60 protein-coding genes and 1 tRNA gene (1 of these 61 only partly in view) are annotated in these 55,387 nt (G+C 60.1%); 40 read left to right on the plus strand and 21 right to left on the minus strand.

Annotated features, from left to right (window positions below):
- On the minus strand, positions 1-31 hold the start of the coding sequence (locus tag H8711_RS04760) for a D-alanyl-D-alanine carboxypeptidase family protein (protein WP_249282396.1). The gene continues 1,160 nt to the left of window position 1, outside the view; the window shows 31 of its 1,191 coding nt (coding positions 1-31); its start codon is at positions 29-31; its stop codon lies beyond the left edge, outside the window.
- Positions 32-191: 160 nt separating this feature from the next.
- On the minus strand, positions 192-422 hold the full coding sequence (locus H8711_RS04765; RefSeq protein WP_249282397.1) for an HPr family phosphocarrier protein: 231 nt from the start codon (positions 420-422) through the stop codon (positions 192-194).
- Between the two features lie 199 nt (positions 423-621).
- Between H8711_RS04765 and mtaB the strand changes: the two genes are divergently transcribed.
- From mtaB to H8711_RS04780, 3 genes are all read left to right on the plus strand, one after another.
- A complete protein-coding gene (gene mtaB, locus H8711_RS04770; protein WP_249282398.1) occupies positions 622-1,953 on the plus strand; it encodes a tRNA (N(6)-L-threonylcarbamoyladenosine(37)-C(2))-methylthiotransferase MtaB in 1,332 nt (443 codons plus the stop codon).
- 34 nt (positions 1,954-1,987) lie between these two features.
- Positions 1,988-5,704, plus strand: coding sequence for a phosphoribosylformylglycinamidine synthase (locus H8711_RS04775; protein ID WP_249282399.1), 3,717 nt, complete (start codon positions 1,988-1,990; stop codon positions 5,702-5,704).
- A 72-nt stretch (positions 5,705-5,776) separates the two neighbouring features.
- Positions 5,777-6,466, plus strand: coding sequence for a 4Fe-4S double cluster binding domain-containing protein (locus H8711_RS04780; protein ID WP_249282400.1), 690 nt, complete (start codon positions 5,777-5,779; stop codon positions 6,464-6,466).
- A 20-nt stretch (positions 6,467-6,486) separates the two neighbouring features.
- On the opposite strand, the gene H8711_RS04785 is transcribed toward H8711_RS04780, so the two are convergent.
- The 7 genes from H8711_RS04785 to rpmG form a co-directional block, all read right to left on the minus strand.
- On the minus strand, positions 6,487-6,783 hold the full coding sequence (locus H8711_RS04785) for a hypothetical protein (protein ID WP_249282401.1): 297 nt from the start codon (positions 6,781-6,783) through the stop codon (positions 6,487-6,489).
- Between the two features lie 140 nt (positions 6,784-6,923).
- Entirely contained in the window at positions 6,924-7,085 is a 162-nt protein-coding gene (locus H8711_RS04790) for a ribbon-helix-helix protein, CopG family (protein WP_249282402.1), read from the minus strand.
- A gap of 600 nt (positions 7,086-7,685) precedes the next feature.
- Positions 7,686-8,381 carry a 50S ribosomal protein L1 gene (rplA, locus tag H8711_RS04795; protein WP_249282403.1) on the minus strand — a complete coding sequence of 232 codons (696 nt, stop codon included), beginning with the start codon at positions 8,379-8,381 and terminating at the stop codon, positions 7,686-7,688.
- Between the two features lie 59 nt (positions 8,382-8,440).
- Positions 8,441-8,866, minus strand: coding sequence for a 50S ribosomal protein L11 (gene rplK, locus H8711_RS04800; protein ID WP_249282404.1), 426 nt, complete (start codon positions 8,864-8,866; stop codon positions 8,441-8,443).
- A 143-nt stretch (positions 8,867-9,009) separates the two neighbouring features.
- Positions 9,010-9,531, minus strand: coding sequence for a transcription termination/antitermination protein NusG (nusG, locus tag H8711_RS04805; RefSeq protein ID WP_249282405.1), 522 nt, complete (start codon positions 9,529-9,531; stop codon positions 9,010-9,012).
- Between the two features lie 44 nt (positions 9,532-9,575).
- Positions 9,576-9,806, minus strand: a complete 231-nt coding sequence (secE, locus tag H8711_RS04810; protein ID WP_249282406.1) for a preprotein translocase subunit SecE — start codon at positions 9,804-9,806, stop codon at positions 9,576-9,578.
- A gap of 21 nt (positions 9,807-9,827) precedes the next feature.
- Positions 9,828-9,977, minus strand: coding sequence for a 50S ribosomal protein L33 (rpmG, locus tag H8711_RS04815; RefSeq protein WP_249282407.1), 150 nt, complete (start codon positions 9,975-9,977; stop codon positions 9,828-9,830).
- Positions 9,978-10,036: 59 nt separating this feature from the next.
- Between rpmG and H8711_RS04820 the strand changes: the two genes are divergently transcribed.
- From H8711_RS04820 to H8711_RS04845, 6 genes are all read left to right on the plus strand, one after another.
- A complete protein-coding gene (locus H8711_RS04820) occupies positions 10,037-10,261 on the plus strand; it encodes a hypothetical protein (RefSeq protein ID WP_249282408.1) in 225 nt (74 codons plus the stop codon).
- Positions 10,262-10,335: 74 nt separating this feature from the next.
- Positions 10,336-11,427 carry a D-alanine--D-alanine ligase family protein gene (locus H8711_RS04825; RefSeq protein ID WP_249282409.1) on the plus strand — a complete coding sequence of 364 codons (1,092 nt, stop codon included), beginning with the start codon at positions 10,336-10,338 and terminating at the stop codon, positions 11,425-11,427.
- Positions 11,428-11,475: 48 nt separating this feature from the next.
- Complete coding sequence (gene murI, locus H8711_RS04830) at positions 11,476-12,279, plus strand: glutamate racemase (RefSeq protein ID WP_249282410.1); 804 nt, start codon at positions 11,476-11,478, stop codon at positions 12,277-12,279.
- 23 nt (positions 12,280-12,302) lie between these two features.
- Positions 12,303-12,743: a YwiB family protein gene (locus H8711_RS04835; RefSeq protein WP_249282411.1), complete on the plus strand. Its 441-nt coding sequence runs from the start codon at positions 12,303-12,305 to the stop codon at positions 12,741-12,743.
- Between the two features lie 38 nt (positions 12,744-12,781).
- Positions 12,782-14,542, plus strand: coding sequence for an arginine--tRNA ligase (gene argS, locus H8711_RS04840; protein ID WP_249282412.1), 1,761 nt, complete (start codon positions 12,782-12,784; stop codon positions 14,540-14,542).
- A gap of 39 nt (positions 14,543-14,581) precedes the next feature.
- A complete protein-coding gene (locus H8711_RS04845) occupies positions 14,582-15,808 on the plus strand; it encodes a homocysteine S-methyltransferase family protein (protein WP_249282413.1) in 1,227 nt (408 codons plus the stop codon).
- A 77-nt stretch (positions 15,809-15,885) separates the two neighbouring features.
- On the opposite strand, the gene H8711_RS04850 is transcribed toward H8711_RS04845, so the two are convergent.
- Positions 15,886-16,542: a TVP38/TMEM64 family protein gene (locus tag H8711_RS04850; RefSeq protein ID WP_249282414.1), complete on the minus strand. Its 657-nt coding sequence runs from the start codon at positions 16,540-16,542 to the stop codon at positions 15,886-15,888.
- A 207-nt stretch (positions 16,543-16,749) separates the two neighbouring features.
- Between H8711_RS04850 and H8711_RS04855 the strand changes: the two genes are divergently transcribed.
- On the plus strand, positions 16,750-18,114 hold the full coding sequence (locus H8711_RS04855) for a sodium-dependent transporter (protein ID WP_249282415.1): 1,365 nt from the start codon (positions 16,750-16,752) through the stop codon (positions 18,112-18,114).
- A 104-nt stretch (positions 18,115-18,218) separates the two neighbouring features.
- Here the strand turns inward: H8711_RS04855 and rbr are convergent, their stop codons facing one another.
- Positions 18,219-18,755 carry a rubrerythrin gene (gene rbr, locus H8711_RS04860; protein WP_249282416.1) on the minus strand — a complete coding sequence of 179 codons (537 nt, stop codon included), beginning with the start codon at positions 18,753-18,755 and terminating at the stop codon, positions 18,219-18,221.
- Positions 18,752-19,159: a Fur family transcriptional regulator gene (locus H8711_RS04865; RefSeq protein ID WP_249282417.1), complete on the minus strand. Its 408-nt coding sequence runs from the start codon at positions 19,157-19,159 to the stop codon at positions 18,752-18,754. Before H8711_RS04865 ends, rbr begins: the two co-directional genes overlap by 4 nt.
- 186 nt (positions 19,160-19,345) lie before the next feature.
- Between H8711_RS04865 and H8711_RS04870 the strand changes: the two genes are divergently transcribed.
- From H8711_RS04870 to H8711_RS04880, 3 genes are all read left to right on the plus strand, one after another.
- Positions 19,346-19,432: transfer RNA gene (locus tag H8711_RS04870), tRNA-Leu, on the plus strand.
- A 147-nt stretch (positions 19,433-19,579) separates the two neighbouring features.
- Positions 19,580-20,773 carry a M20 metallopeptidase family protein gene (locus H8711_RS04875; protein WP_249282418.1) on the plus strand — a complete coding sequence of 398 codons (1,194 nt, stop codon included), beginning with the start codon at positions 19,580-19,582 and terminating at the stop codon, positions 20,771-20,773.
- A 101-nt stretch (positions 20,774-20,874) separates the two neighbouring features.
- On the plus strand, positions 20,875-21,060 hold the full coding sequence (locus H8711_RS04880) for a CopG family transcriptional regulator (RefSeq protein ID WP_249282419.1): 186 nt from the start codon (positions 20,875-20,877) through the stop codon (positions 21,058-21,060).
- Between the two features lie 248 nt (positions 21,061-21,308).
- On the opposite strand, the gene H8711_RS04885 is transcribed toward H8711_RS04880, so the two are convergent.
- Together H8711_RS04885 and H8711_RS04890 are read right to left on the minus strand one after the other, a co-directional pair.
- Positions 21,309-21,500, minus strand: coding sequence for a hypothetical protein (locus H8711_RS04885; protein WP_249282420.1), 192 nt, complete (start codon positions 21,498-21,500; stop codon positions 21,309-21,311).
- Positions 21,501-21,590: 90 nt separating this feature from the next.
- Entirely contained in the window at positions 21,591-22,142 is a 552-nt protein-coding gene (locus tag H8711_RS04890; RefSeq protein ID WP_249282421.1) for a nitroreductase family protein, read from the minus strand.
- A gap of 321 nt (positions 22,143-22,463) precedes the next feature.
- Here H8711_RS04890 and H8711_RS04895 point away from each other — a divergent pair, with 321 nt between their 5' ends.
- The 7 genes from H8711_RS04895 (at position 22,464) to H8711_RS04925 (ending at position 29,399) form a co-directional block, all read left to right on the plus strand.
- Entirely contained in the window at positions 22,464-23,189 is a 726-nt protein-coding gene (locus H8711_RS04895) for an aspartate/glutamate racemase family protein (protein WP_249282422.1), read from the plus strand.
- Positions 23,190-23,231: 42 nt separating this feature from the next.
- Positions 23,232-24,458: a dipeptidase gene (locus tag H8711_RS04900; RefSeq protein ID WP_249282423.1), complete on the plus strand. Its 1,227-nt coding sequence runs from the start codon at positions 23,232-23,234 to the stop codon at positions 24,456-24,458.
- Between the two features lie 16 nt (positions 24,459-24,474).
- Entirely contained in the window at positions 24,475-24,669 is a 195-nt protein-coding gene (locus H8711_RS04905; protein ID WP_249282424.1) for a hypothetical protein, read from the plus strand.
- A gap of 36 nt (positions 24,670-24,705) precedes the next feature.
- Entirely contained in the window at positions 24,706-26,193 is a 1,488-nt protein-coding gene (locus H8711_RS04910; RefSeq protein ID WP_249282425.1) for a sodium:solute symporter family protein, read from the plus strand.
- Between the two features lie 106 nt (positions 26,194-26,299).
- Complete coding sequence (locus tag H8711_RS04915; protein WP_249282426.1) at positions 26,300-26,941, plus strand: hypothetical protein; 642 nt, start codon at positions 26,300-26,302, stop codon at positions 26,939-26,941.
- A gap of 43 nt (positions 26,942-26,984) precedes the next feature.
- The gene (locus H8711_RS04920) at positions 26,985-28,157 is read left to right on the plus strand and encodes an amidohydrolase family protein (protein ID WP_249282427.1); all 1,173 of its coding nucleotides are present in this window, start codon (positions 26,985-26,987) and stop codon (positions 28,155-28,157) included.
- Between the two features lie 12 nt (positions 28,158-28,169).
- Positions 28,170-29,399, plus strand: a complete 1,230-nt coding sequence (locus H8711_RS04925; protein ID WP_249282428.1) for a M20 family metallo-hydrolase — start codon at positions 28,170-28,172, stop codon at positions 29,397-29,399.
- A 66-nt stretch (positions 29,400-29,465) separates the two neighbouring features.
- Here the strand turns inward: H8711_RS04925 and spoIIR are convergent, their stop codons facing one another.
- From spoIIR to H8711_RS04955, 6 genes are all read right to left on the minus strand, one after another.
- On the minus strand, positions 29,466-30,134 hold the full coding sequence (gene spoIIR, locus H8711_RS04930) for a stage II sporulation protein R (RefSeq protein WP_249282429.1): 669 nt from the start codon (positions 30,132-30,134) through the stop codon (positions 29,466-29,468).
- Between the two features lie 128 nt (positions 30,135-30,262).
- Complete coding sequence (gene ispE, locus H8711_RS04935) at positions 30,263-31,147, minus strand: 4-(cytidine 5'-diphospho)-2-C-methyl-D-erythritol kinase (protein WP_249282430.1); 885 nt, start codon at positions 31,145-31,147, stop codon at positions 30,263-30,265.
- Between the two features lie 13 nt (positions 31,148-31,160).
- Positions 31,161-32,303: a DUF362 domain-containing protein gene (locus H8711_RS04940; protein ID WP_249282431.1), complete on the minus strand. Its 1,143-nt coding sequence runs from the start codon at positions 32,301-32,303 to the stop codon at positions 31,161-31,163.
- Positions 32,300-33,493, minus strand: coding sequence for an aminotransferase class I/II-fold pyridoxal phosphate-dependent enzyme (locus tag H8711_RS04945; protein WP_249282459.1), 1,194 nt, complete (start codon positions 33,491-33,493; stop codon positions 32,300-32,302). The genes H8711_RS04940 and H8711_RS04945 overlap by 4 nt, the downstream gene beginning before the upstream one ends.
- On the minus strand, positions 33,493-33,972 hold the full coding sequence (locus tag H8711_RS04950) for an Lrp/AsnC family transcriptional regulator (protein WP_249282432.1): 480 nt from the start codon (positions 33,970-33,972) through the stop codon (positions 33,493-33,495). The genes H8711_RS04945 and H8711_RS04950 overlap by 1 nt, the downstream gene beginning before the upstream one ends.
- A gap of 106 nt (positions 33,973-34,078) precedes the next feature.
- Positions 34,079-34,891, minus strand: coding sequence for a histidinol-phosphatase HisJ family protein (locus H8711_RS04955; RefSeq protein ID WP_249282433.1), 813 nt, complete (start codon positions 34,889-34,891; stop codon positions 34,079-34,081).
- A gap of 196 nt (positions 34,892-35,087) precedes the next feature.
- On the opposite strand from H8711_RS04955, the gene nadE reads away from it, so the two are divergent.
- The 4 genes from nadE to H8711_RS04975 all read left to right on the plus strand — a co-directional run bounded on the left by nadE (position 35,088) and on the right by H8711_RS04975 (position 39,473).
- Positions 35,088-36,980: an NAD(+) synthase gene (gene nadE / locus H8711_RS04960; RefSeq protein ID WP_249282434.1), complete on the plus strand. Its 1,893-nt coding sequence runs from the start codon at positions 35,088-35,090 to the stop codon at positions 36,978-36,980.
- A 37-nt stretch (positions 36,981-37,017) separates the two neighbouring features.
- Positions 37,018-37,287 (plus strand): ACT domain-containing protein, encoded by a 270-nt coding sequence (locus tag H8711_RS04965; RefSeq protein ID WP_249282435.1) that lies wholly within the window; start codon positions 37,018-37,020, stop codon positions 37,285-37,287.
- A gap of 20 nt (positions 37,288-37,307) precedes the next feature.
- On the plus strand, positions 37,308-38,663 hold the full coding sequence (locus tag H8711_RS04970; RefSeq protein WP_249282436.1) for a PFL family protein: 1,356 nt from the start codon (positions 37,308-37,310) through the stop codon (positions 38,661-38,663).
- 162 nt (positions 38,664-38,825) lie between these two features.
- Positions 38,826-39,473: a GNAT family N-acetyltransferase gene (locus tag H8711_RS04975; RefSeq protein ID WP_249282437.1), complete on the plus strand. Its 648-nt coding sequence runs from the start codon at positions 38,826-38,828 to the stop codon at positions 39,471-39,473.
- A 152-nt stretch (positions 39,474-39,625) separates the two neighbouring features.
- Here H8711_RS04975 and rpmB read toward each other — a convergent pair whose 3' ends face one another.
- Positions 39,626-39,814 carry a 50S ribosomal protein L28 gene (gene rpmB / locus H8711_RS04980; protein WP_249282438.1) on the minus strand — a complete coding sequence of 63 codons (189 nt, stop codon included), beginning with the start codon at positions 39,812-39,814 and terminating at the stop codon, positions 39,626-39,628.
- 370 nt (positions 39,815-40,184) lie between these two features.
- Between rpmB and H8711_RS04985 the strand changes: the two genes are divergently transcribed.
- The 16 genes from H8711_RS04985 (at position 40,185) to H8711_RS05060 (ending at position 55,257) form a co-directional block, all read left to right on the plus strand.
- The gene (locus H8711_RS04985) at positions 40,185-40,847 is read left to right on the plus strand and encodes a site-2 protease family protein (RefSeq protein WP_249282439.1); all 663 of its coding nucleotides are present in this window, start codon (positions 40,185-40,187) and stop codon (positions 40,845-40,847) included.
- Positions 40,848-40,861: 14 nt separating this feature from the next.
- On the plus strand, positions 40,862-41,560 hold the full coding sequence (locus tag H8711_RS04990; RefSeq protein ID WP_249282440.1) for a segregation and condensation protein A: 699 nt from the start codon (positions 40,862-40,864) through the stop codon (positions 41,558-41,560).
- Positions 41,561-41,606: 46 nt separating this feature from the next.
- On the plus strand, positions 41,607-42,203 hold the full coding sequence (gene scpB / locus H8711_RS04995; RefSeq protein WP_249282441.1) for an SMC-Scp complex subunit ScpB: 597 nt from the start codon (positions 41,607-41,609) through the stop codon (positions 42,201-42,203).
- A 33-nt stretch (positions 42,204-42,236) separates the two neighbouring features.
- The gene (locus tag H8711_RS05000; protein ID WP_249282442.1) at positions 42,237-42,863 is read left to right on the plus strand and encodes a hypothetical protein; all 627 of its coding nucleotides are present in this window, start codon (positions 42,237-42,239) and stop codon (positions 42,861-42,863) included.
- A gap of 9 nt (positions 42,864-42,872) precedes the next feature.
- Positions 42,873-43,265: a GerW family sporulation protein gene (gene ytfJ / locus H8711_RS05005; RefSeq protein ID WP_249282443.1), complete on the plus strand. Its 393-nt coding sequence runs from the start codon at positions 42,873-42,875 to the stop codon at positions 43,263-43,265.
- 71 nt (positions 43,266-43,336) lie between these two features.
- Complete coding sequence (locus tag H8711_RS05010) at positions 43,337-44,470, plus strand: D-alanyl-D-alanine carboxypeptidase family protein (protein WP_249282444.1); 1,134 nt, start codon at positions 43,337-43,339, stop codon at positions 44,468-44,470.
- Between the two features lie 50 nt (positions 44,471-44,520).
- Positions 44,521-45,351, plus strand: a complete 831-nt coding sequence (locus H8711_RS05015) for a pseudouridine synthase (RefSeq protein WP_249282445.1) — start codon at positions 44,521-44,523, stop codon at positions 45,349-45,351.
- A complete protein-coding gene (locus tag H8711_RS05020; RefSeq protein WP_249282446.1) occupies positions 45,323-45,703 on the plus strand; it encodes a hypothetical protein in 381 nt (126 codons plus the stop codon). Before H8711_RS05015 ends, H8711_RS05020 begins: the two co-directional genes overlap by 29 nt.
- Positions 45,704-45,934: 231 nt before the next feature.
- Positions 45,935-47,332, plus strand: coding sequence for a carboxyl transferase domain-containing protein (locus H8711_RS05025; RefSeq protein WP_249282447.1), 1,398 nt, complete (start codon positions 45,935-45,937; stop codon positions 47,330-47,332).
- Between the two features lie 67 nt (positions 47,333-47,399).
- Positions 47,400-47,807, plus strand: a complete 408-nt coding sequence (locus H8711_RS05030) for a biotin/lipoyl-containing protein (protein ID WP_249282448.1) — start codon at positions 47,400-47,402, stop codon at positions 47,805-47,807.
- Between the two features lie 33 nt (positions 47,808-47,840).
- A complete protein-coding gene (locus H8711_RS05035) occupies positions 47,841-49,253 on the plus strand; it encodes an oxaloacetate decarboxylase subunit alpha (RefSeq protein WP_249282449.1) in 1,413 nt (470 codons plus the stop codon).
- 166 nt (positions 49,254-49,419) lie between these two features.
- Positions 49,420-50,409 carry a DUF4349 domain-containing protein gene (locus H8711_RS05040; RefSeq protein ID WP_249282450.1) on the plus strand — a complete coding sequence of 330 codons (990 nt, stop codon included), beginning with the start codon at positions 49,420-49,422 and terminating at the stop codon, positions 50,407-50,409.
- Positions 50,410-51,559: 1,150 nt separating this feature from the next.
- On the plus strand, positions 51,560-52,729 hold the full coding sequence (locus H8711_RS05045; protein ID WP_249282451.1) for a fimbrial biogenesis chaperone: 1,170 nt from the start codon (positions 51,560-51,562) through the stop codon (positions 52,727-52,729).
- Between the two features lie 256 nt (positions 52,730-52,985).
- Positions 52,986-53,696 carry a hypothetical protein gene (locus H8711_RS05050; protein WP_249282452.1) on the plus strand — a complete coding sequence of 237 codons (711 nt, stop codon included), beginning with the start codon at positions 52,986-52,988 and terminating at the stop codon, positions 53,694-53,696.
- Positions 53,697-53,951: 255 nt separating this feature from the next.
- Complete coding sequence (locus H8711_RS05055; RefSeq protein WP_249282453.1) at positions 53,952-54,548, plus strand: TetR/AcrR family transcriptional regulator; 597 nt, start codon at positions 53,952-53,954, stop codon at positions 54,546-54,548.
- Between the two features lie 34 nt (positions 54,549-54,582).
- The gene (locus H8711_RS05060) at positions 54,583-55,257 is read left to right on the plus strand and encodes an HAD family hydrolase (RefSeq protein WP_249282454.1); all 675 of its coding nucleotides are present in this window, start codon (positions 54,583-54,585) and stop codon (positions 55,255-55,257) included.
- Positions 55,258-55,387 lie beyond the last annotated feature (130 nt).

Raw genomic sequence — 55,387 nt, forward strand, 5'->3', positions numbered from 1 at the left:
ATGCCGCCGTCTGTTTTTTCCAGTTCGTCATAAAAGCCAACTCCTATCCCTCCGGCGGCCCCGAAGGCGGGGCGCGGCCGCACGTTGTTGCTATCAGTGTATGCGCGCGGGACAGGAAAAAATGTGCTTTTATGCAGGATAGCTGGACAGCATGTGAGAATGCCGCCCAGCTATGTTGTATGGTGGTTCAATTATTTGACAAGGAAGGGCTTGATTTCCTCCAGGAACGCATCGCAGTTGTCGCTGTATACCTGCATCTTCAGCGGCTTGGAGAGATCCAGGCTGAAAATACCCATGATGGATTTCGCATCAATGGCATAACGGCCGGAAATCAAATCCACATCAAAATCATACTTGCTGACCGTGTTTACAAATACCTTGACGTCGTTGATCGTGTTCAGAAGAATGGTCAATTCTTTCATAACAGCAATCCTCCTTTTTTTCTATGTATGATTTATTAGGATAATTACCATAAATACACTATATCAGCCGGGGGTTTTTAAGTCAACTGCTAATTGCTATTATCGCCGTTTTTTATTATAATAAACCCTGTAAAGATCGCTTTTTTGTACAGCTTTTGCGCGAAAAACAGCGAACAAAAACAGGGCATGGAGGCGAGGCATGAGAGCCGCTTTTTATACGCTCGGCTGCAAGGTAAACCAGTACGAAACGCAGATTCTCGAGCAGCTTTTTTTCGACAACGGGTTCGATATTGTGTCGCCCGATTCCCCGGCCGACCTGCTGGTGGTCAACTCCTGCACAGTCACAGCCGAGGGCGACCGCAAGACGCGGCAGGCCCTGCGCCGGTTTAAGCGCGCGAACCCTTCGGGCGTGGCGGCGCTCACCGGCTGTTTTCCACAGGCGTTTCCAGACATCGCCGAACAAATCCCAGAGGCGGATGTGATCACAGGCTCCCGGAACCGTGGGAGCCTGCTTTGCGCTGTAGAGAAATATTTTGCGACCGGCCGGCGGGTCATTGAGATCACCCCGCACGAGCGCGGCGAGGAGTTCGAGCGCATGAAGGCCGGCCGCTTTTTGGGGCGCACCCGCGCGTTCGTCAAAATCCAGGACGGCTGCGACCGCTACTGCTCCTACTGCATCATCCCCACGGCGCGCGGGCCGGTGCGCAGCAAGCCGCTGGAGGAGCTGCGCGAGGAGCTGGAGGGCCTGGCCGCGGCGGGTTACCGCGAGGCGGTGCTGGTGGGCATCAACCTGCCGTTTTACGGCAAGGAGACCGGCTACACCCCCCGCCTGATCGACGCGATCGAGCTGGCCTGCGCGGTGCCGGGCATCGAACGGGTGCGGCTGGGCTCGCTGGAGCCCGAGCTGCTCACCGAGGAGGACATCGCGCGCATGGCGGCGCAACCCAAGTTTTGCCCGCAGTTCCACCTGTCGCTGCAAAGCGGGTGCGACAACACCCTGCGCCGCATGAACCGCCACTACACGGCGGCGGAGTACCGCGCGATTGTGGACAAGCTGCGCGCCGCGTTCGACAACCCCGCCATCACCACCGATATCATCGTGGGCTTTCCGGGCGAGACCCCGGAGGAGTTCGCCCAGAGCCTGGCGTTTGCCCGGGAAATCGGCTTTGCCAAGGTGCACGTTTTCCCCTATTCCAAGCGGGAGGGCACGCGCGCGGCCAAGCTGCCCGGTCAGATCCCCCGCGCGGTGAAAAGCGAGCGGGTAGCCGAGCTCGCCCAGGCGGTGGAGCCCGCGCGGCGGGCGTTTTTGCAGGCCCAGGTGGGCCGCACCGAGGCGGTGCTGTTTGAGTCGGCCGCAGCGCAGGGCGGGGTCGAGGGCTATACCAAAAACTACGCTCCGGTGCGGGTGCCCGGCGCGGGCGGGGAGCTCTCGGGCCGCGTGTTCGCGGTGGAGATTGTCGGCGTGGGGGAGGACTGCTGCCTCGGCCGGTTGGCGCCCAATCAGGGAAACCCCGAAATTTTTTCGGATTAAAATACAGTGAGAGAGAAACATACGGGAGGTTGCCATGTCTGTTTATCGAGTTTATGTGGAGAAAAAGAGCGAGTTTGCCGTGGAGGCAGGCGCGACGCTCGCGGACATCCGCACGGTGCTGGGGATCGATGGGGTCGCCGGGGTGCGCCTGTGGAACCGTTACGACGTCCAGGGCCTGGAGCACGAGCAGTTTGAGCGCGCCAAAAACACCATCTTCAGCGAGCCGCAGGTGGATCTTTGCAGCGAGGAGCTTCCCACTATCGGGGCGCCCAGCCGCATCTTTGCCGTGGAGTACCTGCCCGGCCAGTTCGACCAGCGCGCCGATTCCTGCTCCCAGTGTATCCAGATCATGACGCAGGGGGAGCGGCCGCTCGTGCGGACTGCCCGGGTGTTTGTTTTGCTGGGCTCGATCAGCGACGAGGAGTTCGCCCGCATCAAAGGGTTTGTCATCAACCCGGTGGAAAGCCGCGAGGCGTCGCTCGCCGCGGTGGACACCCTCGAGACCTCCTATGAAATCCCCACCACGGTCAAAATCCTCGACGGGTTCACCGCGCTGAACGAGGCGGGCCTGGCCGCGTTTTTAAGGGAGTATGGCCTGGCGATGGACCTGGACGACATCAAGTTTTTGCAGGGTTACTTCCGTAATGAAGAAGGGCGCGACCCGACTATCACCGAAATCCGCATGATCGACACCTACTGGTCGGATCACTGCCGCCACACAACCTTCTCGACCAACCTGCAAAACATCGAGATCGCGTCGGACGAGATCCGCGCGACCTTCGAGCGCTACCTCAAGTGCCGCGAAACCCTCTACGCGGGCAAGGAAAAGCCCGTCACCCTGATGGACCTCGCGGTGATCGGGGCCAAGGCCCTCAAGCGGGAGGGGTATCTGCGCGACCTCGACGAATCCGAGGAGATCAACGCCTGCTCGGTGCGCATCGACGTGGATGTGGACGGCAAAGAGGAACCCTGGCTGCTGATGTTTAAAAACGAGACCCACAACCACCCCACCGAGATCGAGCCGTTCGGCGGAGCGGCCACCTGCCTGGGCGGCGCCATCCGCGACCCGCTTTCGGGGCGCAGCTACGTTTACCAGGCGATGCGCGTCACCGGCGCGGCCGACCCGACCGTGCCGATCGAACAGACCATGCAGGGTAAGCTCCCCCAGCGCAAGCTCACCACCACGGCGGCGGCGGGCTACAGCAGCTACGGCAACCAGATCGGCCTGGCCACCGGCCATGTCGCGGAGATCTATCACCCCGGCTACGCCGCCAAGCGCATGGAGATCGGCGCGGTGATCGGCGCGGCCCCGGCCGCCAACGTGCGCCGCGAGGCCCCCATCCCGGGCGATGTGGTCATCCTGCTGGGCGGCAAGACCGGCCGGGACGGCTGCGGCGGCGCGACCGGCTCCTCCAAGACCCACACCCTCGATTCGCTCGAGACCTGCGGCGCGGAGGTGCAGAAGGGCAATCCGCCCGAGGAGCGCAAGCTCCAGCGCCTGTTCCGCGACCCCGCGATCACCCGCATGATTAAGCGCTGCAACGACTTCGGCGCGGGCGGCGTGTCGGTGGCGGTGGGCGAGCTGGCCGACGGCCTGCGCATCAATCTGGACGCGGTGCCCAAGAAGTACGACGGCCTGGATGGCACCGAGCTGGCGATCAGCGAATCGCAGGAGCGCATGGCTGTGGTGGTGGCCCCCCAGGATGTGGACGCCTTCATCGCGGGCGCGCGGCGCGAGAACCTCGACGCGGTCGCGGTGGCTGAGGTCACCGCGGAGCCCCGCCTGCGCATGAGCTGGAACGGCAACACGATCGTCGATATCTCCCGCGCGTTCCTCAACTCGAACGGCGCGGTCAAATACGCCGATGTGAAGATCGGCGACCTGAGCCCCAAGGGGGCGGCGCTGCCCGGCGACGGCAAGACCGGGGCCGAGCGCTTTGTCGCGCTGGTGAACGACCTCAACGTGGTCAGCCAGAAAGGGTTGGTGGAGCGGTTCGACTCGACCATCGGCGCGGGCACCGTGCTGATGCCGTTCGGCGGACGCTGCCAGCTCACCCCCACCCAGGCGATGGTGGCCAAGCTCCCGGTGCTCTCGGGCGAGACCACCTCCTGTTCGTTCATGGCCTGGGGCTACAACCCCTACCTCTCCGAAAAGAGCCCCTACCACGGCGCGGCCTGCGCGGTGGTGGAATCGGTCGCCAAGGTGATTGCGGCGGGCGGCAGCTGGCACAAGTGCTGGCTGACCTTCCAGGAATACTTCGGACGCACCGGCAGCGACCCCGAGCGCTGGGGCAAGCCGTTTTCCGCCCTGCTGGGCGCGCTGAAGGCGCAGCTCGAGCTGCGCTGCGCTGCCATCGGCGGCAAGGATTCGATGTCCGGCACCTTTGAGCACCTGGACGTGCCCCCCACGCTGGTCTCGTTCGCGGTGTCCGCAGGCCACCTGGACGACGTCGTGAGCAACGAGTTCAAAAAGGCGGGCAGCCGCCTGTACTATATCGCACCCGAGTACGACGAAAACGGCATGCCCGACTTCGGGAGCGTGCGCGCGGTGTTCGACCGGGTGGAGGGCCTCATCCGCGGCGGCAAGGTGCTGTCCGCCTGGGCGTGCGGCGCGGCCGGCGCGGCCGAGGGCATCTTCAAGATGGCGCTGGGCAACCGCATCGGCGCGGACCTGTCGGGCGCGATGGAGCAGGATTTGTACGACCCCTGCTACGGCGCGTTCGTGATCGAGACCGACGCGCACCTCTCCGACGCGCACCTGCTGGGCGTCACCACGGAGGATTATACCGTGTGGCTCGACGGCAAGGCCATCGACTTGGCCGAGCTGCAAAGGGCCTGGGAGCAGAAGCTGGAGCCGGTGTTCCCCTGCAACCTGCCTACCCCGAAGATCGCGGCGCCGGTCTACAACCATGCGGCCATCGACCACAGGGCGCCCGCCATCCGGGTGGCCAAGCCCCGCGTGCTCATCCCGGTGTTCCCGGGCACCAACTGCGAATACGACACCGCCCGCGCCTACGAGCGGGCCGGGGCGGAAGCGGAGGTGTTCGTCATCCGCAACCTCACCTCCCGAGAGATTGAGGAGAGCGTGACCGCCTTTGCCGAGGCCGCGAAGCGCGCCAACATCATCATGATCCCGGGCGGCTTCTCGGGCGGCGACGAGCCGGACGGCTCGGGCAAGTTCATCACCGCGTTTTTCCGCAACCCGCGCGTGGCAGAACAGGTGCGCGAGCTGCTGGGCAACCGAGACGGCCTGATGTGCGGCATCTGCAACGGGTTCCAGGCGCTGGTCAAGTTGGGCCTGGTGCCCTACGGCGACATCGTGGACGCCGAGTCGGACAGCCCGACGCTCACCTTCAACACGATCGGCCGTCACCAGAGCATGCTGGTGCGCACCCGCGTGGCGTCCAACAAGTCCCCTTGGCTGATGCACAGCGCGGTGGGCGACATCCACACCACCGCGATTTCCCACGGCGAAGGCCGGTTTGTGGCCAGCGCCGAGACGATCGCACAGATGGCGAAGAACGGCCAGATTGCAACCCAGTACGTCGATCTGGACGGAGCGCCTACCATGGATATCCGCTTCAATCCCAATGGATCGGTCGATGCGATCGAGGGCATCACCTCGCCCGATGGCCGTGTGTTCGGCAAGATGGCGCACTCCGAGCGCATCAGCGGCGGCGTGTACCAGAACGTGCCCGGCGAAAAGGACAACGGCATGTTCCGCGGCGCGGTGGATTATTTTAGAGGCTGACAATAGAAAGCGCGCGGCTGAGGCGTTACCCGGCCGCGCGTTTGTATTTTTGAGAGAAAGGGGAGCTTCGCCATGCGCATTCAGGACGAGCTGCGCGCCCACCTGCTGGAGCAGGGGGTGAGCGACGTGGGATTCTGCACGGTGCCGCCAGAGGAGCTGCGCGACCTGCCGCGCGAGCTGCACTATGCGGTCAGCCTGGTGGCGCGGCTGTCCGACGCGATTGTGGACGAGATCACCGATGCGCCCACTCACACCTACTTCAACCACTACCGCACGGTTAACGCGTTTCTCGACCAGATGCTGCTGCGGGCGGGAATCTTTTTAGAGCGGCGGGGGTACCGGTATCTCACGGTGGCCGCGTCCCAGTCGATCAACCGCGACGGCTGGAACTACGAGGGCCGCTTTTCCCACAAGAAGGCGGCCTGCCTCGCGGGGCTCGGCTGCGTGGGGCGCAGCTCGCTGTTTTTGCACCGCGAGTGGGGGCCGCGCGTGCGGCTGGCCACCCTGTTCACCGACTGCCCGTTTGAGCCCGAGCCACGCGAGCCGATGGCCTCGCCCTGCGCGGCCTGCGGGCGCTGCGTCAGGGCCTGCCTCGCGCACGCCATCACCGGCGCGGACTGGCGGCCGGGCGTCGATCGCGCCGAGCTGTTCGACCCGGCCGGATGCAGCGAGCACATGAAGCGGGCCTACCAACACATCGGGCGGGGCGCGGTGTGCGGCGTCTGTATGCGGGTATGCCCGGCCGGCGAGCGGCAAAAATAAAGGTGGGATGCGCGGCGGGACTACAGCCCGCGGCAGTCGCCCACCCCCTGGCTGATGAGAATTTCCAGAAAGGCGGAGAGCAGGCCGCCGCATGTGATGAGCTGGAAGTTGGGGCGACCGCCGTCGCGAAAGACGCGCAGCGCCTGCACCACAGCCATCCGGTTGCGGTTCTCGGGCTGTAGCTTGACGGCGTACTCCGCGCCGTTCACGGTGATGCGCACCGTGTAGCCCGCGTCGAGCGGCTCGGCGTGCGCACCGGCCATGAGGGACGCGACCAATCTGTCGTACTGTTGTTGGCTGAGTTGTCGGATAATCATCGAAAAGCTCCTTTCTGAATGGACACCCGGCGGTTGAAAGGAGCGGAGGCATATGGTATAATATTTATGCTCCCGCATCTGTTTGGTGCCGGGTGATTGGGGAAGCGGCGGTTTACTTGTGAGAGTGGGCGCCGCTTCCTTCATTTTTTGAGGCTTTGGTGGACGGAATCAATTCCCTTGCGAACCACTTCCGATTTGCTGATATTCAAGGCGTCGGCCGCTTCGTTCAGCTTTTCCAGCGATTCGTCGTCGAGCCGCACCCGAAACATCGTGGTCTTAGGGCTGTCCGTGGGCCGCCCCATCTTTTTTTGTTCGCTGATAAACTCACCTCCTTTTGTAGCGACATAATAATCATAACGAGTGTAACTACAAAAGTCAAGGCATCTCATAGCAAAAAGAGACCCTTCCGCAGCACTTGCATGCTATCACAGCGTATGATAAAATATTTACACTGCATTGTCTGTAGGCGTTGCGGTTGGGGAAGCGGCGTTGTACTTGTGAGAGTGGTGCGCCGCTTCCTTCATTTTTGGTTGAGGTCTGGTTCCAATTTAGAAATCCCACGTCTCACCGCTTCGGCAACTGATACCGCTTTTTGCTCGCAATAGGCGTCTAAAGTCTGTTTCGATTTCAAATCGAGTTTGACGCCGATCTTATAGAGCTTGGGATTATCCGTCTTGGGGCCTCGCTTTTTGCCCGTTTCCAGTGGATCACCTCCCGACGGAAATAGGACTGACCAAATTATAAAACAGGTCAGTCCTATTTGTCAAGTATAAAACAAAAAACAACCGAAAAAATATCGGCCGAATCTTTCATTTAACAGGATGAATGAAATGCTGATAAAAAGTCGGGCATAAATAAAAAATCCCCCGATGCAGAAAGCATCGGGGGATCGCCGTTTTTTATCAAACGGTGAACTTCGCGGGGTTGATCTTGATGCCGGGGCCCATGGTGGGGGACACGGCGCAGGATTTGATATACTGGCCCTTGGCGGCGGCGGGCTTTGCTTTCAGCAGAGCGCCCATCAGCGCGTCAAAGTTCTCCTGCAATTTGTCAACGCCAAAGCTCACCTTGCCGATCGGGCAGTGGACGATGTTGGTCTTGTCCAGGCGGTACTCGATCTTACCGGCCTTCGCCTCGGTGATCGCCTTCGCGACGTCCGGGGTGACGGTGCCGGCCTTCGGGTTGGGCATCAGCTTGCGGGGGCCGAGGATTTTACCGAGGCGGCCGACGATACCCATCATATCCGGGGTAGCGATGACCACGTCGAAATCCAGGAAGCCTTCCTTCTGGATGCGCTCCATCAGATCCTCAGCGCCGACGATCTCAGCGCCAGCGGCGGTGGCGGCGTCGGCCTTGTCGCCCTTGGCGAACACAGCGACGCGCACATGCTTACCGGTACCGTTGGGCAGAACGACCGCGCCACGGACCTGCTGATCCGCCTGACGGGAATCGACGCCCAGGCGGACGTGCATTTCGACGGTTTCGTCGAACTTAGCCTTTGCGGTTTTGATGCAGAGCTCGAGCGCCTCAGCAGCTTCATACTGCTTGGTGCGGTCTACCAGCTTTGCACTGTCGATATATTTTTTTCCATGTTTCATACTAGTTCTCCTCCCTCAGAAGTGGTATTACCGGATTGGTTTCCTCCCACCTGAGAACATCAGTCTTCTACGACAACGCCCATGCTGCGGCACGTGCCGGCCACCATGCTCATCGCGGCCTCGATATCGGCGGCGTTGAGGTCGGGCATCTTGATCTCAGCGATTTTACGAACCTGCTCTTTGGTGATGGTGGCGACCTTCGTCTTGTTGGGGACGCCGGAACCGCTCTCGATCTTGCATTCCTTTTTGATGAGGACTGCAGCCGGGGGGGTTTTGGTGACAAAGGTGAAGGAGCGGTCCGCATAAACGGTGATGACAACCGGGATAATCATACCGATGTCATTCTTGGTGCGCTCGTTGAATTCCTTTGTAAAAGACATAATGTTGACGCCATGCTGACCCAACGCGGGGCCCACCGGCGGCGCCGGGGTTGCTTTACCGGCAGGTATCTGCAGCTTGATATAACCTGTTACCTTTTGAGCCATTGTTTGCACCTCCATAGATTACGTGGTGGATGGCGGAGCGGAACCTCTACCCGCTCCTCCCACAGACTGCACCGGCCCGGTGCAATCTACGTTGTGCATTTCTCATGCACCCGCGGCGTTTTGCGCCGCAACCTGCTAAAAGATTAATTTTCCCGTTGCGCCTGGTCAAGTTCGAGCTCCACGGGGGTTTCGCGGCCAAACATGGATACAACAACTTTTACCCTGTTCTTGTCCAAATCCAATTCCTCCACCACGCCGGTAAAGCCCTCCAGCGGCCCATCCACGATCTCGACCCTGTCGCCGACCGCGTAATTGACCTCTATCTGCTTCACTTCCACACCAAGCGCCTCCACCTCTTCGTCGGTGAGGGGCACAGGCTTGGAAGCCGGCCCGACAAAACCGGTGACGCCGCGCGTGTTGCGCACCACGTACCAACTGTCGTCTGTCAGAACCATTTTTACAAGCACATAGCCAGGAAAGATTTTGCGCTCTACTTCACGCTTTTTGTTGTCTTTGATCTCGGTGACGGTCTCCGTGGGCACGCGCACCTCGGTGATCAGGTCGTGCAGCGACCTGTTCTCGACAACCTTTTCAATATTGGTAGCCACCTTATTCTCATAGCCGGAATAGGTGTGGATGACATACCACTTTGCGCTATCAGCCATTCTTAAAAATCCCTCCACGCTGTTAAATCCATTTGGAAAATGATTTACGCGTTTCTAAGGAGAACCTGGACCAACCAGGAAAGCAGGGCGTCGAGACCCCAGATAAAAATACCGATGATGACGCAGCAGACGATCACAACGATGGTGTTGTTGATGATCGAGCTTTTGGTCGGCCATACGATCTTTTTGACCTCGCCCCTCGTATCCCGGAACGATTTGGCTATTTTCTGAAAGAAACCAGGCTTGGATTTTTTTTCACTAGAAGCTTCTGCCATATTCAAATCCTTCCTTTCGCCTTATTTGGTTTCCTTGTGAAGAGTGTGTTTCCTGCAGAACCGGCAGTACTTGTTCATCTCAAGCCGGTCAGGATCATTCTTCTTGTTTTTCATCGTGTTGTAGTTGCGATGTTTGCACTCCGTGCAAGATAAGGTAATCTTAACCCTCATATCGGCACCTCCTGAATTGACGGATTTTTTTGCCTCCCTCGTAAAGGAAACGCTTAAAAGTGAACAAAAAAAATAAACCTTTTAGAGGTACTTATCAGTTTAGCACAAGCGGGCCAACCCGTCAACCTTCTTTTGTGAATTTTGCCGTTTTTGCCAAAGAATATGCAGCAGGCGGCCGATTCGTTGGTAAATCGAGGGGAATGCCGCGTCAGATTTCGGAAAAATCTCGCTGCTATGCGGCTTTCAGCCGCGAAACATTTGATTTACGCATATTCCTGTGGTAGAATAGAATATCGTATTCTATACCTTATTTCAATAAGAGCTTCCAAACTTGAACGACAAAGGTTGTGAATGTGCCATGAAAAAACGTTCGGTCGCCATTTTATTCGGCGGCGTTTCCAGTGAATATGAAGTGTCCCTGGTGTCGGCGGCCTCGGTGATCCGCAACACCCCCGCCGACCGCTACGACGTCACGATGGTGGGGATCACCCGCGACGGGCGGTGGCGGCGGTACACCGGCCCGGTGGAGCTGATTGAACAGGATCGATGGGCGGATTCTTCCTATGTGCAGCCCGCCTTCGTCTCGCCGGACCGCGGCCACCACGGGCTGGTGGTGCCAAACGAATCCGGCTGCGAAATCGTGCGGCTGGATGCGGTGTTTCCGGTGCTGCACGGCAAGAACGGCGAGGACGGCACCATCCAGGGGCTGTTCGAGCTGGCGGGAATCCCCTATGTGGGGTGCGGCCCGCTCTCCAGTGCGGTTTGTATGGACAAGGCGGTCACCCACACCATCCTGGCCGAAGCGGGCATCCCGCAGGCGCGGTGGCAGACGGTACTGACGCGCGACTTCCGACAGGAGAACTTTGCCGCTCTGGAGGGGAGGCTGCGCGGGGCGTTGGGTTACCCGATGTTCGTCAAGCCCGCCAACGCGGGGTCGTCGGTGGGCATCTCCAAGGCGCACGGCCCCGACGAGCTGAGGGCCGCCTTGGCGCTCGCCTTCCAACACGACTGCAAGGCGGTGGTCGAGGAGTTCATCGACGGCAGCGAAGTGGAATCGGCTGTGCTGGGCAACGACCAGCCGGTTGTCTCGGTGCTGGGCGAGATCGTGCCCTGCAACGAGTTTTACGACTACGAAGCGAAATACCAGAACGACGCGACCGAGCTGCACATCCCGGCGCGCATACCCGACGAGACGGCCGCGCTCATCCGGGAGACGGCAGCCAGGGCCTACCGGGCGCTCGGCTGCTCGGGGCTCACCCGCATCGACTTCTTTGTGAAGCGCGACGGCACGGGGATTGTCCTCAACGAGCCGAACACAATCCCGGGTTTCACATCGATCAGCATGTATCCCAAGCTGATGGCGGCGAGCGGCGTCCCCTACAGCGAGCTGATCGACAGGTTATTTACCCTCGCCATCGAGCGGATGGCACAGACATCAACAGAAGTTTAAATGACAGAAGGGCGGAGAGATTGATAAAAATAAAGGGGTTGGTCTGAGATGAACAGCAAGGCAATCGGCGTATTTGATACCGGAGCGGGGGGCTTGGCCACCGTGCGCGAATTGCAGCGGCTGATGCCGGGGGAGAGCATCGTCTACCTGGCGGACACCGCGCGCGCGCCTTATGGGGCGCACAGCCGGGAGCTGATTACCGAAAACGCGATGCGCGGCCTGGGCTTCCTGCAACAGCAGGATGTCAAGCTGCTGGTGTCGGCCTGCGGTACGGTGAGCGCCGTGCTGCCCGAGCAGAGCGTCAAAAAGCTGTCCGTCCCCCTGGTCTCCACCCTGTTGCCCTGCGCGCAGGAGGCCTGCGCCATGAGCGCGAGCGGTGTCATCGGCGTCATCGGCGCCACCGCTGCGGTTCGGAGCTCCGCCTTCGGCAAGGCGATCCGCAACATCCGCACCGACGCGAGGGTGGTCGGCCGGGCCTGCCCGCTGCTGCTCGCCCTGGCGGAAAACGGCGTGACCAGCGCGGATGACCCGCTGGTGCGTCTGACCATCCAGCGCTACCTCGAGCCGATGCTGGCGGAGGGGATCGACACCCTGATTTTGGCCAGCGCCCACTATTCGGTGCTGTTCGCCGCGATCTCGGAGGTGTTCGACTACCGCGTCACCCTCATCGACGCCACCGCTGTGACCGCGCGCTATGTGCAGAGCTACCTGCTGCAAAACGACATGCAGAACGACGGCGGGGTGAAACCGCCGGTCTGGTATGTCACCGATCTGCCGCAGGACTTCACCGATCTATCCAAATTGTATTATAAATGCGAAATTACACAGAATGTTAAATTGGTTGCCCTGTGAGGAACCGGGAAGGATACATAGTTTTGAAAAAGGATGTTTTGATTCAGATACGCGGCGTCCAGTATATCGACGGCGAGCAGGACGTGGTGGAGCTCACCACTGTGGGCCGCTTCTACCGCAAAAACGGGGACTACTACATCTCCTACGACGAGAGCGAGGCCACCGGCTTTGAGGGTGGAAAGACCACGCTCAAGGTCGAAGGGGACGACAGCAAGGTCACCATGCTGCGCAGCGGCCCCAACCGGTCGCAGCTCATCGTCGAGGCTGGCCGCAGGCACCAGTGCCAGTACGACACCGGCTACGGCCCGATCATCATGGGGGTGTCGGGCGACCGTATCCTCTCCTCCCTGTCCGACCGGGGCGGGGAGCTCAACTTCAAATATACCCTCGACCTCAACGCCAGCCTGGCGAGCGAGAACGAGGTGTTTGTCCAGGTGCGCGAACAGAATCGCGCAGCCGAATAAAAAGGAAGATCAAAAAAGAGAAGGAATGATGGTTTTACATGGCAAACTTTGTAAAGATGGCCGGGGATGAGGTGCGCGAAATCCTGATGGGCGCGCTGGGAAAGCTGGTCGCAGAGGGGCAGATCCCCGCAGTTCCGCTGCCCGCGTTTACAGTGGAGATCCCCAACGACACCGCGCACGGCGATTTTGCGAGCAACCTGGCGATGGTATCCGGCCGCGCGTTCAAAGAGGCGGGCGTCAAGTTTAATCCCCGCGCGTTTGCGACGCAGCTCTGCGAGGCCGCGGAGCTCGCGGGCACCAGCTTCACCCGCTGCGAGGTGGCGGGACCTGGGTTCATCAACTTCTTCCTCGCCGACCGCTGGTTCGCAGGGGTGGTGCGCGACGTGTTGGCCTGCGGCGCGGATTACGGCCGCAGCGACTACGGGCAGGGCCGCAAGGTGATGATCGAGTTTGTCTCGGCCAACCCGACGGGCCCGATGCACATGGGCAACGCGCGCGGCGGCGCGCTGGGCGACTGCCTGGCCGCGGCGATGGACAAGGCCGGCTACGACGTGACCCGCGAGTTCTATGTCAACGACGCGGGCAACCAGATCGAGAAGTTCGGCGTCTCCCTGGAGGTGCGCTATCTCCAGCATTTTCTGGGGGAGGACGCGGTGGAGCTGCCCGAGGACGCCTACCACGGCGACGACATCCGCCAGCGTGCCTGCGAGTTTGCCGAGCTGTACGGCGACCGCTATGTGAACGCCGAACCCGCCGAGCGCCGAAAAGCGCTGGTGGAATATGCCCTGCCGAAGAATGTGGACAAGCTGAAGAGCGACCTCGCGCTCTACCGCATCCACTACGATGTGTGGTTCCGCGAGAGCACTCTGCACGAGGGCGGCGCGGTCAAGGCCGCGCTCGACCGGCTCACCGAGCTGGGCATGACCTACGAGCAGGAGGGCGCGCTCTGGTATAAGAATGCCGAGGTGCAGAGAAAGCGCCTGAAGGCGGCGGGCAAGACCGACGAGGAGATCGAGGCGCTCGGCCTCAAGGACGACGTGCTGGTGCGCGCCAACGGCCATCCGACCTATTTCGCGGCGGATATCGCTTATCATTACAATAAATTTGCGGTGCGCGGCTTCGACCGCGTCATCAACGTGTGGGGCGCGGATCACCATGGGCATGTGGCGCGTCTCAAGGGCGCGATGGACGCCATCGGCCTCAACGGGGACAAGCTGGACATCGTGCTGATGCAGCTCGTGCGTCTGATGAAGGACGGCCAGCCCTACAAGATGAGCAAGCGCAGCGGCAAGGCGGTGTCCCTCACCGACCTGATCGAGGAGATCCCGATCGATGCGGCGCGCTTCTTCTTCAACCTCTCCTCGCCCAACGCGACGCTGGATTTCGACCTCGACCTGGCGGTGAAGAATTCGAGCGACAACCCGGTTTATTATGTGCAGTACGCGCACGCGCGCATCTGCAGCATCCATAAGAAGCTGGCGGCGGCGGGGATTGTCTACCGGGGCTGCACTTTAGAAGACTTGGAACAACTCACCCTGCCCGAGGAGCGCGAGCTGATCCGCACCCTGGCGGGCTATCCCAACCTGCTGATCGATGTGGCCAAGAGCTACGATCCCTCGCGCATGACCCACTATGCCACCGAGCTCGCCACCGCGTTCCACAAGTTCTACAACTCCTGCCGCGTGGCGGATGAAAATGAGGCGCTGATGCAGGCGCGCCTGGCGCTCTGCCTGGCGGTGAAAAACACCATCGCCGACGTGCTCGGCCTGATGAAGGTTTCCGCTCCCGAATCCATGTGACCGGCGACCCTCCGGTTCAAGAAAGAGAGGATTTCCATCATGAAGTTTCCATACCCGCTGCCCATGCTGTTGGACGGCGCGACCGGAACCAATCTGATCGCCGCGGGGATGCCGCAAAGCGCATGTGTGGAGCGGTGGATTTTGGAGCATCCCGACGTGTTGCAGCGGCTGCAGCGCGAATTTGTCGCAGCCGGTGCGGACGCGGTATACGCGCCGACCTTTTCGGCCAATGCGGCCAAGCTGGCCCACTACGGGCTGGAGGGGCAGGTGCGCGAGCTCAACCTGCGCCTGGCGGCCCTGTCGCGCGAGGCGGTGGGGGATAGCGCGTTGGTGGGCGGCGATCTATCGCCCACCGGGCTGTTCTGCGAGCCGTTCGGCGACACGCCGTTTCTCGATCTGGTCCACCTGTACGCCGAGCAGGCGCTCGCGCTCAGGGATGCGGGAGTCGACTTTCTGGCGATTGAGACAATGACCAGCATGACCGGGATGCGCGCGGCCATCCTGGGCGGGTGGCACGCGGACCTGCCCATCTTTGTTACCCTCACAGTGGATGAAAGCGGCCGCACCCTGTCCGGGGCCGATCTGCTGGCCGCGCTGCTCACCGCGCAGTCGATGGGGGCGGCGGCGTTCGGCGTCAACTGTTCCACCGGCGCGGAGGGGATGCAGCCGCTGTTTGAGCGCCTCGCACCCCACGCGCGGGTGCCGCTGATCGCCAAACCCAATGCGGGCCTGCCCGACCCCGCCACCGGTGCGTACCGCGTGTCGCCCGATGAGATGGCCGCCCGGATGGCGCCGCTGTTCGAGGCGGGCGTGACCATCGCGGGGGGATGCTGCGGCACGACGCCCGCACACCTCGCGGCGATCGGCCGGGCGATGCGCGGGTTCGACTTCGATTCGGTGCAGATTGAGCGCGAGGAGGACGCGCTGGTGGTGTGCAGCGAGACAGAGGTGTTCTACCTCGACGAGGATTTCGAGCTCTCCGAGCCGGTCGATTGCGAGCTGGATATGACCGACGCCCTGATGGATGCGGGGGGCGAGGGGTGCGACGCGATTTCGGTGCACCTCACCAGCAACGAGGACGCCTACTGCTTTGCGCAGAACATGCACATGGCGAGCCTGCCGGTGTCGTTTTTGGCCGAGACGGAGGAAGCGCTTGAGGCTGGCCTCATCTACTACAACGGCCGGGCGCTTATCGATTCGCGCAGCGAGGTGCCGCGCGAGCGGATGGAGGAGCTGGCCGTGGGATACGGCGCGGTGCTGCGCTGACCTGGAGACAACAATAAAAAAGAAAGCCCGCGGGTGCCGCCGGTTCGGCAGGCAGCTCCGCGGGCCTTTTGCATCTTTTATGCGCCGCGTTTGCGCTTTTGATAGCGGTTGTACAGCAGGGAGGAGATCAGCGAGATCAGTACGATCGCCACCAGCGGCACCCAAAACTGCGGGGAGAACGGCTCGGCCAGGTTTTGGCCCATCAGCACAGCGGGCACCATTACCGGGCACAGCCCGAGCAGCGAGCCCACGGTGTAGGGCAGGTAGCCCATGCCGGATGCGCCCAGCACCATGCTCACCAGGTCGCCCGGCAGCAGGTTGACGACCCGCAGCAGGTAACTGCAAAACACCGCGTTGTCGGTGGAGAAGTCGGAGAGCTTCCGCGCCTTGGGGTAGCGCGCCACCAACTTTTCCACCGCCTCACGCCCGGAGAAGCGCCCGATGCAGAAGGGGATGGTGACGCACAGCCACAGTCCCAGCAGGCTCACCAGCAGCGCGCCGGCCAGCGGGAACACCGCGCCCGCCGCCAGGTAGAGCACCACCAGCGGAAACACGATCGAGATCGATTTGACGGCGTACAGCCCCAGGAAAGTGAGGGCCGCCAGCAGGTAGCTGTCCGGGGTGAGGTGCAGGATATCCTCGATGGAGACGCTGCTCAGCGTTGCGCCGAAAAACGCCACGATGAGGACGATCCCCACAAACGGGAGCAATTTCAAAACCGTTTCTTTTTTCATTCGGAACTACCGCCTTTCCTGGCTTTAGTTTACCGCGTCCCGCGGCGGTTGTAAAGATAATTCGGCACTCTGTGGGAACCGTCGCGGGTTTCTTTGGCGGTTTCTTTAATCTTTTGACAAATCCCGGCCAAATGGTTGCTATTTCTCTCCATATCCGGTAGAATAATCAGTATCTGACAAGAAAAACCGAAAAAAGGAGTATGACTTATGTCGAATAAGCCCAAGCATCACCATCGCGGCCAGTTTACTTCCTCGCTCGGGTTCATCCTCGCAGCGGCGGGATCGGCCATCGGCCTGGGGAATCTGTGGAAGTTTCCGTACATCGCTGGGAACAGCGGCGGCGGATATTTCTTATTGTTTTATATCGCGTTTGTGCTGGTCCTGGGTATCCCTATCACCCTGGCGGAGATGAGCCTCGGCCGCAGCACCGAGCTCAGCGCGGTGGGCGCATACCGCAAAATCAACAAAAACTGGACGTTCGTGGGCGGCATCGGCGTGCTGTGCGCGTTCGTCATCCTCTCGTATTACAGCGTGGTGGGCGGCTGGGTGCTCAAATATATCGCAGCTTATCTCACCGGCGGGCAGTTCGGCGGCGATTATGGCGCCTACTTCGACAGCTTTGTCGCCAGCCCGGTGGAGCCGGTGGTCTGGCACCTGGTGTTCATGGCGTTTTGTGCGCTGGTGGTGGTCGGCGGCGTGGCCAAGGGAATTGAGAAGGCCAGCAAGATCATGCTGCCCGCCCTGTTTGTGCTGATCGTCGTGGTGGCGGTGCGCGCCTGCACCCTGCCTGGCGCGGCTGAGGGCCTCAAATTCTTCTTTGTGCCCAACGCCGAGCCGATCAACACCCCCTCCAAGTTCATCAACGTGATCGTGTTGGCCATGGGGCAGGTGTTCTTCAGCCTCAGTCTCGGCATGGGCATCACCATCACCTATGGCAGTTACCTCAAGAAGAACGACAACATGGTGAAAAGCACCATGCTGATCACCGGCCTCGATTCGCTCATCGCGGTGCTCGCCGGTATGGCGATCATCCCGGCGGTGTTTGCGTTGAGCTCCAGAGAGAACCTCACCGCGGGCCCCGGGCTCATCTTCAAGACGCTCCCCGCGGTGTTTGATTCGATGCCGCTGGGCGGGGTGTTCGGGCTGCTGTTCTTCATCCTGGTGTTCTTCGCGGCGGCGACCTCAGCCATCGCCCTGCTCGAGGTGGTCAGCGCCTTCCTGATCGATACCCTGCATTGGAAGCGCCGCACGGCCACCGTCTCAATGGCGGCGGCCATGGCGCTGATCGGCGTGTTCGCCTCCCTCTCGATGGGCGCCCTGTCCGGCTTTACCATCGGCGGGATGAACCTGTTCGACGCGATGGGCTTTCTCACCGACAAAATCCTCATGCCGGTTTCGGCGCTGCTCACCTGCATCTTTGTGGGATATGTGTGGGGCGTCGACAAGGCCGCGGAAGAGGTGGAACAGTGCGGCGTGGCCTTCCGCCTGCGCAGGGCGTTCGCCTTCTGTGTGCGGTATCTCGCGCCGGTGCTGATCCTGGTGATTCTCGTGATGGGGCTTGTCAACCAATAAAAAATGGAAAAACAGCAAGCCGGCCCGATGGAGGAGGTTCCATCGAGCCGGCTTTTTGCAGTTGCGGGGAAACGAAATGAAACGAAAAATAGAAGAAAGCGGAATTAGTAATTTTTCACCCTCTGGGCAAAATACGCTTTGGGGTGATCGCACACCGGGCAGACGTCGGGGGCAGTCTTGCCGTAGTGGATATGGCCGCAGTTCAGGCAGATCCAAACGATCTCCTCTTCCTTTTTGAAGACGGTGTCGCCCTCGACGTTGGAGAGCAGGGCGCGGTAGCGCTCCTCGTGCTCCTTCTCGATCTTGCCGACAGCCTCGAACAGGAAAGCGATCTTGTCGAAGCCCTCTTCCTTGGCGGTCTCAGCAAAACCCTTGTACATATCGGTCCACTCGTAGTTCTCGCCGGCGGCCGCGTCCTTCAGATTTTCCGCGGTATCGCCGATGCCGTGGGCCAGCTTGAACCAGATCTCGGCGTGCTCCTTCTCGTTGGCCGCGGTCTCTTCAAACAGTTTGGCGATTTGGACATAGCCCTCTTTTTTCGCCTTGGAGGCGTAGAAGGTGTATTTATTTCTCGCCTGGGATTCACCCGCGAAAGCGGCCATCAAATTGGCTTCTGTTTTTGAACCTTTGAGTTCCATCATTCATTACCTCTTTCTTTCGTCAAATTTTGTTGTGTTTTACAGTGGCTGCAGATCCCGTTGATAATCAGGTCGTGGCCGGTCACGAGGAATCCGGTGGCCTTCTCGATCTGTGTATCCAACTCCCGAAGGATGCTCAGTTCCGCATCAAACACCTGGCCACACTTGTTGCAAATCATATGGTAGTGTTCATCGGTGCGAAAATCAAAGCGGTCGCTGCCATTAGGGATTGCAATTTTGTGGATCAGCCCAAGCTCCGCCAGCAGGTTTAGGTTGCGGTAAACGGTTCCCAAGCTGATGTTGGGGTGCTCTTCCCGGAGATGGGTGTACACAAAATCGGCGGTGGGATGAACCGGATATTTCCGGACGGTCTCCAGCACGAGCTCCCTTTGCCTGGAATATTTCATGTCGCCCTCTCTTTGTTTTGGAATTAACAATAACAGGAATTGTTATTGTTATTGTGTCTATAATATACCATATGAGTAGATCATTGTCAAGTTTTTTTAAAAAAATATTTTGCGCGTTTTCTGGCGAAGAATTAAAAATATATGTTGACAAACGCAGGCGAAAATGATAATATAATTAAGCGACATGCGGATATGGCGGAATTGGCAGACGCGCTAGATTCAGGTTCTAGTGGGGTCACACCTGTGCAGGTTCAAGTCCTGTTATCCGCACCAAGGTAAACCGGTAAATTTTAGAATTTGCCGGTTTATTTTTTGTGAAAAATAGGGTATGCTGATATAAAATCCTTTGTTTTCGTTTTATCGCGGGCCTCAACAAATATAACTTGGCGTATCTCATTTAGGATGGAGGAATGCGGCTATATGGGTATCGATGCAAAGATGATTCTTCGGTCAGCAGAGCAGCTAAAATCAGAAATGATCGAGGACCGCAGGGAAATACACAGACATCCCGAAGTCGGAACCTGTCTGCCCAACACCAAAAAGTATGTGAAAGACCGCCTCGTCGGGATGGGGTACGAACCGGTTGAAATCTGTGAGAGCGGCCTGGTTGCGACCATTACAGGCGAGGATACCGGCAGATGTATCCTCCTTCGCGCCGATATGGACGGGCTCAAAGTGGCCGATAGGACGGAGCTCGCTTTTAAATCGGAAAACGGGAACATGCACGCCTGCGGCCATGATATGCACACCGCGATGCTGTTGGGCGCGGCCAGGCTGTTAAGAGAATATCAGAGCGCAATAAAAGGCACCGTAAAGCTTGTATTTCAGCCAGATGAAGAGGGATTTACGGGGGCGAAGGCCATGCTTGAGGCGGGGGTTCTCAAAAATCCGACTCCCCAGGCGGGGCTGGCGTTTCACGTCAATTCGGGAACCCCCTCCGGCCTTGTGCTGTGCGGCAGAGGGACTTTTATGGCGGGCTGCACACTTTTCAGAATTACAGTGAAAGGCGTGGGATGCCACGGAGCGATGCCGGAGACAGGGGTTGATCCTATCAACATTGCCGCGCACATCTATCTGGCGCTTCAGGAGATTACCGCAAGGGAAATACCCGCCAAAAAGCCCGCTGTTGTCACGATCGGGAAGTTCAGCGGGGGAAAGGCCCCAAACATCATCCCGCAGGAGGTTGTTATCGAGGGTACCATACGGACGTTTGACCGCGACCTTTCCGCCGGCATCCTTCGCCGGATTGCAGCGATCTCCAAAAGCACCGCCGAGGCTTTCCGCGGTGCCGCCTCGGTGGAAGAATTGGCGTCGGTGCCCCCTCTCCTCAATGATCCGCAGCTTGTTGACCGGATGGCGGGCTATACGGCGGAGCTGTTTGGGGAGAAATCCGTCTACCCGGTGGACGAGGGCGGCATGGGCTCGGAGGATTTTGCCGCTTACACATATGAGCTGCCATGTGCGTATCTGCTGATTGGCGCGGGTACAAAGGAGGAAGATTCGCTTTACGGCGAGCCGATGCACAATGAGAAAGTGGTATTTAACGAGGAGATTTTGTCGAAAGGCGCGGCCATCCACGCCTATTGTGCGATAAAGTGGTTGGACAATGAATGAGCAGGGCCGGGGCGGGCGCCCCAGCCGTTTTTTATTATTTTAGGCATTGACTGATTGGGGTCGGTAATGTTATTGTATTAGCGACCCCAATAAGTGAGGTGATGCGATTGGGGAACAAAAAATTGGGTCGTCCCACTGACAATCCCAAAGACATCTCGCTAAAAATTCGGCTTGACAACGATACTTCCCATATGCTGGAGGAATGCAGCGAAGCGTTAAAATTATCGAAAGCCGAAGTGGTGCGGCAGGGGATTCATAAGATGCATAGCGGCCTGAACAAAAAATGAAGGAAGCGGCCCGCCTCAACAAGCAACCGCTTCCTCCCCAAACCACAACAGCCAAAAGGCGATTGGGCTGCAAATATGATAACATGCGCCGCTGTCCCTGGCAAGCTGTTGTGGAAGACAACAAAGGAGTGAACGCTTCATGGTCATCCTGCAACTCAGTCAACAGCAGTACGAACGGTTGGTCAAATCCCTCGCGGCTTCGGCACATGCCGAGCCGCTGGAGGCCAGCTACACAGTGAGGCTGAACATCAACGGCGCGGACGGAGTACGCCGTCAAGCTGCAACCGGAATCCCACAACAGGGTGGCGGTTTTGCAGGCGCTGCGCGTCTTCCGCGACGGATGTCCCCCCCATTTTGAGCTGATTACCCGCAGCAATCTGCTGTCCGCCCTGCTGGAAATTCTCGTCCACCAGGGGACGGGCGCTCCAACCTGGTAGCAACCCAAAGCACCCCCGGCGGATCACCTGCCCGCCGGGGGTGTTTTAGGTTCGCCGCGGCCGCGAAGATGCGAAGCCCCGCGGTGCGGCGCTTCAGTACCGTTCGCGGTGGATCTGCTCCGCCACCGGGCCGCGCGGCCGGCGGGCGGGGGATTCCGCCGCATACCCGATCGGCAGCAGCGCAATGGGGACGACATCCTCGGGCAGGCCCAGCACCGCGCTGAGCTCCTGTTCGTGGAACCCGCTGACATAACAGCTCGCGAGCCCGAGTTCCACCGCACCCAGCAGGATGTTTTCCACCGCTGCGGAGCAGTCCAGATAGGGCAGATGCGGCCAGATCGAGGTCTCGCCGTACCGTCCCTTGATCTTGGCGAGATCCGCGCACACCGCAATCACCAGCGGTGCGGTGAGAATCCACTTCTGCGGGTTGGACTTCGACTCATCCCGGCCCGCAAAGGTGGTCTCCACCACCGCCTGCTTCTGCCCGGCGCTCTCAATCAGGATGAACTCCCACGGGCGCAGGTTGCCGCCGGAGGGGGCGTCGTGGGCCCATTCCAAAAGTTGCATCACCAGTTCGTCCGGAACAGGCTGGTCGGTGTATTTGCGCACGCTCGCGCGGGAGGCGACGAGATCGGAAAAGTTCATAGACGCAATCACTCCTTGTGTCAAAATAAAGTGTTATTTTTATTCTAGCATGCTGTATCAGCGAAGTAAAGATATGCAGAATGCTCAAATTTTTAATTTGTTTTAACAAAATCTTTACTTTTTCGCTGTTGTCTGCTAAAATGTAAAAGTATTAAAGATTTCGTCGAAAAGAAGCGCAATGGTGCGCCGCCTGATTGTCCAAGATACCCCGTGAATTTGGAAAACCAAGAAGCACTCTTTTGATTGAGCAATGAGGCCAATTCAGCTCTGTGCTGTGTTGGCCTCATTTTAAAAAACAGCATGAGAAAGGAAGTCGCGCAAATGAAACTGCTCTATCTGTTGCCTGGCAATGTCAGGGATGGCGGATTGGGGGAAGCCGAGATGCTGCGCAGAAGGGATGTTCTGCAGGCGAACGCCTTCCCGGGTACGGTTGTGGAGATCGCGGATGTGGCGACCGGCCCGTCCTCGATTGAGTCGATGTATGAGGAGTACCAGTCGGTGCCGGGTTCGGTGGCGGCGATCGTACAGGCCGAAAAGGACGGCTTTGACGGCGTGATTCTGGGCTGCGCGGGCGACCCTGGCCTGGACGCCGCCAAGGAGATGGTGAGCATCCCTGTGATCGGCCCGGGTGAGAACTCGGTGCTGCTGGCGGCACAGCTCGGCCACCACTTCTCGATTATCACGGTGATGGATTCGATCGTGGATGCGCTGGAGCACCTGGTACTCAAGGCCGGCGTGGATCGCAAGCTCGCCTCGGTGCGTTCGGTGAACGTGTCGGTGCTGGATATCGGCAAGGACCCCGACCTGATCCGCCGCCGCGCGCTGGAGGAGGCCAAGGCGGCCCGCGACCAGGATCGTGCGGATACCATCGTGCTGGGCTGCATGTCCATGGCCTTCGCGCAGCTCGATAAGGAGATGTCCGCCGAGCTGGGCATCCCGGTGATCAACCCGGCCATCGCGGCGCTCAAAACTTTGGAGGGCATGGTCGCAATGGGGATTTCCCAGAGCAAAAAGGCATTTCAAACTCCGCCTAAACTGCTGAAGTGAAGGCGCTGTCGAAATAAAATAAGATGTTTGGAGGAAACAATTATGGAAAAGTCATTGAAACAGGGCTATAAGGGCTATAAGGCCTACGATTACCTGGTTCCCGGTGAGGATTACAAGGTCTTTAACCTGGCCGAAGAGGGCAACGAGTTTGGCGAGTACATCATCCCGCTGACCGATGAGCAGGAAAAATTCATGGACGAGATCATCGCGAAGTATCCGATGATCTCCCTGCATGAGCATCCGTTCTGCTTCCCGAAGCCGGTGACGGACACCTTCGATTATGCGCGCGAGGGCCGCAGCTTCACCGCGTACCGCGCGTTGGCCGAGTCCAAATGGGACTGCGTGTTCGACAATATGATGGATGGCTGCTGCCTGATCACATCCAAGCACGGCTGGAAATGGAACGACGTCATCTACGACCTGGGCCTGCGCCTGGCCGACATCTCCCACCAGGACTTCCTGATTAAATGCGAGAAGGTCGACGACATCTACCGCGCGAAAGCCGAGGGCAAGGTCGCGTGGGTGCCGGTGATCGAGGGCGCCGCCATGATCGAGAACGAGCTCGACCGCATCGACATGCTGTACGGCTTCGGCGTCCGTCTGATGGGCATCACCTACAGCGAGTCCAACGGGCTGGGCAGCGGCCTGAAGGAAGCGCACGACGGCGGCCTCACCCATCTGGGCTATCAGGTGATCGACCGCATGAACAAGGTCGGTATGGCCATCGACTGCGCGCACGTGGGCGACAACACCACCCTCGATATCATCGAAGCCAGCAAAAAGCCGGTCTTCATCTCCCACACCGGCGCGCGCGCCCTGTGGAACAGCAAGCGCCTCAAGAGCGATGAGATCATCAAGGCCTGCGCGGCCAAGGGCGGCGTCATCGGCATTGAGGCGGCCCCGCACACCACCATCACCGAGAAACACACCACCCACGACATCGAGGCGTTCATGGAGCACTTCGAGTATGTGAAGGACCTGGTCGGCATCGACTTCGTCTCCTTCGGTCCGGACACCCTGTACGGCGACCACGTCGGCCTGCACCACGCGTTTTCGGCCAACCTGTCGATCAAGCAGGCGTTTGTCAAACAAAACGGCGAGGGCAAGGCTCCGTCCTTCCCCGAGGTTCCGTATGTAAAGGGCCTCGAGAACCCGACCGAGGCTTCCTACAACATCATCCGCTGGCTGATTAAACACAACTATTCTGAGCAGGATATCGCGAAGGTCATGGGCGGCAACGCGATTCGTGTTCTGAAAGAAGTCTGGTGAAAGGAGGAAATCCTGAATGAAGAAGCCGAAATTTCCAGTAGTATCCCTGGTTTTGATGCTGATCTATCTGATCGGCGGCAGTATCCTCTGCGCGCTTCCGAATCTGCCTGCAATCGCGGGCGGCATTGATATCGCCGTTTGGATCATCGGTTATGTGGGATACGTCTACGTGATCCTGGCCTGCCTTTATTATGCCAAAAAGGGCAAATAACAACTTTGCCTGTTTGAGAGAGAAGGGATGTTAACAATGAGCGCAACAACACAATATATCATCGTTATTGTGGCGTACTTCATCGCGATGTTGGGCATCGGTTTTTTGTTCAACAACAAGGTTACGTCCGATAAGGATTACTTTATCGCGAAAGATAAGCTGAATGCACCCGCAATTGGTTTTTCATTCTCAGCCACGCAGATGAGCGGCAGCACCTACATGGGTACCGTCGGCTCGATCCGCACCCTGGGTTATGCCTTCATTCCGGCGGCGATTTCGTCGGCAGCGGCGCCCTGGTTCTGCTATGTCCTCGTGGGTGACCGCATCCGCAAGGTTTCCGCCCGCTTGAAGAGCGTCACCATGGCCGATATCTTTGAAGCGCGCTTCGGCAAAGTTGCCGGCCTGCTCGCGACCATCATCATGATGGTGGCGTCGGTTCCCACGATTGCGGCGCAGCTGAAGGCGGCTGGCAACTCGTTCGAGGTCCTGTTGGGGATCCCGTACATCGCCGCCCTGTTCATCTTCGGCGGCATCGTCATCCTCTACACCATCCTGGGCGGCATGTTCGCCGTGGCTTGGACCGACCTCATCCAGGGTATCCTGATGATCTGCGGTTTTGTCATTCTGCTCCCGGTGGTGCTCACCAACTGCGGCGGCTTCACCGCGATGCACGAAGCCTACGCCCAGTTTAACCCCGCCGGTATCTCAATCAGCGGCAGCCAGCCCATGATGTGGGTCATTTCGGGCTTCCTTGTCTGGGGCTTCTTCCAGGTCGGCGGCCAGCCCGCCGCGACCACCCGCTTCCTCACCACCAGCAACGAAAAGACGTTGAAATCCGCGCTGGTCTATTCGATCCTGTTTGAGAGCTTCATCTTCCTGGCTCTCGCGGTCATCTCCATCGGCGCCGGCGTTCTGCTGCCCGTGGTGGAGAACTCGGATATGGCCCTGCCGATGCTGATCCAAGGCTATCTGCCCCCGATCGTCGGCGGCATCGTCCTGGCGGCCGCGCTGGGCGCCATGATGTCCACCATCGACTCGGTTCTGCTGATGGTGAGCTCCCTGTTCGTCAACAATATCTATGAGAAATACATCAAGAAGGGCGAGAACGCCAAATCCGGCCTGAACGCTGGCCGTATCACCACCATCGTGGTGGGCGTGCTCGGCCTGCTGGTCGCCATCAATCCGCCGGATGCAGTGCTGTGGATCATCACCACCGGCTTCAGCCTGATGGCCGCAGCCTTCACCTTCCCGCTGCTGCTCGGCCTTTGGTGGCCCAGAACCACCAAAGCGGGCGGCCTGGCCGGCATTGTCACCGGCAGTATCGCCTGCCTGGCGTGGTACATCGCCGGTTATGTGCTGTACGGCTCGCTCAGCAAGTGGATCGGCGGCATCTGGCCGGCCATCTTCGGCAGCGTGATCTCGCTGGTTGTCACCGTCGTGGTCAGCCTGGCGACCAAGCCGGACAGCAAAGAGGTCCTCGACGTCTTCTTCGACGACACCGAGGTGGAGGGCGAACCCGCCTAATCCAAACAAGCGACATCCATGTCAGGGATGCGGCGTCTGCCGCGTCCCTGACATTCTGCTTTTGGCAGCAAACAGTGATTGAAACCACAGAAGGGAAGTACCAACCATGAAGATCAAAACCACCCTGAACCGGCTGACGCCCGAACAGGCCGAGGAGCTGGCAAAGCATGAAAATTTGGGCCTGCTGGGCGTGTTGCTTTATAAGCTGGGCCGCAAGCCCATCGCGACGACAGTGCTCAAGGTGAACAAGTTCTATTACCCCTACTACGTGGCGGGCACGGTGCTGACCTTCAAGCGTGCGGCCAAGCTGCCCTCCCGCCAGATGGTGGGCATGGCGGTGATGGAGGGCGCGTTTGGCGTGGTGCAGGATATGCGCGGCAAGCCGGATATGCTGGAAAAGGATGTGCCGGCGGGCCAGGTGGTCGCGTGCAAATATGACCGCGAAAAGGCCGAGCTGCAGATCGGCAAGTTCTTGGCGAACAAGGGGTACCGCAAGTACCGCTCGATCCCCCAGGTGGATTTCAGGGAGATGGAAGTGATCTACAAGCCGCATTACGCCTGCCTGTGCCAAAAGGGTAAGAAAAAGTTCTACCGCATCATCGACGCGGAGATTCGCGAACGCAACTACATGCTCGATATCAAATACAAAGAGCTCACCTTTATGGATGAGGAGCCCGAGGAGGGCCCCGCCGCGCTCGCCGAGCCGCAGGCGGACGACCGGCCCGAGGGAACTGTGCGGGGGGAATGACCCGCCGCGCGTTAAAGGGGAGGAGCGAAAGGAGGAACTACCCGTGAAAGAATATATCGTAAAAACCAAAGGAATCATCGATGGGACGGGCGCAGGCCTGCTGCCAAACGGCGAGATGATTGTGCGGGACGGCAAGATCGCCGCGGTGGGCACGTCGCTCAAAGCTGAGGGGTTGCCTGTGGTGGATTTGAGCGGTTACTACCTGCTGCCCGGCCTGGTGGACAGCCACACCCATCTTTCCATCGTGCCCGCGCAGGGCAACCAGCTCGCGCAGATGGCCCTGCCCGCGGGTCGCAACATCCTGCGGTCGATGCCCAACATCCGGCGCCAGCTGGAGAGCGGCGTCACCACCATGCGCATCATGGGCGAGGAGCACTGGATCGACCTCGACATTCGCAATGCAATTGACGAGGGCCTGATCGAGGGCCCGCGCATCTTCGCAGGCGGCATCGGCATCGTGGCCACCAACGGCCACGGCGTGGGCCTCACCACCTCCGACACCCCCTATGAGGTGCGCAAAAACATCAGGAAAAACTTCGCCAAGGGCGCGGACTTCGTCAAGATGTTCATGACCGGCGGCATGAGCAGCTCCCGCCCGCCGGTGGACTTCTGCGGCTTCTCCCGCGAGGAGGTCGCAGCGGCGGTGGAGGAGGCCACCCGGATGCGCACTTACGTGGCGGCCCATGCACACGGAGGACCGGGCGTGGACCTGTGCATCGAGGAGGGGGTGCGCACCATCGAGCACGGCGCGCTGCTGACCGATGAGCAGATCAAGCGCATGTGCGACAAGCAGATGTGGGTGGTCGGCACCTTCTCGATCATGTTCCATCCCACCGGCATCGAACAGAGCGACTTTTCCAACCCCGCCATCAAGGCGAAGGTGCTGCACAACCGCGAGGTCGAGGCGGAGACGTTCAGCCGCATCCTCGCATCCGGCCTGCGGTACGCCATCGGCACCGACAGTATGCACGGACTGATCTCCTACGAGATGGAGTGCCTGGTGAACTTCGGCGCCAGCAATATGGACGCGATTGTGGCCGCCACCAGGAGCGGTGCGGAAATCTGCATGATGGAGGACCGTGTGGGCACGCTGGAGGCGGGCAAGCTGGCCGACTTCATCGCGGTGAAGGAGAACCCCCTGGACGACATCAAGGCGATGGCGCAGGTGGATCTGGTCTATAAGGACGGCGTCAAGCTGGTGGATAAGCGCGCGTAAAGGGGTGACGATATGATCCGGATAGAGCGCATCCGGGCGGATATCGAGGCGCTGCGGGCGTTTACCGCCACGCCCGGCGCAGGGGTCACCCGCTTGAGCTTCTCCCCGCAGGAGGGGCAGGCGCGGCGTTATCTCCTCACTGAGATGGAACGGGCTGGGCTCGCGGTGCGCGAGCATCCCTCCGGCTGCCTGCTCGGCCGCCTTGCGGGGAAGAACCCCGGCCGGCCCGCCGTGCTGACCGGGTCGCATTACGATACGGTGCATAACGGCGGCGCATTCGACGGCGTCTGCGGCCTGGTCGCCGCTTTGGAGATGGCCCGTTCGATGCGGGAGGACGGTTATTTCCCGAGCAATCCGGTGGAGATCGTCGGCTTTCTCGAGGAGGAAGGGACACGGTTCGGCTACGGCCTGCTGTGCAGCGCGGCCCTGCTCGGGCTGATTCCGGCGGAAGAGCTGGCGGCGCTGCGCGACGACGACGGCGTGACGTTTGCGGATGCGGCCGCGGCGTGCGGCCTCAGCTTGGCGGATCTGCCCGCTGAGGTTTTGCGGCCGGATGACCTGAAGGCGTTTGTTGAGCTGCACATCGAGCAGGGCCCGGTGCTGGAGCAGTATAGACGGGAGATCGGCGTGGTGGATTGCATCGCGGCGATGTGCTTTGGCCAGGTGACGGTGTGCGGCCGGGCCGACCACGCGGGCACCACGCCCACCGAGCTGCGCTTGGACGCGATGCGCGGCGCGGTGGAGGTGATCGGCCGGTTCTATGAGGCGGCGGGTCAACTCGGCGGCGGGGTGGTGGCCACGGTGGGCAAGCTGGTGGTCCACCCGGGCTCTGCCAACGTGGTGCCCGACCGGGTCGTTTTCTCGGTGGATTACCGCTGCCGGGACGGCGGGCTGGTGAAGCGGATGCGGGAGCTGCTGCTGGAGGCGCTGGAAGCGCTCAAGGCGCTCGGGCTCTCGTACCAATACGAGGACGGCGGCGTGCTCCCGGCCGTGCAGATGGATGCGCGCATCATGGCCTCGATCGAGGAGGAGGCCGCCCGGCTGGGCTATTCCTCGATGCGCCTGCCGTCGGGCGCGGGGCACGACGCCATGAATCTGGCGGAAGCCTGCCCGGTGGGGATGATCTTCCTGCCCAGCGCGGGCGGGCGCAGCCATTGCCCGGAGGAAAACACCGGTTGGGAGGAGATCGCCAAGGGTGCGCGCGTGCTCGAGGCGGTGGTCAAGCGGCTGTGCGAATCCTGATTGTATCAAGAATATGGGGTGCGAGCTTTTTCGGTTTGCCCCACAAAAGCGAAAAGCGCTGCGGAATCATTTGGGTTCCGCAGCGCTTTGTTGATTCTGTTTTGCAGATGATACGGCCGGGCTGCACTCGCCGGAGAACAGCTTTTCCAGCCTTTCCTTGAGCGCCTCGTAGGCCTCTACCACGGCAAATTTGACCTTGTATTCCGGTTCAGCCGGAATCAGCTCTCCCTCGGCCAGGGCGGCTTCGCGGGTGCCGCGGCTTTCCGCTGCGGGCAGGCACATGGGCGGGAACATCACGCACCACCAGTTGTGCCCCTTGCCCTCCCCGATCAGGATGCGCACCGCGTCGTAGTGCCCGGCGGGCATCACCACATCGCCGTACTGCCGAGTGGCGAAGTACATGTTCACCACCTGCACCTCCACCGGGTCGCCGCAGCCGTTTTCGCGCAGGGTGCGCTCGGCGATCTCTGCGATCCGGCCGGTATTGCTGCGGGCCAGCTCCACGGCCCCGCGCTTGTCGGGCGCTGTGCCGAACAGGTCGGCCCCCTCGCGCAGCACCGCGTCGCGCACCTTGAGCTTGAGGGCCTGGTCCGCGTCGCTGTCCGAGTTGGCCAGAATATGTAACCGGATGGTATCCTCCCGCACCGTTTCACACTGCGCGGCGAAGCCGGACATGCTGCCGGTGAAGATGGCGAGAATGAGCCCGATGAGGATGGCGAGTTCCCAACGCTTCATAAAAAAGACCGCCCTTTCCGAGATGGATGGGCGCGCAGTCGCTTGTGCGCCCTACACTCAGTTTGGGCGGTAAATTTTGGTATTATACAACTTGTCAGGGGAAATATACTGCGAAATCTTTCGCAGCCTCAGCCCCCGTGCGCCGTCACCCGCCACCCTGTGGGGCAGGGGCGCGCGACGAATGCGACGCGGCACTCCCCGGCGAGCGCATCGGCGCAGGCCCGCGCCTCGTCCGGCCGCTCGAACAGGCCGAACACCGCCGTGCCGCTGCCGGTCATGCAGGCGCCCAGCGCGCCCAGCTCCCGCAGGCGGCGCTTGAGGAGCTCCACGCAGTCGAGGTCCGCGGCCGGCTCCAACACGTTGCAGAGCCGCTTTGCCACCCCGCGCAGGTCGCCCGCGGCGAGCGCCGCGCACATCCCGCCGTGGTCCGGCTGGGCAGGGGCGGCGATCGCATCGTACCGCGCAAAGCAGGTTGCGGTGGGCATCCCCTCCTCCGGCTTGGCGATCACGACCGCACAGTCGGGCAGAGGGGGTAGCGCCGCGAGTTTCTCCCCGATGCCCCCGGCGAGGCGGGTGCCGCCGGTGAGGCAGAAGGGCAGATCGGCCCCGATTGAGGCCGCGAGGAGAAGCAGCTGCGCCTTTTCCAGCGGGGAGCCGGTCAGCTCGTTCAGCGCAGCCAGCACGGCCGCGCCGTCGGCGCTGCCGCCGGCCAGCCCGGCCTGCATCGGGATGACCTTGCGGATGGAGATGACAGCGCCCGCGCCGCGGATGTCGGCCACCTCAAAGAAGCGCTGCGCCGCCTTGTGGCACAGGTTGCGTCCATCGCAGGGCACGGCGGGGTCGTCGCAGCGGATCGAGATCCCCGGCGCGCCGGTCAGCTCGACCGCGACCGTATCGCATAAGTCCACCGACTGCATCACCATCTTCATCTCATGGTAGCCGTCGGCGCGGCGGCCCTCAATGCCCAGGGTGAGGTTCAGCTTGGCCGCGGCCGACAGAGTGATCGACGGCATAAAAATTCCCCCTTCAGTGATAAAACAGCCCGCTGCGCCGGATATCGATCGCCTTCACCGGGCACATCTCGTGGCAGCAGTAGCAGCGGATACAGTTTGTATAATCGATATGGGCCTTGCCGCCGGACACCGCGATGGTGTGGGCGGGACAGCTCTCGGCGCACTTGCCGCAGCCGATGCACCCAGCGGTGCGGATTGCCGGGCGCGGGGTGAGGAAGCGGCCGGCAAACCAGTCGGCCGGCCGCCGGATGAAGCGGGGCAGGCGGGTGTTGAAATCCACCGATTTGACGGCGGGCATCCGGAAGCCCTCGACGGGCGCCAGCCGCTCCGGCTCCCCCACCAGCTCCAGCTCGGAGAGGGCGGGGGCCAGTCCCCGCGTCCGCGCTGCCTTCACGGTCAGCGCGCGCTCCTCCGGCATCCCGATCAGGCGGCAGAGGGCTACGTCGAGCGCGTAGGGGTTTTCGGCACACAGGGTGAGCCCCACCGGCCGGGGAGAACCGCCGCTCGGGCCGTCCCCCTCCATGGCAACCACCGCGTCCACAAAGGTGACGGCGGGACGCACCGTCTCGCACAGGTCGACGAGCATCCCGCAGAATTCCTCAGGATTTTTGAAGCGGTAGTGGAACTCGGGTTTTTGTAGCCCCGGCACACAGCCGAACAGGTTTTTCACCGCACCCGAGAGGCCGGTCATACAGTGGGTTTTGAGCTTGCACAGGTTGATGACCAGGTCGGCGTCGGCCACCGGGTCGATGAGGTTGAAGGAGGATACCTGCCGGGCGTTTTGTGCGGGCACCTCCTGCCAGCCCACCTCCAGGTTGCAGGTGATCCCCTCGGCCTCGGTCACGGCGGCCATGCCGCTCGCCTTGTAGATACCTGCCAGCAGGCTTGACAGATAGGGACCGCCTGGGCTGTCGGCGATGGTGATGCGGGTGACGCCGCGCCGTTTGAGCGCCCGCACCACCGCCGCCACCAGCTCGGGGTGGGTGGTGGTCGCCTCCTCGGGGGAACGTCGCAGCAGCAGGTTGGGCTTGAGGGTCACGCGCAGGCCGGGGCGCAGCAAACGATCAAGACCCAGCAGCCGAATGTGTTGTTCGACCGCTGAGTCCAGCAGCGCGGGGTTGTATTCCGTTGTGGAAAGGATGGAGACGCGGGTCAAACCGATTCCTCCGTTTGCTTTGATTTGAGGTCCTTGAGGAACGCGCCGATGCGCCTCAGCGCTTCCATCAGGTGGCTGATCGAATAGGAGTAGGAGACGCGCACAAAGCCCTCGCCGCTCTCCCCAAACGCGGTGCCCGGGATGACCGCCACGTGGCGCGTCTCCAGGAGCTGGCGGCAGAAGTCGTCGGACGACAGCCCGGTGGAGCGGATGCAAGGGAACACGTAGAACGCGCCCTCCGGCTCAAAGCAGGTGAGCCCCAGCTTGTTGAGCTCGCTCACCAGCAGGCGGCGGCGCATGTCGTACTGGTCGCGCATCGCCACAATCTGGTCGTCGCATTCGCGCAGGGCCACGATCGCCGCATATTGGCTGGTGGTGGGGGCGCACATGATGGCGAACTGGTGGATTTTGAGCATCTGCTTGATGATCGGGGCCGGTCCGCAGGCGTAGCCCAGCCGCCAGCCGGTCATGGCGTAGGCCTTGGAGAAGCCGTTAATCAGGATGGTGCGCTCCCACATGCCGTCCAGCTCGGCGAACGAGACGTGGCGCTCGTCGCCATAGGTGAGCTCCGCATAGATTTCGTCGGACAGCACCATGATGTCGGTGCCGCGCAGCACCTCGGCGATCGCCTCCAGGTGCTCGCGGCGCATCACCGCGCCGGTGGGGTTGTTGGGGAAGGGCAGGATCAGCAGCTTGGTGCGGTCGGTGATGGCGGCGCGCAGTTCACTGGCTGTCAAACGGAAGTGGTTTTCTGCCTTGGTGGCGATCGGCACCACCTTGCCGCCGGTCAGCTCCGCGATGGGCGCGTAGGAGACGAAGCAGGGCTCCACCACAATCACCTCGTCGCCGGGGTTGACCAGCGCGCGGATGCAGATATCGATGCCCTCCGAGCCGCCCACCGTCACCATCGTTTCGGTTTTGGGGTCGTAGCTGAGGTCGAAGTGGTTCTTTAAGTAACGGCAGATTTCCACTTTGAGCTCCGCGAGGCCCGCGTTGGCGGTGTACCAGGTCTTGCCCTTTTCCAGCGAGCGGATGCCCGCGTCGCGGATCTGCCAGGGGGTTTTAAAATCGGGTTCGCCCACGGAGAGCGAAATCACATCGTCCATCTCGGCCGCGATATCGAAAAACTTGCGGATGCCGGACGGCTTGATGGTTTTCGCCTTGTTCGAGAGGATGGTTTCGTAGTTGATCACAGCAGGGTGACACTCCTCTCGTCGCGCTCCTCGCCCACCACGCGGAAGCCGCGCTCCTTATATTTGCGCAGCACAAAATGGGTGGCGGTCGAGAGCACCGAATCCAGGGGGGAGAGCTTGTGCGCCACAAACAGCGCCACATCCTTGAAGGTTTTGCCGGTCACGGTGAGGGCGAGGTCGTAGCCGCCGCTCATCAGGTAGACGGTCTCCACCTCGTCGAATTCCATGATTGTCTCCGCAATCTCCTCAAAGCCGCGGTCCTTTTTGGGGGAGACGCGGATTTCGATGCGCGCGGTGACCAGGTCGCGCCCGGCCTTCTCCCAGTCGATAAGGGTCTTATAGCCATGGATGACCCCGTCCTTCTCGTAGCCTGCGATCGCCGCCGCCACTTCTTCCTCGCTTTTCCCAAGCATGACCGCCAGTTGTTCATTGGGCATTCTGGCGTTGTCTTCCAGCAACGTCAACAGTTTATCCATGACAAGATCACTCCATTTTTTTCAAAATTTCACCGCAAAAAACGGTGATTACAGGAAAGTTTACCACAATTGCGTGCCCTTTGCAACAAACCAGCGGGAAAATCTGTCAGTAAAGCCGCAGCATCCGCGGTTCGCGGCGCTTATAGAAACAGAAATAGCGGAAACCCGCGGCGCGGGCCAGTTCCATGCCGTCCGCGATGCCCGCGCCCAGGTCCTCGGCGCGGTGCGCGTCCGACCCGATGGTGATGATCTCGCCGCCCAGCTCGCGGTACCGCCGCACATAGCGCAGGGTGGGCATGGTGAGCCCCAAAGGCTGGCGCAGGCCGGAGGTGTTGATCTCGATGCCCTTGCCCGCGTGCGCTACGCGGCGCAGAATTTCGTCGATCACCCCGTCGAACCGCTCGAGGGTCACGTCGTCGCGGCCGTCGCGCGCGATGTAGCGCATCGGGTAAGTCAGGTGGCCGAGCACGTCGAATTTTCCCCAGTCGAGCAGGAGCTGCATCCGGTCGAAGTAGGCCCCCAGCACCGCATAGGGGTCGTCCTCCCCCGCAAAGTTCATATAGTAGGGGTCCTTTTTGTCCCACACCGAATGCACCGACCCGATGACAAAGTCGAATTTCCCCGCGGCCAGCGCCCGGTCGGCCAGCGCGGGGTCCGCGTCCGGCTCGCCAATTTCTATCCCCGACGAGAGCGCAAACCCGCTGCCGAAGGCGGAGCGGGCCTTCTGCACCTCGAAGTAGGACTGCCCCAGCCGGCGCAGGAACTGCTGCTCCTCGAAGAAGTCGATGTCCGCGTGGTCGGTCACCGCGATGCCCAGCAGGCCGCGCGCGATGGCGCTTTCGCACATGAACATGATCGAGTGGGTGCCGTCGAAGGAATTGTCGCTGTGGGTGTGGCTATCGAACAGATTGTATAACATCGCGTGGGACTCCTTTCGGCGAAATAGACGGAATGTGGACAGACTGTCCGTCTATTTTCGATAAATTCACCAATGTCCCTATTGTAACATATTTTAAATCCTTTTTGTAGTGGGGTTTGCGCCTTTTTTGTTTGACTATTTGTGCAGTTGTGATAAAATTATACTGTTCATTCTGGTATCGGAAAGGATGTTTCCTGTGAATTCGCTCATCCGCGTCTGCTGCATTTCCAACCGGGTCCGCTCGCTGCGGCCGGATATCTGCCTGCAATCCGCCCTGGAGGCGATCGAGTCGGTGCGCAGCGATTGCCCCGACCTGATCGTGCTGCCCGCCTTTGCGCTCACCGGTGCGGGCTGCGGCAGCCTTTCGGGCAACAGCGCCCTGCTCGACGCCGCGCGCGATGCGCTGGACGAGCTGCGCCTCGCCACCGCCGATCTGCCCTGCTATGTGATCGCGGGGCTGTTGCTGGACGACTGGGGCAAGCCCGCGCCGGTGTGCGCGGTGCTGCACAGCGGGCAGCTCGTGGGCTTTGTGCCCGCCGAGCCCGGGCCGTCCTCCCGCTTCGACGGCCGCTACTCCGACCGGGTGCTGCCCGCGGGCGCCGTCTTTTCTGCGGGTGGCTGCCGCTTCACCATCTGCTCCTGCCCGCCCGACCGCCTGCTGCTGCACACAGCCGAGCTCGCAGCGACCGGGTGCGACCTGGTGGTCTGCCCCTCCTGCGCGCCGCTCTACGCGGGCTATATCAGCGAGGCCAGGCGCACCGCGCGGCTGGTCACCAAGGCGCTGGGCTGCGCGGCGGCGCTCTGCAACGGCGGGGGCGGGGACACCACCAGCCCCTGGCTGTTCGGCGGGTTTGCGGGCGTCTACGAATGCGGGGAGGAGCTGCGCTTCGCCGCGCAGAAGAACGCCGATTGCCTCTCGCCGGTCGAAGCGGTCGGCGCGGACATCGACCTCGACATCATCGCCGCGCAGAAGCCGGGCGGCGTGTATGTGAAGCCGTTCTTTTCCGCGGGCCTCTCCGACGGCAAGAAGGGTATCCTGCGGCGCATCCCGCAGAACCCGTTCCTCACCTGCCCCAACCGCGACGCCTATGTGGGCGAGCTGTTTGCCCTGCAGGTGTCGGCGCTGATCGGGCGGCTGCAAAACAGCGGCATTCAAAAGATGGTGCTCGGGGTGTCGGGCGGGTTGGACAGCGCCCTGGCGCTGCTGGTGGCCGCGCGCGCGGCCGACTGCCTGGGCCTGCCGCGCGAGGCGCTGTGCGCTGTCACCATGCCGGGTTTCGGCACCACCGACCGCACCCTGCGAAACGCCAAGGCGCTGATGAAGGAGCTGGGCTGTTCCTGCGCCGAGGTGTCCATCCGCGAGGCCTGCACCCAGCACTTCCGCGACATCGGGCAGGACCCGAACAGCCGCGATGTGACCTATGAGAACGCGCAGGCGCGCGAGCGCACCCAGATTCTGTTCGACATCGCAAACCAGGTGGGCGGGCTGGTGATCGGCACCGGCGACCTGTCGGAGGCCGCGCTCGGCTGGTGTACCTTTGGGGGCGACCAGATGGCGGGCTACAACGTCAACATCTGCCTGACCAAGAGTATGATCCGGGCGGTGGTCAAATACGTGGCCGACGCGGGGCTTGTGGTGCAGGCGGCGGCGCTGGCCTACGGCGGGGCCGCGGCCAAGGCGCCGGGCGGCCCCGTGGCGCACATCCTGCGGGATATCCTGGCCACCCCGGTGAGCCCCGAGCTGTTGCCCGCGCAGCCGGGCGGGCAGATTGCGCAAAAGACCGAGGAGATTCTCGGCAGCTACGACCTGCACGACTTTTTTACCTATTATTTTGTCAAATACGGCTTCCGCCCGGCCAAGCTGCTGCGCTACGCCTGCGTGGCGTTCGGCCCCCAGCTGGAGCCCGCGTTCATTAAAGAGAAGCTGGAGCTGTTCCTGCGCCGCTTCTTCGCCGCGCAGTTTAAGAGAAGCTGTTCCCCCGACGCCGCCTCGATCACCGAGGTGAACCTGTTGGGGCAGAACTTCACCATCCCCTCCGACGGCGACTGCCGCGCGCTGTTGGCCGAGTTGGAGGAGATGACCGTATAAATTCACTGACAGACCGAAATTTGAGGAGGAATTTTTTATGCGCGCAGTCATCACTGTGGTAGGCAAGGACAGAGTGGGTATTTTAGCGAAGGTTTCGTCTATCTGCGCCGCCTGCAATGCGAATGTCAACGACGTGACCCAGTCGGTCATGCAGGATATGTTCGCCATGATTATGATGGTGGACATCTCGAGAATCAGCTGCGATTTTAAGGAGATCCAGGTGAAGATGAATCAGCTCGGCGAGGAAATGGGTCTGCAAATCCATGTGATGCACGAGGATATTTTCAACTCGATGCATCGTATTTAAGTGCAGAAGGGGGAACCGGCATGATTAACACCAACGATATTCTGGAGACCATACGGATGATCCAGGACGAGAATCTGGATATCCGCACCATCACCATGGGCATATCGCTGCTCGACTGTTGCGACAGCGACATCCACAAAAGCTGCGACAAGATCTATGAGAAGATCACCCGGCGCGCCCAAAAGCTGGTGCAGACCGGCGAGGATATCGCGGCGGAATACGGCATCCCGATCATCAATAAGCGCATTTCTGTCACCCCGATCGCCATGGTGCTGGCGGTCAGCGGCGGCGACCCTGTGGAATACGCCAAAACCCTGGAACGCGCGTCGCGCGCGGTGGGGGTCAATTTTATCGGCGGCTACTCCGCGCTGGTGCATAAGGGCTTCGCGGCGGGCGACCGCGCCCTCATTGAGTCGATCCCTGAGGCGCTGGCCGTCACCGACCACGTCTGTTCGTCGGTCAACATCGGCTCCACCAAGTCCGGTATCAACATGGATGCGGTGCGCCTGATGGGCCGGCAGGTGGTGGAGGCCGCACGCCTCACCGCCGACCGCCAGTGCATCGGCGCGGCCAAGCTGGTGGTGTTCTGCAACGCCCCCGAGGACAACCCCTTTATGGCGGGCGCGTTCCACGGCCCGGGCGAACCCGACTGCGTCATCAACGTGGGTGTTTCCGGCCCGGGCGTGGTGCGCGCAGCGCTGAAAAAAGCGGGCGACTGCGACCTCACCGAGGTGGCCAACATTATCAAGCGCACCGCCTTTAAGATCACCCGCATGGGCCAGCTGGTGGGCACCGAGGCGTCCCGCCGCCTGGACGTGCCGTTCGGCATCGTCGACCTCTCGCTCGCCCCCACCCCCGAGATCGGGGATTCGGTCGCCTACATCCTGGAGGCGATGGGGCTGGAGAAGTGCGGTGCGCACGGCACCACCGCCGCGCTCGCGCTGCTCAACGACGCGGTCAAAAAGGGCGGCGTGATGGCGTCGTCCCATGTGGGCGGCCTCTCCGGCGCGTTCATCCCGGTCACCGAGGACGCGGGCATGATCGCGGCCTCTCGCTGCGGCGCGCTGCGCATCGAAAAGCTCGAGGCGATGACCGCCGTCTGCTCGGTGGGCCTCGATATGATCGTGGTGCCCGGCGACACCCCGCCCGAGGTGATCTCCGCCATCATCGCGGACGAGGCCGCCATCGGCATGGTCAATTCCAAGACCACCGCCGTGCGCCTCATCCCCGCCATTGGCAAGAAGGAGGGCGAAGAGCTCGACTTCGGCGGCCTGCTGGGCTTCGGCCCGGTGATGGCGCTCAACCCCAACAGCCCCGCGCGGTTCATCGCGCGCGGCGGGCGCATCCCCGCGCCGCTGCAATCCCTCAAAAACTGAGCAGGGGATCGAAAAGCGCCCCGCCGATAGGCCTCATAGGACAATAAAAATCCTCGGCGGATAAAAACCCATCTGCCGGGGATTTTTTTCTTGCGTTTGCCTGTCGTGTACAGTATAATTTGCAAATAAGGCAATGATAATTTGAAGTTTGAAGAGGTTATTATGATTGAATTGAGGCAGGAACAGCCCAACGATTATTTTGAAACAGAGAATGTAATAAGAGAAGCGTTTTGGAACCATTACACGCCCGCTTGCAATGACCATTATTTGATTCATATCATGCGGGATTGCTCTGTATTTGTCCCGGAACTTGATATTGTAGCGGTGAATGGGCAGAAAATTGTTGGCAACTCGATGTGCTTGAAATCTTATATTGCCGGCGACGACGGAACACGTTATGAGGTGTTAAGCCTCGGCCCTATTGGCGTGCTACCGGAATATCAAAAAATGGGCGTCGGCGGCATGATGATCGCCCGCACCAGGGAAATTGCAAAGAAACTCGGTTTTAGAGGTATCTTGCTGTGCGGCGACCCCGATTATTATACGCGCCAAGGGTTTGTGGCGGCAGAAAATTACGGCATTCGTAATTCGGAAAACCTGTATGCTGATGCGCTTCACGCTTGTGAATTATACACGGGGGCTTTTGCAAAAGTACAAGGTCGCTATTATGAAGATGAGATTTACAATGTAGACGAAAGCCTTGTAAAAGAATACGATAAATTGTTTCCTGCCAAGGATATCGTCTGTGGTACGATGACGCAGAAGAAATTCGAGATGATGCTTCAAAGGGTCAAACCCTACAAAGCGTAGGCGTAAAATTTCAATTTGCCCGTCAGTTGTTTCTGAAAAGAGGGTGCGTTTCTACACATGATCTGCGACCAATGCAGCGCAGCGATGAGCAAAGAAAAAGGCGGCGGCATCCACTGAGGATACCGCCGCCCATTCATTGCAGCAAATCGTTGTTAGATTGCGCGGGTCACCTTACCCGAACGCAGGCAACGGGTGCAAGCGTAAATGTGGCAGGGTGTGCCATTGACCATCGCCTTAACACGTTTCACATTGGGTTTCCACGTCCGGTTGGAGCGTCTGTGGGAGTGGGAAACCTGGATCCCGAAGGTAACGCCTTTTCCGCAGATGTCGCATTTTGCCATAAGATATTGCACCTCCTCACCGACCTAATTTCTGGCCGTATAGCATGCGAAAGGAAGCTCTCGCAAGGTTTCGCCGTAGATAGATTTAAATGCCGCGCCAAAGTCGGTATAAACGCGCGGATTTAGAAAGTCAACATTAGTATACTATCAGATTTGCCCGGCGAAATCAAGGCTTTTTGCGAAAATAGTCGGGCGAAATATGAATTTTTGGTAAAAAAACGGCAGGCCCAACCGTTTCTCTTGTAATTATTCCCCGCCAAAGTTATAATAAAAGATAACGTTTCCCGCCGTTTTTTGGCGCGGCGCGGGGCAAGACGGCGGCGTAAGTGCGGTTTTACGGCGCACAAAGAAGTTGGAGTGAACAAATTTTATGAACCTATCCCTGTCGAACATCCTGATCGGAGCCATCATGCTGCTCACCATCATGCCGGTGCACGAATATGCGCACGCCTGGGCGGCCGACAAGCTGGGGGACGGCAGCGCGCGTCTGAGCGGCCGCATGACCCTCAACCCCTTCGCCCACCTCGATCTGGTGGGAAGCATTTCGTTTTTGCTGGTGGGTATCGGCTGGGGCAAGCCGGTGCCGGTGTACATGCGCAACTTAAACCACCCCAAGCGGGACATGATGCTGGTGGCGCTGGCCGGTCCCGCGTCCAACGTGGTTCTCACTATTCTGCTGATGATCGTCTACAAGGTGCTCAGCGCGATCGTCGTCGCGGCGGGCATCCAAAATTACATCGTCAACATCCTGCTGTGGGTGATCCTGATGATCGCGCAGACCAGCGCGCGCTGGGCGGTGTTCAACATGCTGCCGGTGCCGCCGCTGGACGGCTCCCGCCTGCTCGAATACCTGCTGCCCTGGCAGGCTTATGCGAAGATCGAGCAGTATCAGCAGATCATCTACATCGTCATGCTGGTGCTGCTGGTGACCGGCGTGCTCTCCGTGCCGCTTAGCTTCCTCACCAACCTGCTGCTCAAGCTGGTGAGCCTCATCACCCTGCCGGTGGACCTGCTGCTGGGCGTGCTGTTTTAATCGGGGAGACGGGTATGGAGCAGCTCACATTTAAGCTGGATCAGTTCGAGGGCCCGCTGGACCTCCTGCTGTTCCTCATTTCCAAGCACAAGCTGAACATCTACGATATCGAGATCGCCAAGCTGCTTGAGCAGTACATGGCGTATATCGACGAGGCGCAGTTTCAAAATATGGAGGTCGCCAGCGAGTTTCTGGAGATGGCCTCGCGCCTGGTCTACCTCAAGACGGTGTCCCTTCTGCCCCGTCACGAGGAGGAAGAGGACAAGCTCAAGCAGGAGCTCACCGGGCAGCTGCTGGAATACCAGGCCTGCAAGCAGGTAGCCGCGCTGCTGGCCGCGCAGAACTGCTCGGCGGACCTCTTTGTGCGCGCCCCGATGGAGCTGGAGGCCGACTGCACCTACACCCGCGAGCACCCGCCCGGCGACCTGATCGCCGCTTACCTTTCGGCGCTGGGCAAGGCGCAGAAACGCATGCCGCCCCCGGTGGCGGCCTTTTCGGGCATCGTCAAGCGGCGGGTGGTCAGCGTGACCTCCAAGATTATTTATGTGCTCAAGCGGCTGTACCGCCAGCGGGTGGTGCGGTTCGACAGCCTGTTTGAATCGGCCGGCGACCGCAGCGAGATGGTCGCCACCTTTTTGGCTGTGCTCGAGCTGGTCAAATCCAAGCGGGTGCAGCTCTCCGACGACAACGCCGACCTCACCTTCCGCCGGTGATCGCAGGCGGGCGGCGGGTTCATTCCAGTAGACGGGAGGAAACGACTTGAAGCTCAACAAAGTGGAAAAAATCGCGGAGGCGGTGTTGTTTGCGAGCGGCGAGCCGGTGTCGGCGGCGCGCATGGCCCAGGTACTGGAGTGCGACATCCCGGTGGCCTACAGTGTGCTCGACCGGCTGCGCGACCACTACGACGAGGAGGACGGCGCGGTGGAGATCGTGATGCTGGGGGACAGCTACCAGATGTGCACCCGCCAGAAGTACGCGCCGTACATCCGCAGCGCCCTGGAAATCAGGCGCAACCAGCCGCTCTCGCAGGCCGCCATGGAGACCCTGGCGATCATCGCGTACAACCAGCCGGTGACAAAATCGTTTGTCGAGCAGGTGCGCGGTGTAGACAGCGGCAGCGTGGTCAATACTCTGGTGGAGAAGGCGTTGGTGGAGGAGCACGGTCGGCTGGAGCTGCCCGGCCGACCGGTGGCATATGTCACCACCTCCAACTTCCTGCGCTGCTTCGGGCTCAACAGCCTCGACGACCTGCCCAAGCCCCCGTCTGAGGACGGCGAAGACGGGGAGGCCGGCGCTGGCCCCGGGGACGAGGAGCAGATCGCGGGGCAGGTCAGCTTTGACGAACAGGCGGAGTGATCCGCCGCAAGCCGACGGAACGGCGGTGACAAGATGACGGTTTTTTTGTGGATTTTGGGCGTGCTGCTCCTGCTGCTCTGCCTGCCCGTGTCCCTCCTGGTGGACTGGGACGGGGAGATCAGGCTGTGGGTGAGCTATCTGTTCCTCAAGGTGCGCATCAACCAGCCCAAGCGGGACGCCAGGAAGCTGGAAGAGAACGCGGAACAGGAAGAGAAAAAGGAGCTCAAAAAGAAGGAAAAAAAGACGGGCAGCGAGCCGCAGGCGCTCACCGACACCATAGAAATGACGCTGGACCTCATCCGCTCCGCCACCGGCGGCGTCCGGATGCTCTGGCGCAACCTGCGGGTGCGCGGGCTGGAGCTGCACATGATTGTGGCGAAGGGGGACGCGGCGGGCACCGCCCTGGAGTACGGGCGGATGAACGCCTATCTGCACGGCGCCTACGCTACGCTGAGGAGCCTCGTCAACATCGACCGCGCGGTGCTCGACCTGCGGCCGGATTTTTTGTCCGACCGGGGGAGCTTCACCCTGCGCTTCCGCGTGAGGGTCACCCCGCTGGTGGTGCTGGCAGCGGCAGTGCGGGTGGCCGCGTCGTTTTTGTGGAAGATGGCCGTGCGGGGCGCGCAGTCCGGCGGCGGGATACAACAGGAAAGAAAATGAGGTGCAAGGATGAGTCAAGAACATATTGAAGGGATTCTCAACTCCTCGATGGAAAAGCTCAAGGCGCTGGTGGACGTCAACACCATCATCGGCGAACAGATCGTCACGCCCGACGGCACGGTGGTCATCCCGGTTTCCAAGGTGAGCTTCGGGTTCGCGTCGGGCGGTTCCGACCTGCCCACGTCCAAGCCGCGCGAGCTGTTCGGCGGCGGCAGCGGCGGCGGGGTCACCATCCAGCCGCTCGCGTTTCTAGTGATTACCCCGGGCGGCAGTGTGCGGCTGCTTCAGATGGAGCAGTACAGCGACTCGGTCGATCGCGCGGTGAACCTGGTGCCCGAGGTGATCGACAAGTTTGCGGGCATGTTCGGCAAGAAGAAGGAAACGCCCGCGCAGCAGGGATGATCCTCCGGCGGCATCCTCCCGCATAGGCGCGGGACTTTGCTGCATACACTTTCCACAGGCAGGTGATTGGCATGTGGAAAAAAAGATTGTGTTTTGCAGCGGCCGCCGCGCTGCTGGGGCTGACGATGTGCACCACGGCGCGCGCGGTGAACGCCAAGGGCGCGGTGGTGATCGAGGCGCAGAGCGGGCGGGTGCTGTTCGGGCAAAACGAGCACGAACGCCTGGCGATGGCGAGCACCACCAAGATCATGACGGCGATGCTCGCCCTCGAGCAGGAGGGGCTGGACGAGGAATTCACGGTGGACCCGCAGGCGATCCGGGTGGAGGGCTCCTCGATGGGGCTCACCGAGGGGGATATCGTCACCCTGCGCACTCTGGCCGCGGGGATGCTGCTTGCGTCGGGCAACGACGCGGCCAACGCGGCGGCGGTGCGCATCGCGGGCAGTCAGGACGCATTTGTGCAGAGGATGAACGAGCGCGCGGCCGAGCTGGAGCTCAAGGACACCTCGTTTGAAACCCCGTCGGGGCTGGACGGCGACAACCACTATTCCACCGCGTACGACATGGCGATGCTCGCACGCGCGGCGCTTCAAAACCCCGACTTCGCGGAAATCTGCGGGCAGTACCGCATGACGCTTTCCTACGGCAACCCGCCGTACAAGCGATGGCTTAAAAACCACAACCGGCTTTTGCAGGACTATGACGGAACGATCGGCGTCAAGACAGGCTTTACCAAAAGCGCGGGGCGCTGTCTGGTGTCGGCCGCGCAGCGGGACGGGGTGACCCTCATCTGCGTCACTTTGGGCTGCCCGGATGACTGGCGCACCCACGCCCAGCTGCTCGACAGCAGCTTTGCCCAGGTGCAGGCGGCCGACCTCGCGAGCCTGCTGCCCGAGCTGGCCCTGCCGGTGGGCGGTGGACTGGCGGACAGCGTGGCGGTATTGCCCGCCGCAGACGCCCATGTGGCGCTGGCCGAGGGGGAACAGGAACGGGTGAAGGCCGAGGTGACGCTGCGCCCATTCGCGCTCGCGCCGGTGCGCGCGGGCGAGTGCGTGGGGGAAGCGTGCTTCACGCTGGACGGCGAGGAGCTGCTGCGTCTGCCGCTGTGCACCCGTGACGGGGTGGCGGCGCGGCCGGTCAGTGAAAAAAAGACGGGATTTTGGAGCGGGCTGTGGGGCCGGCTCTTTGGAAAAGAGGCCGGCTGAACGGGCCGGCGGGAACTGCGTGAGCAGTGCGAGAAAGGATGTTATCAGACATGGTAGAGAAAAAGACGGACGGCGTGCGCATTCAGAAGGTGATGGCCGACCAGGGGGTCGCGAGCCGCCGCCGCTCCGAGGAGATGATCGAGGCGGGCGTGGTCACGGTGAACGGCCGCAAGGCGACGATCGGACAGAAGGTGGACCCGCGCCGCGACCTCATCGTGGTGGACGGCGTGAAGCTCAACGCCGGGGTGAAGAAGCGGCGGTATTACATCGCCCTCAACAAGCCGCGCGGCTACGTCACCACCCTGAACGACGAGATGGACCGCAAATGCGTGGCCGAGTTGGTGCAGAACGTGCCCGAGCGGGTCTACCCAATCGGGCGGCTGGACCGCAACTCCGAAGGGCTGCTGATCTTCACCAACGACGGGGAGTTCGCCAACCGGGTGATGCACCCGCGCTACCACATCTCCAAGACCTACCGCGTCACCGTCCGCCCGGATGTGAACGACAAACAGCTGGTGCAGCTGACCGAGGGCGTGAAGATCGACGGTGTGATGACCGCGCCCGCGCAGGTGACGGTGCTCACCAAAGAGCCGGGCCGCGTGGTGATGCAGATGGTGATCTCTGAGGGCCGCAACCGCCAGATTCGCAAGATGTGCGAGGCGGTGGGGCTGGAGGTTGCGCGCCTCAAGCGGGTCAGCATCGGGCCGGTGCGCCTGGGGATGCTGCCGCCCGGCCAGTGGCGCGAGCTCACCGAGCTGGAGCTCAACACCTTAAACGGCATGATGCGCAGCGCCGACCAGCAGGCGCGCGAACGGGCGGACCGCCCAATCCGCGAGATGGGGGGGACGCGCGTTGCTCGAGCTCAAAAAGGTAGACGCTGAGGACGCGCTCGAGGCCTTCTGCGAGGCGTCCAACCTCCTGTACAATGAGGAATACGAGAGCTACGGCGCGTTCGACCGCGGGGAACCGGTGGGCTACTGCCTGTTCCTGCTGCGGGACGGCCGCCTGACGCTCATCGACGCGGGCGCGCGGCCGGAATATGGCGACGCGCTGATCGACGGGCTGGTGCGCTCGGTGCTGGGCTATGCCCGGTCGTGCGGCGTCGGCCCGGCCGAATTTGCCGGCAGCTTTGACGAGGCCGCGTTTGCGCGGCTGCGCGCGTTCGGCTTTGCCAACAAATTGATCGAAGATATTGACAAATTTTTGTCAACCTGCAAAAATTGCGCCAAATAAAAGATAAAAACGCCGAAAATCCCTTGTAACCAGAACGGGCAAAGTGTATAATGTATTCTGGTTACATTTTCGATTTCCTCCCAAAAACCGGCTGGTTCGCGGCCGGCTACGGGGAGAAAATACGGGGATGCGGCGTTTTTTCGCGTCTGTGTGGGGCCCGCCCGGCCCGCCTTGCGAAAAAGCTGGGTAGTTTCTAATTTATTGTTAGCCGATAGAAATGGAGGAAACATGATGAGTGCTGAAAGCAAAATGAGCCTTCTGGCGAGCGCTCGCGAGAAGGCGGTAGTGGCTTCCCCCGCCCGCGAGAGACTGGCCCTTCTGTTCGACGAGGGCACCTTCACCGAGCTGGACGCCTTTGCAAAGGCGGCAGGCGGCAGCGCCGGTGTTGTCACCGGTTACGGCGCTGTGGAGGGCACCACGGTGTTTGCGTTCGCGCAGGACAAGTCGGATGCGAACGGCGCGGTGGGCAGAGTCCAGGCGGCCAAAATCAAAAAGGTCTACGACCTGGCGGTCAAAACCGGTTCCCCTGTAGTGGGAATTTACGATTCCTTCGGCGCGGCCCTGACCGAGGGCAACGACGCGTTGGCGGCCTACGGCGAGATGCTGCTGTGCGGCAACAGCCTGTCGGGCGTTGTACCCCAGGTTTCGGTGGTGGCCGGCGTGTGCGCGGGCTGCGCGGCCATGCTGGCGGCGGGCGCGGACTTCGTCGTGATGAGCAAAAAGGCCGAGCTGTTCCTCACCCCTGCCAAGGGCGAGGGCACCGCGGATAACGCGGCCAAGGCGGGCGTCGCCCACATCGTGGAGAAGGACGCGGATGCGGCGATCGCCAAGGCGCGCCACCTGGTCTCCATGATGCCACAGAATAACCTCTCCTCGCTGCCCATCTTCGACTTCGCGGCCTCCGGCCTCGAGGCGAGCCTCACCGCCGCCTGCGAGAGCGGCGACATCAAAGCGGCTGACCTGGTAAAAGCGGTGTTCGACGCGGACAGCGCGGTCGAGCTGCTGGGCGGCTTCGACGACAGCGTCTATACGGCGATGGCCACCCTGGGCGGCTTCACCTGCGGCGTGGTCGCGACCGAGGGCGGCGCGCTGAACGCGCGCTCCTGCGCAAAGGCGGCCCGTCTGATGCAGGTCTGCGACGCGTTCCAGATCCCGGTGGTCACCTTTGTGAACACCTGCGGGTTCCAGGCCGGCGAAAGTGGCCACAATCCGCTGCGCATGGTGCGCGAGGCGGCCAAGCTGGCGCATGTCTATGCGGAAGCGACCACCCCGAAGATCGCGGTGGTCACCGGCAAGGCCTACGGCCCGGCCTATGTGGCCATGGCGGGCAAGAACGCGGGCGCCGACCTGGTGCTGGCGTGGCCCTCCGCAGTGATCTCCGCCCTCAAGCCCGAGACGGTCGCGGCGATTCTGCACGGCGACGACGTGACCAAGAACAAGGATATGGCGGCGGTTACCGCCGACTATATTGCGGGCGAAGCGAGCCCCTATCAGGCGAGCGCGGACGGCACGGTGGACGATGTGATCGACCCGGCCAACACCCGCAACCTGCTGATCTCCGCGCTGGATATGCTGTCCGGCAAGCGGGTGACCAAGCTGCCCAAGAAGCACGGCAACCTGCCTCTGTGACCGAGGCCCGGTCCTTTCGAGTGAACCCATCCATTTTGATAGATTACGATTATAGGAGGAACCCGCTGTGAAAAGAATGAGAGTCACCGTGAATGGTAAAGCATATGACGTACAGGTTGAAGAACTGGGCGCGGGCGCGCCCGCCGCTACCCCTGCCCCCGCGCCGGCCCCTGCTCCCGCTGCGGCTCCTGCCGCTGCACCCGCTCCGGCTGCGGCCCCTGCTCCCGCCGCCGCTCCCGCTCCTGCTGCGGGCGGTTCCGGTTCCATCAAGATCAACGCCCCCATGCCCGGCACCATCGTCAAGGTGAACGTCACCGCCGGCCAGGCGGTGAAGAAGGGCGACGTGCTGGTCGTCCTCGAGGCCATGAAGATGGAGAACGACATCATGGCGCCGCAGGACGGCGTGGTCGCTTCGGTCAACGTGGCGCAGGGCGCTTCGGTCAACTCGAACGATCTGGTTGTCACCATGGATTAATCGGAGATTTCCCGCAGAAAGGAGAGTGTTTTGATGGCACAGGCAAAAAAACCTTTGAAAATTACCGAAACCGTGCTGCGCGACGCGCATCAGTCGCTGATTGCCACGCGCATGAGCATGGATGAAATGTACGATATCCTGCCCGCCATGGACGAGGTCGGCTACTATTCCGCAGAAGTGTGGGGCGGCGCCACCTTCGACGCCTGCATCCGCTTTTTGGATGAGGACCCGTGGGAGCGTCTGCGCACCATCCGCAAGCGTATGCCCAACACCAAGCTGCAAATGCTGTACCGCGGCCAGAACATGCTGGGCTACCGCCACTATGCGGACGACCTGGTGAGCTACTTCGTGCAGAAGTCGGTCGCCAACGGCATCGACATCCTGCGCATCTTCGATGCGCTCAACGATATTCGCAACCTCGAGGCTTCCATCAAGGCGACCAAGAAGGAGGGCGCACACCTGCAGGCCTGCATCTCCTACACCCTGAGCCCGGTGCACAACCTCGACTACTTTGTGAAATACGCCAAGCAGCTCGAGAACGCCGGCGCGGACTCGATCTGCATCAAGGATATGGCCGGCCTGGTCACCCCGTATATGGCCGACGAGCTGGTGCGAGCGCTCAAAAAGAACGTCAAGATTCCCGTCCAGCTGCACACCCACTACACCTCCGGCCTCGCCTCGATGTCGATCATCAAGGCGGTGGAGGCGGGCGTGGATATCGTGGATACCGCGATGTCCCCCCTGGCGATGGGCACCAGCCACGCCGCGACCGAATCGGTCGTTGCCGCGTTCCAGGGTACGCCCTACGACACCGGCCTCGACCTCAAAAAGCTGGACGTGGTGCGCGCGCACTTCGCCAAGCTGCGTGAAAAATATCTGGCCGAGGGCCTGCTCAGCCCCAAGGTGATGGGCGTCGACGCCAACACCCTGCTCTATCAGGTGCCGGGCGGAATGCTCTCCAACCTGGTGTCCCAGCTCAAGCAGGCGGGCCAGGAGGACAAATTCGAGGATGTGCTCAAGGAAATTCCCAACGTCCGCAAGGATTCCGGTTATCCGCCGCTGGTCACCCCGACTTCCCAGATCGTCGGCACCCAGGCGGTGTTCAACGTGATTATGGGCGAGCGCTACAAGATGGTCACCAAGGAGTTCAAGGGCTTGGTGCGCGGCGAGTACGGCAAGACCCCCGCTCCCATCGACCCGGCGTTCCGTAAGAAGATCATCGGCGACGACAAGCCCATCGAGTGCCGTCCCGCCGACCTGCTGGAGCCCGAGTTGGATAAGATGAGAGCCGAGCTGCCCGCGAAGTACAACGAGCAGGACGAGGATGTCCTCACCTGGGCGATGTTCCCGCAGGTTGCCCCCAAATTCTTCGAGAGCCGCCGCCAAAAGAAATATGGCATCGACGGCGAGCACCTGGACGACAAAAATAAAGTTCACCCCGTGTGATAGAAGGTTCTGTCCACGAATGAAACGGAGCGGAAGATCAATTCTTCCGCTCCGTTTCCCTGTTTCCGGCGAAATTTTTTTGGGGTGGGGATGCAAAAAAATGTGAGATATGCTACACTAATAAGACAAAGGCCCCATTCATTGGCAAAGGAAGGAGACGACAGCGATGAAACATTCCTATAGAATTGTAGCAGTAGTTTTGGTTTTGGCCGCAGGCTTGGTTACTGCGGCGTGTGGAGCGTCCTCCACGGCCAAATACAGCAATACCTACAGCGTCTCGAGTGCGGCGGCCGAACCCGCCGCAGCGGCGGAAATGGGTGAAGTGGCGGAGATGGACATGGCAGCGGATGCTGACGGGGTGATGAGCACCGCCCAGGGTGCGCAGCAGATCACCGATCCCTCCCGCAAGCTGATCCGCCGGATCTATCTCGGGGTGGAAACATTGGATTTTGATGGGCTCAACAGCTCAATCAACGAGCAGATTTCTGCATTGGGCGGTTATGTGGAACAGAGCGAGGTGAGCGGCCGCAGCGGATACAACGGCAAGGGCTACAGCCACGGCGGAACCCGCTATGCACATCTGGTCGCGCGCATCCCCAAGGATAAGGTGGACGGCTTTATCCAGACTGTGAGCGAGCTGGGCAATGTCACCACACGGCAGGAGTCGGTCGAGGATATCACCCTGGATTATGTCGATGTGGATAGCCACAAAAAAGCCCTGCTGATCGAACAGGAGCGCCTGCTGGCCCTGCTCGAAAAGGCTGAGGCCGTAGAGGATATCATCGCGTTGGAGCAGCGCCTGTCGGATGTGCGCTACCAGTTGGAAAGCTACGAATCCCAACTGCGCACTTACGACAATCAGGTGGATTACAGCACCGTGACATTGGACATCAATGAGGTCGAACGGGTCACGCCGGTGGAGGAAAAGACCGTGTGGAGCCGTATGCAGACCGGATTTAGCGAATCGCTGTACCAGATTGGAGAGGGCTGCAAGGACTTTGCGGTCGGCTTCGTGGTGAATCTGCCCTATCTGCTGATCGTGGCGGTCATCATCCTGGTGCTGGTGCTGATCCTGCGCGCTGTCACCCGAAAAAATCGCCGCAAGCCCTCCGCGCCGAGCAATCCGCCGGAGGATCTGGGGCAGCCGAAGCAGTAAGAAATCCGGACAAAAACGCCCCTCACCTGTTGTGAGGGGCGTGAATTGCCCGCGGGTGCATACCCGCCGCTGGGGATGCGTGATAATTGACAGTGCGGGGCCGCGGGACAAAGAGAAACGCCCCTCGCAGAGAGCGAAGGGCGCGAATTGCCCGCGGGTGCATACCCGCTGCTGGGAATGCGCGATAATGGACAGTGCGGGGCCGCGGGACAAAGAGAAACACCCCTCGCAGAGAGCGAAGGGCGCGAATTGCCCGCGGGTGCATACCCGCCGCGCGGGGTGTGCGGCATTCAAAAAGGCGGGGTCGCGGGACAAAGAGAAACGCCCCCCGCAGAGAGCGAAGGGCGCGAATCGCTCGCGGGTGCATACCCGCCGCGCGGGGTGTGCGGCATTCAAAAAGGCGTGGCCGCGGGACAAAGAGAAACGCCCCTCGCAGAGAGCGAAGGGCGTGAATCGTTCGCGGGTGCATACCCGCTGGTGCCGCTAACCGGGATCGAACCGGTACGATGTTGCCACCGAGGGATTTTCTCCACTACTCCTGATTGCTCAGGCCAGCACATAGCTGTTGTAGCCCGGACTATGTCTTCGCCCTGCCGGCGCTGGCCGGGTTAGGCGGCTGCCGTATAGTCTCTACACCTTCCAAACTTGGCTTGGCTCGGCGTTGTCCCTTTTACAGTAGGGGGAGTTTCACCGAATTTGACAGCATCCACACAGAGGTTTCCCACCTGTGCGCTCTAAAACTAAAGTCCCTTGCGTCTGCCAGTTCCGCCATAGCGGCAAATCGCAGCCTTTATGGTGGCAGGCTGCTTTACCTATGATACACAATTTCAGGCGGGATGTCAACCGACGGCGAGCATGTATTCCCCTCGAGTATAGCTGTTGTTTGGTTGCCTAATTCTCGCTTAAAAACCTGAACGAAAAATTTACAAATCCTCAATAATCTAGGTACAATCCAAAGGAATAGTCTGGTATAATAGAAGCGAAAGGGATATTGGCTGGAAATATAGTTACAATTTAGTTACAATAAAATGTCAAAATAATGTTGACAATCATTTCCGGTTGTAATATACTAAGGGTGCGGAGGTTTGCTGGTGCTTCCGGCTTTGGTATAGTACGATAATAAACTATTTCTATATGGGAGGTAAAAACGATGAAAAAGGTATTGGCGACTATTTTGGCGCTGACCATGGCCCTCGGCATGACCACCGTCGCTATGGCGGCAAGTAAGACCCAAAACATTGTGGTCGATGGCGATCGAGCGTATACCTATGATGCTGATGACAAAGAGTTAACATCGGTGACAAATCCGTCTACACCTGGTAAAACTTATTATTACCTGGTGAAGAACAAAGATGACAAGTATAATAACGGCAAGGATAATATCACGAGTGTCAATGCGCTGAGCAACTTTAAGCTGAGACGCAGCATCAGTGAAGGCTCCAAAGCGGTCGAAGGTGTCAGCTTTTCCATGAAAGAGGTTAAAAAGATTGACGGCAAGCTTTTGGCTGATACAAATGTATTTGGCGAGAATGTATCCAGCAATAAATTCACCTTTATTGCTGTTTCCATCAACGAGAATTTCACCAGCAACGACATTGATGTGGAGATGGACGTCAACATTTACGGCAGCAGCAAATACTTTGTGAATGATGATGAGGATTACAGCTTCGCATTCGATTATACCTTCTCTTACGATGAGACCTCTGCGAAAAGCTACATCTCGGTTTCGGAAAACAAACCGCTGATCAACTTTGACGATATCGACGACTCCGACCCCATCGAAATCAGCTTCAATGACGCCGATGTGGATATCCGCTTTGTTGTGAATGCGAAGGGCCAGAAAGAGCTGTTCCTGCGCTACAACGATGACGAGGTCGAGGCGGTCGTGGACAAATATCCGAACGCAACCCTCGATTTCCACACCTTTGAAGGTAACAACAAGACCTTCAAGCGCACCGGTAAGCTGTATATCCCCGCCGACGAAATTGAAGGCAAAGATGGCAAGATGGTTGCCCCCTATCTGTATGAGATCGTGGACGGCAAGATCACCACGGTTGATGCGAAATATGATTCCTATAATCAGGAATTTGTGATCTCGACCAACAAGCTGGGTAACTATGTCGTTTCTGATACCAAGCTGAAGACAGCGAGCAACGACGATGACGACGATGACGATGACAACACGACAAATGGCGGCGGCACCTCTGGTACTGGCAACCCGGATACCGGTGCGAATGACGTCGTAGGCGTTGCGGTGGCGCTGGCGGTCGTCTCGGTCGCAGCGATCGGCGCGGCTTCCTTCAAAAAACGCACCAAATAAATTGAGACCAGACATTAAAATCACCAGTAGAAAAAGAGGGGCGCTTTGGTGCCCCTCTTTTCCAGCTTAATTGAGTTGTAAATTGATTATGAACGAAGTGAAAATAGGGGTCGCTCGGTTGCGATCTTCATAAATTTAGGGTATAATGTTTCCAAACGGATGATGCAGCCGGTGGAAGAGCGCTGCCGGAAGTGAGACAGAAGTGTGACAAGCTCAAAACGGATGAGGCAAGTTTGCCCATGTGGAGGAAAAAACGATGAAGAAACTGATTGCATTGCTGATGGCGGCGGTGTTGACATTGGGGATGAGCGCCGTTGCGATGGCCAAACAGACAGAGGATATCTCAGAACTGGGGAGCGATTTGCACCTTTACGATCAAAATCGTGAAGAGATGCGGTCCGCTAGCGTGGGTACCGACCCCGTCCCCTCCGGATCGGTGCTCTATCTGCCTTTGACCACTCGTGCAGAGAACGACGACGGCGAGATGAAATTTGCATATGCCACAAAGATGGCGGATTTGGAACACTATAAACTCAAATATAAGGTGTCTGAAGGCAGCGATTTGGTGCAGAGTGTGCGCTTTGCCATTCAGAATGACACTTCGGGACGCAAATCGGCGTACATTGCCGTCACTACGAAATCGAACACAACGGGCAAAAATGCTTGGGTTACAATCACGGTTACCGTAACCCCGGAGAATGGGGCGACTATCGGTGGAATCGACGATTACGACGAAACCGAGCTGAACTTCCAGGTGGCCCCCGCTGCTGCGTCTGATGCGGTGCAAAAGCCCACGGAGGAAGCCAAACCGTCGCAACCGGAGACGCCGTCCACCCCGGCGGAATCTGCACCGACAGTCGGCGGCGATGTGGAGCAAAACCCCGATACCGGTCTGCCCGACGTTTTGTCCGCAATGGCGGCCTTGCTGCCGGTGGGATGCGGTCTGCTGATCCTGTGCAAAAAGTAAAATAAAAAGAATTTGGCTGGCCGGCGGATACAGTTCCGCCGGCTGTTTTTTGTTATATCACAAAAGAATGGAAAGAACGAGAAATTACATATGGATTGCATTGGAATGCGCTCTTGCATACTGGGAAGGAATGGGATATAATGAAACTGTTCTTGATACAAAGAAAATAGCTGTGAGATTATCCGTGTATCGCATACGAATTTGGTAGAGACAGCTATTTAGTGAAAGTATAAATCAAAAATATGGAGGGATTCGATGCCAAAGATTTTTACACAGTCGGGCAGGGAAAAATTGCGCAGACAGTTGCTTCGGAATGGACTCGCCTTGTTTTGTGAAAACGGGTATATGGAGACGAGTGTGGACGATATTGTACGCAGTGCAGGCGTCTCCCGCGGGTTGTTCTATACGATGTTCCCCTCCAAAGAAGAATTTGCGTTGCAAGCGCTCCAGGACCGCCAGGAGATCCTCTATGAGATGGTGACTTACTTTATGGCGCAGACCAATCTGCCGGTGGAGCAGCGCATCTGGAATATCATCGAAGCCTGCATCCGCAATGAGAAAAAGGTGTTCTCTTTTTTAAAACTGAAGGATACCTACCGGATCGCGGCGCATGTTCCGCAGGAGCGGATGGACATATATATGGAGGTACAGGAGGAGTTCTTTGCCAAGATTGTTCGATTGATGGGTAAGGACCCCGCGCGCTGCGACCCCAAGGTAGTCGCCAATCTGGCCACCGTATTTTTCCAGGGCATCAGCACCATCAAAGGGCGCCCCTTCCTGCATCAGGATGTCGTCGATGAGACGGTGGAATGCTTTGCGCGGGCATTCTGGAACTACATTGTGACCCATTAACCGGAGCATCGACATAAGGATGGGAGGAACCGCTTTGAAGATCGGCGGCGTTATTTTGGATTTTAATGGGACGATGTTCCTGGATGGGGAGAAGCAGGAGCGCGCCTGGCGGCAGTTTATCCGCGGCGTATGCCGGCATGAGATCACCGACGAGGAGTTCCGGCTATATGTGCACGGGCGCAACAACCGCTTCATCATGGAATATTTTTTGCAAAAGCCCCTTTCTGACGGCGAAGTGGCTGAGCTGATTGAACAGAAGGAGCAGATCTACCGCGGATTTTGCCTGGCTGACCCCGCGCCCCTCCACCTTACAGACGGTCTGCCCGCGTTTCTCGACCTGCTGGCCGAACGGGGGATTCCGCACACCATTGCAACTGCGTCTGAACGCAATAACGTCGATTTCTATATCCGCACCTTTGACCTCGGGCGTTGGTTCGATCTGGACAAGCTGGTCTACGACGACGGCACCCTTCGGGGCAAACCGGACCCGGACATCTATCTGCGCGCGGCCCAGCGGATCGGCGTGGAACCGGGCCTCTGCCTGGTGGCGGAGGATGCGGAATCCGGGATTCAGTCGGCCTACCGCGCAGGTGCGGGCCGGATCATCGCCATTCAGCCGGAGCATAAGCGTGAGCTGTTCGCTGGCCGCCCCGAGGTGGATGCGGTGGTGGGCGATTTTATTGGATTTGAACGTTTCCTGACAGATTAAAAAAAGAACAGAAAAGCACCGGAGGCGAGGGACTCCGGTGCTTTTTAATGATTGGCAGAAAAGAAGGGGAAGGGAAGGATTATTTACGTTTGCGGGAGAGGAGGATGCCAGCGGAAGCGATGATGGCCAT

The organism is Ligaoa zhengdingensis (assembly GCF_014384885.1).
Taxonomy (GTDB): domain Bacteria; phylum Bacillota; class Clostridia; order Oscillospirales; family Ruminococcaceae; genus Ligaoa; species Ligaoa zhengdingensis.

What these genes read in the sequence shown, in the direction of transcription:
- H8711_RS04985 (WP_249282439.1), top strand. Translation starts at nt 40,185, where the DNA reads ATGAACCTATCCCTGTCGAACATCCTGATCGGAGCCATCATGCTGCTC.
- H8711_RS04950 (WP_249282432.1), bottom strand. Translation starts at nt 33,972, where the DNA reads ATGGATAAACTGTTGACGTTGCTGGAAGACAACGCCAGAATGCCCAAT.
- secE (WP_249282406.1), bottom strand. Translation starts at nt 9,806, where the DNA reads ATGGCAGAAGCTTCTAGTGAAAAAAAATCCAAGCCTGGTTTCTTTCAG.
- H8711_RS04895 (WP_249282422.1), top strand. Translation starts at nt 22,464, where the DNA reads ATGAAACTGCTCTATCTGTTGCCTGGCAATGTCAGGGATGGCGGATTG.
- H8711_RS04975 (WP_249282437.1), top strand. Translation starts at nt 38,826, where the DNA reads ATGATTGAATTGAGGCAGGAACAGCCCAACGATTATTTTGAAACAGAG.
- H8711_RS04780 (WP_249282400.1), top strand. Translation starts at nt 5,777, where the DNA reads ATGCGCATTCAGGACGAGCTGCGCGCCCACCTGCTGGAGCAGGGGGTG.
- nusG (WP_249282405.1), bottom strand. Translation starts at nt 9,531, where the DNA reads ATGGCTGATAGCGCAAAGTGGTATGTCATCCACACCTATTCCGGCTAT.
- H8711_RS04855 (WP_249282415.1), top strand. Translation starts at nt 16,750, where the DNA reads ATGTCGAATAAGCCCAAGCATCACCATCGCGGCCAGTTTACTTCCTCG.
- H8711_RS05010 (WP_249282444.1), top strand. Translation starts at nt 43,337, where the DNA reads ATGTGGAAAAAAAGATTGTGTTTTGCAGCGGCCGCCGCGCTGCTGGGG.
- H8711_RS04845 (WP_249282413.1), top strand. Translation starts at nt 14,582, where the DNA reads ATGAAGTTTCCATACCCGCTGCCCATGCTGTTGGACGGCGCGACCGGA.
- argS (WP_249282412.1), top strand. Translation starts at nt 12,782, where the DNA reads ATGGCAAACTTTGTAAAGATGGCCGGGGATGAGGTGCGCGAAATCCTG.
- mtaB (WP_249282398.1), top strand. Translation starts at nt 622, where the DNA reads ATGAGAGCCGCTTTTTATACGCTCGGCTGCAAGGTAAACCAGTACGAA.
- H8711_RS05035 (WP_249282449.1), top strand. Translation starts at nt 47,841, where the DNA reads ATGGCACAGGCAAAAAAACCTTTGAAAATTACCGAAACCGTGCTGCGC.
- murI (WP_249282410.1), top strand. Translation starts at nt 11,476, where the DNA reads ATGAACAGCAAGGCAATCGGCGTATTTGATACCGGAGCGGGGGGCTTG.
- ispE (WP_249282430.1), bottom strand. Translation starts at nt 31,147, where the DNA reads ATGCCGTCGATCACTCTGTCGGCCGCGGCCAAGCTGAACCTCACCCTG.
- H8711_RS04970 (WP_249282436.1), top strand. Translation starts at nt 37,308, where the DNA reads ATGATTAACACCAACGATATTCTGGAGACCATACGGATGATCCAGGAC.
- H8711_RS04915 (WP_249282426.1), top strand. Translation starts at nt 26,300, where the DNA reads ATGAAGATCAAAACCACCCTGAACCGGCTGACGCCCGAACAGGCCGAG.
- H8711_RS04790 (WP_249282402.1), bottom strand. Translation starts at nt 7,085, where the DNA reads ATGGGGCGGCCCACGGACAGCCCTAAGACCACGATGTTTCGGGTGCGG.
- rpmB (WP_249282438.1), bottom strand. Translation starts at nt 39,814, where the DNA reads ATGGCAAAATGCGACATCTGCGGAAAAGGCGTTACCTTCGGGATCCAG.
- H8711_RS04900 (WP_249282423.1), top strand. Translation starts at nt 23,232, where the DNA reads ATGGAAAAGTCATTGAAACAGGGCTATAAGGGCTATAAGGCCTACGAT.
- H8711_RS05015 (WP_249282445.1), top strand. Translation starts at nt 44,521, where the DNA reads ATGGTAGAGAAAAAGACGGACGGCGTGCGCATTCAGAAGGTGATGGCC.
- rplK (WP_249282404.1), bottom strand. Translation starts at nt 8,866, where the DNA reads ATGGCTCAAAAGGTAACAGGTTATATCAAGCTGCAGATACCTGCCGGT.
- rplA (WP_249282403.1), bottom strand. Translation starts at nt 8,381, where the DNA reads ATGAAACATGGAAAAAAATATATCGACAGTGCAAAGCTGGTAGACCGC.
- H8711_RS05050 (WP_249282452.1), top strand. Translation starts at nt 52,986, where the DNA reads ATGAAGAAACTGATTGCATTGCTGATGGCGGCGGTGTTGACATTGGGG.
- H8711_RS04850 (WP_249282414.1), bottom strand. Translation starts at nt 16,542, where the DNA reads ATGAAAAAAGAAACGGTTTTGAAATTGCTCCCGTTTGTGGGGATCGTC.
- H8711_RS05000 (WP_249282442.1), top strand. Translation starts at nt 42,237, where the DNA reads ATGACGGTTTTTTTGTGGATTTTGGGCGTGCTGCTCCTGCTGCTCTGC.
- H8711_RS04890 (WP_249282421.1), bottom strand. Translation starts at nt 22,142, where the DNA reads ATGAACTTTTCCGATCTCGTCGCCTCCCGCGCGAGCGTGCGCAAATAC.
- H8711_RS04825 (WP_249282409.1), top strand. Translation starts at nt 10,336, where the DNA reads ATGAAAAAACGTTCGGTCGCCATTTTATTCGGCGGCGTTTCCAGTGAA.
- rbr (WP_249282416.1), bottom strand. Translation starts at nt 18,755, where the DNA reads ATGATGGAACTCAAAGGTTCAAAAACAGAAGCCAATTTGATGGCCGCT.
- H8711_RS04865 (WP_249282417.1), bottom strand. Translation starts at nt 19,159, where the DNA reads ATGAAATATTCCAGGCAAAGGGAGCTCGTGCTGGAGACCGTCCGGAAA.
- H8711_RS04880 (WP_249282419.1), top strand. Translation starts at nt 20,875, where the DNA reads ATGCGATTGGGGAACAAAAAATTGGGTCGTCCCACTGACAATCCCAAA.
- H8711_RS05055 (WP_249282453.1), top strand. Translation starts at nt 53,952, where the DNA reads ATGCCAAAGATTTTTACACAGTCGGGCAGGGAAAAATTGCGCAGACAG.
- H8711_RS04965 (WP_249282435.1), top strand. Translation starts at nt 37,018, where the DNA reads ATGCGCGCAGTCATCACTGTGGTAGGCAAGGACAGAGTGGGTATTTTA.
- H8711_RS05025 (WP_249282447.1), top strand. Translation starts at nt 45,935, where the DNA reads ATGAGTGCTGAAAGCAAAATGAGCCTTCTGGCGAGCGCTCGCGAGAAG.
- H8711_RS04990 (WP_249282440.1), top strand. Translation starts at nt 40,862, where the DNA reads ATGGAGCAGCTCACATTTAAGCTGGATCAGTTCGAGGGCCCGCTGGAC.
- H8711_RS04910 (WP_249282425.1), top strand. Translation starts at nt 24,706, where the DNA reads ATGAGCGCAACAACACAATATATCATCGTTATTGTGGCGTACTTCATC.
- H8711_RS05040 (WP_249282450.1), top strand. Translation starts at nt 49,420, where the DNA reads ATGAAACATTCCTATAGAATTGTAGCAGTAGTTTTGGTTTTGGCCGCA.
- H8711_RS04955 (WP_249282433.1), bottom strand. Translation starts at nt 34,891, where the DNA reads ATGTTATACAATCTGTTCGATAGCCACACCCACAGCGACAATTCCTTC.
- H8711_RS04775 (WP_249282399.1), top strand. Translation starts at nt 1,988, where the DNA reads ATGTCTGTTTATCGAGTTTATGTGGAGAAAAAGAGCGAGTTTGCCGTG.
- H8711_RS04925 (WP_249282428.1), top strand. Translation starts at nt 28,170, where the DNA reads ATGATCCGGATAGAGCGCATCCGGGCGGATATCGAGGCGCTGCGGGCG.
- H8711_RS04765 (WP_249282397.1), bottom strand. Translation starts at nt 422, where the DNA reads ATGAAAGAATTGACCATTCTTCTGAACACGATCAACGACGTCAAGGTA.
- spoIIR (WP_249282429.1), bottom strand. Translation starts at nt 30,134, where the DNA reads ATGAAGCGTTGGGAACTCGCCATCCTCATCGGGCTCATTCTCGCCATC.
- H8711_RS04785 (WP_249282401.1), bottom strand. Translation starts at nt 6,783, where the DNA reads ATGATTATCCGACAACTCAGCCAACAACAGTACGACAGATTGGTCGCG.
- rpmG (WP_249282407.1), bottom strand. Translation starts at nt 9,977, where the DNA reads ATGAGGGTTAAGATTACCTTATCTTGCACGGAGTGCAAACATCGCAAC.
- H8711_RS05045 (WP_249282451.1), top strand. Translation starts at nt 51,560, where the DNA reads ATGAAAAAGGTATTGGCGACTATTTTGGCGCTGACCATGGCCCTCGGC.
- ytfJ (WP_249282443.1), top strand. Translation starts at nt 42,873, where the DNA reads ATGAGTCAAGAACATATTGAAGGGATTCTCAACTCCTCGATGGAAAAG.
- H8711_RS04905 (WP_249282424.1), top strand. Translation starts at nt 24,475, where the DNA reads ATGAAGAAGCCGAAATTTCCAGTAGTATCCCTGGTTTTGATGCTGATC.
- H8711_RS04875 (WP_249282418.1), top strand. Translation starts at nt 19,580, where the DNA reads ATGGGTATCGATGCAAAGATGATTCTTCGGTCAGCAGAGCAGCTAAAA.